Below are 57,671 nucleotides of genomic sequence, written 5' to 3'. Positions count from 1 at the left end.
ACGTGTCAGCTTACCCATTAATAGATCTTTAAAAGGTGTTTGGGTATTTTCAGGGTAAGCGATAGTGACATCTATAATTTTATCAAACTGTTCTCCCATTGCTTGTAATGCGTAATTAAAGCCACCAGTCTTTGCTTGTAATAAATGCTCGTAGGGGGAGTTTGTTTGTTGTTTTTTATCATTAGTAAAACGAGTGCCTTCTGCGTAATTTACTACGGTAGTAGGTATATGTTGAAATTTATTACAAGACTTACGAATAGAGTCCATATCTGAAAAACGCTTTTTAGGATTTTTCATTAATTGTTTCTTTGATAAGCGCTTAATAAAAGGCATATCAAGTCCCCAACAAGCTAATCCAACAAATGGCACATAAAGCAGTTCTTGTTTTAAGAAGAATTTGGGCATTGGAATTTTATCTTTAAACACACTACATAAAATAACAATATCAGCCCAGCTTAAATGGTTGCTGAGCATTAAGTACCAGCCATCTTTTTTTAATTCAGCTTCATTATTAATCTTCCATTCGATACGATTAAATTTTTGCAGCATAAAATAATTAAATGTAGCCCATCGCCACATGCTTTTATTTGCTAAACGAGAAAAAAATAATTGAGAAGACTGCCAAGGAAAAATGAACTTTAGAATTGCACAAATGGAAGTAGTGATGGAAGTCATCATGGTATTCAATGTCACGAATATGACACTAATAATTAATAATAAATATGGCAACCTTTTTCCCTCTTCAATTTTAAAGTAAACACTAAATCAGTGAGTTATTTTATAAATTAAAATAAGCCTGTATTTGTTGAGGATTTTATAAAAAGGAATAACCATTAAAGATCTTGTAGATCTTTAATTTAATGCCAGATAGAGGGTTAACATGGTTAATCTCTTGAAAGGTATAAAATCATGGTTTCAACGTATTTGTATTTACAGCATAGATTCACATTAAAAATGTAATGTAATAGTTATAAATTATATAAGTTAGGTTACGCAAAAAAAAGAAGTTATTAAGGTAAAGAAGATGATTTTTTATTTTTAATAAAACAAGATCAAAAAAGCCAAGCAAATGCTTGGCTTAATTAAATCTAGCTTTTAGCTACTTAGCTCTATTAAGAAGCTTCAACGATAGTTTTCATATCTGTCATGTAACCACGTAGTTTTTTACCTACAACTTCTACAGGGTGATTACGAATCGCGTCGTTAATTTCGATTAAACGCGCGTTATCAACAGAGTTAGTTTTCACTGTTAATGGCTTACCTAGGAACTCAGGGCTCATTGCTTTAACGAAGTCTGCTAATAGTGGTTTAGCAGCGTGGTCAAATAGGTAACAACCGTATTCAGCTGTATCAGAGATAACAACGTTCATTTCGTAAAGTTTCTTACGTGCGATTGTGTTAGCAATTAATGGTGTTTCATGTAGAGATTCGTAGTATGCAGACTCTTCGATGATACCTGATGCAGTCATTGCTTCAAATGCTAGCTCAACACCAGCTTTAACCATTGCTACTAAGAAGATACCGTTATCGTAGAACTCTTGCTCATCGATTTCCATGTCACCAGCTGCTTGTTTTTCGAAACCAGTTTCAGCTGTCGCTGCACGCCATTTAAGTAGGTTAGCGTCATCGTTAGCCCAGTCTTCCATCATTGTTTTAGAGAATTCACCTTCAATGATGTCATCCATGTGCTTGTTGAATAGTGGACGTAGGATCTCTTTAAGTTCTAAAGACATATCGTATGCTTTAATTTTAGCTGGGTTAGATAGACGATCCATCATGTTAGTGATGCCGCCGTATTTTAGACCTTCAGTGACTGTTTCCCAACCGTATTGGATTAGTTTAACAGCGTATGCTGGGTCAATACCGTCAGCAACCATTTTGTCATAACCTAAGATTGCACCAGTTTGTAACATACCACATAGGATAGTTTGCTCACCCATAAGGTCAGATTTCACTTCAGCAACAAAAGAAGACATTAGTACACCAGCACGGTCACCACCTGTACCTGATGCGTATGCTTTAGCCCATGCAAGACCGTGACCTTGTGGGTCATTTGCTGGATGTACAGCGATTAAAGTCGGAACACCAAAGCCACGTTTGTATTCTTCACGTACTTCAGAACCAGGACATTTAGGTGCACACATGATAACAGTGATGTCTTCACGAATGATTGTACCTTCTTCAACGATGTTGAAACCATGAGAGTAAGCTAGTGTTGCGCCTTCTTTCATAAGAGGCATAACCGCACCAACTACTGCAGTGTGTTGTTTGTCTGGTGTTAGGTTACATAGAAGATCTGCTTCTGGAATCAATTCTTCGTAAGTACCTACTGTAAAACCGTTTTCTGTTGCATTTTTCCAAGATTGACGTTTTTCTGCAATAGCACCTGCACGTAAAGTGTAAGAAACATCAAGACCTGAATCACGCATGTTTAAACCTTGGTTCAAACCTTGTGCACCACAACCGATGATAACTATTTTTTTGCCTTTTAATGCTTCACAACCGTCAGTAAATTCACTGCGATCCATAAAGCGACATTGACCTAGTTGATGTAATTTCTCACGTAGAGGAAGAGTATTAAAGTAGTTAGCCATCTAGCTGTGCTCCAGAATAAATTAATTAAGTAAGACGTTTACATTGTTAACGTCATGTTTACATTTCGAATGCAACTATAACGTATAACTTATATTGCGCAAAATGATATATTAGCAATGTTATGTTGCAATATGTGAAATTACAAATGAGGCATATTGCACATTTTGAAAATGAATAATATTTTTATTAAGTAACTGTGAGCATAAGCAGAAATTGATTTCTTATTTACTTCTATTATTAAAATTAGTTATTTTTTATCATCAATTTATTTTGTTCTAACTTATTGTTATAAAGGGGTTATATGTCTTCTGTTGTATTGCCAAATGATTTGGTCTCTGTCCAATGGTTAGCTGAACATTATGGTAGCCCTAACTTAATTTTATTGGATGCAAGTTGGCATATGCCAATGACTCAACGGGATGGGCATTTAGAGTGGTTAAATGAAAGAATTGATAATGCTATTTTTTTTGATTTTGATCGGGAAGTTTGTGATCAACAAGCGAGTTTACCCCATATGATGCCAACACCGCAGTATTTTGAATTATCTGCGCAACTACTGGGTATTAATAATGATAGTGCGGTCATTGTTTACGATAGCCTAGGCATTTTTTCTAGCCCAAGAGTATGGTGGATGTTTAAAGTAATGGGGTTTGACAATATAGCCGTACTTGATGGAGGCCTTGAAGCCTGGAAAGCAGCGGGATTTCCAACCAATAATTTACCTCCTTTTTCTGAAAAGCGTAAGCAAGGAAATTTTAAAGCTGTTTATCAAGCAGAATTAATTAGTAATAGAGAGCAAGTCTTTGATGCAATTAATCGCGAAGATGTAGCTATTCTCGATGCTAGACCTAAAGGGCGTTTTTTAGGCCAAGTGCCTGAAGTTAGAAAAGGACTACGCCGAGGTCATATACCTTCTGCTATGAATTTACCTATTAGTGAAATATTAGATAATAAGACCATGAAGAATGCTTATCAGTTGGCTAAAATATTTGAAGCATTAATGCCTAAAAAACAACGAGTTGTTTTTAGCTGTGGTTCAGGAGTGACTGCTTGTATTCTTGCATTAGCAGCCAAATTGGCTGGTTACACAGCATTAAGTGTTTATGATGGTTCTTGGAGTGAGTGGGGGGCTGATGATACATTGCCAGTGGTACAATATTTGAATCAATAATTAAGCAATTTAGGTTTATTAAATTAGATGGATATTAAATCTCTACAAACTTTTGTGCATCTCAGCCAAAGTTTGCATTTTTCAAAGACAGCCCAAGCAATGCATGTTAGTCCTTCTACATTAAGTCGGTTAATTCAACGCCTTGAAGATGAACTTGGTGCGGGGTTATTAATTCGAGATAATCGTTCCGTTTTATTAACTGAAGCAGGTCTTGCCTTTAAACAATTTGCACTTCAGCAAATTGAACAGTGGGAGTTGTTAAAACATTCTATTTCACAACGGACGAATGATTTAGAAGGTGAAATTAATCTATATTGCTCTGTAACGGCTGCTTATAGCCACCTGCCTCCTATACTTGAACGCTTTAGACGTAATCATCCAAATGTTGATATTAAATTAACGACTGGTGATAGTGCGGTTGCGATAGAGCAAATTATGCAACATCAAGTTGATTTTGCGATAACAGCTTACCCTGATAATTTTCCTGCTAGATTACATTTTATTCCATTAGCTGAAATACCATTATCAATCATTGCTCCTACTATACCTTGTGCAGTTACTCAATTAATGAAAGCAACGCCTTTGGACTGGAAGCATGTGCCATTCATTTTGCCTGAACATGGTGCTATTCGACGTCGATTTGATACTTGGTTCCGCTCATTAAAGTCAGGAAAACCACAAATTTATGCCAAAGTGGCAGGCCATGAAGCCTTGGTTAGTATGGTTGCTTTAGGTTGTGGTGTAGGCATCGTACCAGATGTTGTTATCGAAAACAGCCCGGTAAGAGATCGTGTGCAAAGTTTGTTAGATGTTGGTGAGATAGCTTCATTTAACTTAGGTGTCTGTTGTTATAAAACTCGATTAAATGAACCACTTATTAAAGCATTTTTAAATTGTGTTCAAGAATAAAAACGTTCTTCATTCTAATTTATCTTTTTTATTAGCTGTACTGCTTATCTTAATTAAAAACTAAAGCAGACAAAGATATTCTCATAGAAATAATAGTGAGTGGCGTTTACAATACCCCCATTAATTAAGGAGCTTTTTATGTTTAACCCACAGAAATTAGAAGAAATCGCAAAACAAGTCAGTGATGCAATGCCTGAAGGTGTAAAAAGCTTTGGTAATGACGTTGACCGTAAGATCAAACAAGTGTTGCAAACACAACTTGGTAAATTAGATATGGTGAGTCGAGAAGAGTTTGATGTGCAAACACATGTGCTATTACGTACTCGTGAAAAATTGACTGAAATGGAAGAAAAGTTTGCGCAGTTAGAAGCGAAATTAATTGCTAACAATGAACAGGAAAACAAATGAAAGAGCAATATTTAAAGCGTGCAGAATTATTTGTTGAGCAAGTTGCTGCGGAAGGTGAACTATTTGGTTTATTTGATGAAACTCATGGTTGGGCTAACTGCCATGCTCATGATAACAAAGATGCAACTGCCGTTTATTTGTTTTGGTCTAAAGCAGCAGATGCTGAAAAATTAAAAGCAGAAGAGTGGGCTAATTATAAAGTTGAACCTATTGCCCTTGATGTGTTTTTTGATTCTTGGTTAGACGGCATGCAAAAACAACAAGTGTTTGCTGGTGTTAACTGGGATGAAGAATTGTGCGGACTAGAAGTTGAAGCGATGGTACTTAAGAATGCTTTGGTGGAACGTTTCCAAACGATTGATGAAGCTGAATAATATTTAATATAAACTTGGCTTAAAGTTAATGCTATTCACCTAAAGTGAATAGCATTTTTTTTGGGCTAATAATTCAGTTACAGATACACAATAAATAATGAAGCTAAAAAAATACCATTTACATAAGTAAATGGTATTTTTATAAGAGAATAGTTATTAAGAGTTTAATAACTATTCTTCAGGGTAAGTGCCCCAACCATCGTAATCAATATTAAAAGATTGTGCTAATGCGAGTAATTTTTCTACATCTTCAAAAATGGCTTCTTCATCTAAGTTCATTTCTATAACAACATCAAAGCTGAGAATAATAGAACCATCTTCTAATTCTAATTCTTCTGGATCAGTGACTTCATAACCTTTTTTAAAACAAGCGACTGCTGCTTTTTCTAATACATCAAAGTTATCACAAGAAAGGTGATGTTCAATCATATAGACAGCATCTGGATTACTGCCATCTTCTAAAATAGCTTCAACAATATCAGCTGTTTCTTCAGCTAATTCTGCTAATAACTCTTCATGTGTAAGTTCTTCAGACATATTTATCTCTTCTCTTTCAAGGTTAATTAGTTACAACAATCATTATTAGAATCAGGACGATTCACTTCTTTATTCAGTTCTTTATATTTAGCTAACATAATTTCATGGGAGTCATTTAATAAACGACGGATCTCACGCTTTTTATATTGTGTAATATCGATAGGATCTAGCATCTCAACAATGACTTCTCCATTATCCCAACGATTTAATTTTACTTGATTATGGGTGTTTGAAACAACAGTTGGCACAATGTTTACACCGGCCTGTAATGCAGTATGGAATGCACCCATTTTAAATGGCATTAAACCACGTCCTCGGCTACGAGTACCTTCTGGGAATATCCAAACCCCTAAATTTTTTGCTCGCATTTGGTCTACGACATCAGTGATGGTGTTTTTGGATTTATCGGTATTATTACGATCAATTAGTATATTGCCTGTTAACCAATAGATAATGCCAAAGAAAGGGATCCATACCAGACTTTTTTTACCTATGGTTACTGAGCCAGGTTGAACAGCACCTGTTGTTGTAACCATATCGTAATTATTTTGGTGATTTGCAATATACACGACAGAGCCATTATTTTTCGCACTTTCAGGAATTCTAATCGTGACCTTTAAACCAACCAAACGAGATATTTTGCTAAATAACATTGCAAAATGATAAGTGTTTTTAGGATTTCTAGGGCTTAACATACAATAAAATAATGAGTACACACTCATTAAAATAACGATAGCAATAATTAAAATTGCTCTAATAATAAATAACATAATCTACTGGTTCTCTTGTTGTTCTGTTTCTGCTGTTACGACTTCGATATTATCAACTCGCTGTAAACCTCGTGGTAATTTATTACCGCGACGGCCTCGCTCTCCTTGATAATGCGCTAAATCATTTGGTTTTAACGTTAATTTCCGTTTTCCTGCATGTAGGGTAACAGCACTCTCTGGTGAGATGATTTTCAGCATGGTAACAAACTCTTCACGTTTAGTCGCTTTAGCTGTCATGATGTTGATCATTTTATTGCCTTTACCCTTGCTTAAGCTTGGTAAACTTGCCACAGGGAAAATTAACATACGGCCTTCGTTACTAATTGCTAAACATAAATCATCTTTATTGTTTGATAACTTTTGCGGAGGCATTAATAACGCATTTGCAGTTAAATTAATAAGTGCTTTACCATTTTTATTGCGGCTGTTGATGTCACTTAAGTTAGCAACAAAACCATAACCATGGTCACTGCTAATAATATAACGGTCTGAATCATCGCCCATGAGTACACATGCAAAAGGTACATTTTCATTTTGATTAAAGCGTCCTGTTAAAGGTTCGCCTTGACTTCGTGCGGATGGCAATGAATGAGCATCTAATGAGTAAGCGCGTCCTGATGAATCAATAAAAATACAGCTTTGATTACTTTTGCCTTGGCAACTAACTAAGTATTCATCTCCTGCTTTATAACTGAGCGCTTGTGGATCTACATCATGGCCTTTGGCACTACGTACCCAACCTTGTGTTGAAACAACAATAGTAACGGCCTCGCTTGGCATTAACTCTTTTTCTGACAGTGCTTTTGCTTCTAGGCGTTCAACCATTGGTGAGCGACGGTCATCACCGTATTTTTCGGCATCAGCTTTGATCTCTTTTTTTACTAATGTATTTAAGCGTCTATCAGAGCTTAATAGTAATTCCAATTTCTTTTGTTCTTCAGATAATTCAGCCATTTCACCACGAATTTGAATTTCTTCAAGTTTCGCTAATTGGCGTAATTTTATTTCTAAAATAGCGTGTGCTTGTGTATCTGATAAATTGTAGCGAGAGATTAATTCGGCTTTGGCATCATCATAAGTTCTGATTATCTCAATGACTTCATCAATATTTAGATAAGCAACTAATAAACCTTCTAAAATATGTACTCGCGCTAATATTTTATCTAAGCGATGTTGTAAGCGACGACGTACTGTATTGCGACGGTATACCAACCACTCTGTCAAAATAGTGACAAGACCTTTTACACTCGGACGCTGATTTAGTCCTAGCATATTCAGGTTCACTTTATGGCTAACTTCTAGATCTGTTGAGGCAAATAAATGATTCATTAATGCTTCAATATCAATACGGTTTGAGCGTGGAATAATCACTAAACGAGTTGGATTTTCATGATCTGATTCATCACGTAAATCAGCAACCATTGGCAGTTTCTTTTCCTGCATCTGTTTAGCAATATCTTTTAATATTTTACCGCCGGATACTCTATGGGGCAGTGCCGTGACGACTATCTCGCCACTTTCCACCACATAGACAGCTCGGCTTTTAAAACTGCCTCGCCCTGTTTTGTAGATATTAACAATCTCTTTACGGGGCGTTATGATTTCAGCTTCTGTCGGATAATCTGGACCTTGAACAAATTCCATTAAGTCTTCTAATGAAGCTTTAGGATGATCAATTAAGTGCAAACAAGCATTGGCAACTTCACGTGCATTATGCGGTGGGATGTCTGTTGCCATACCAACGGCGATACCACTGATACCATTTAATAAAATATGTGGTAAACGCGCAGGTAATAATTCAGGCTCTTTCATTGTACCGTCAAAATTGGGTTTCCAATCAGTGGTACCTTGCCCAATTTCTGAAAGTAATAATTCAGAGAAAGCGGATAAACGTGATTCGGTATAACGCATTGCCGCAAATGATTTAGGATCATCTGGTGCACCCCAGTTACCTTGGCCATCAATAAGAGGGTAACGATATGAAAAGGGTTGTGCCATTAATACCATGGCTTCATAACAAGCACTGTCACCATGAGGGTGGTACTTACCTAAAACATCACCAACGGTACGAGCAGATTTTTTATGTTTTGATAGTGCCGATAATCCTAATTCAGACATCGCATAAATAATACGACGTTGTACGGGTTTTAGGCCATCACTGATATGCGGTAATGCTCGATCCATGATCACATACATGGAATAGTTGAGATACGCATCTTCAGTAAATTTAGCGAGCGATAATTGCTCTACGCCTTCTAAACTCATGTCTAAGACTTCACTCATATTTTACAGCCTTGTAAATTGATTATAGATATATAACCCTAGAGTATACCGTACTTGTATTCTAAGACAGAAATAGAAATGAAATTGTGAGAATTAGATGCAATAAAATTGAACGAATAGAGTGAATTAACAACAGATGAGAGGTAAATAAGATAAATTAAAATAACCAGACAATCTCTTTTAAATTGATTGCCTGGTTAGGTTGTTGGTTTTATTCGTAAGATATTAAATTAACTTTATCGACTAAAGTTGTAAAAATGCTTTTTTAGCGGCTAATAAAGTATTTTCAATATCTTGATCTGTATGTGCTAAAGATAAAAAACCAGCTTCAAAAGCGGAAGGAGCTAAATAAACACCTTCATCCAACATGAGGTGGAAGAATTTTTTAAATTTTTCGGTGTCACATGCACAAACTTGTTCAAAATTGGTTACTTCTGGTGCATTAGTGAAAAAGAAACCAAACATTCCTCCCACATAATTTACGGCTAAACCAATACCTGCTTCTTGAGCTGCCTGTTTTAGGCCTTCTGCTAATTTTTGGGTTTTAATCGCTAATTGTTTATATTCAGGTGTATCTAAAGCAGTTAATGCCGCTAAGCCTGCATGCATTGCAATTGGATTACCTGATAAAGTACCAGCTTGATATACAGGGCCCGTTGGTGCAATAAACTGCATTACCTCGTGACTTCCTCCAAATGCGCCAACAGGCATGCCACCACCAATCACTTTACCTAAGGTCGTTAAATCAGGTTTGACTTGATAATGTGTTTGCGCTCCACCTAATGCCACACGAAAACCTGTCATTACTTCATCTAAGATTAATAATGCTTTATTTTGATCACAGATATCACGTAAACCTTGTAAAAACCCTTCAGCAGGAGGAATACAATTCATGTTTCCAGCTACAGGTTCGACAATAATGCAGGCAATTTGATCTGGGTATTCTGCAAATAAAGCTTCAACAGACGCTAAATCGTTATAATTAGCTGTTAATGTGTGTTTTGCAAAATCCGCCGGTATACCCGGTGAACTTGGTTGACCTAATGTTAATGCGCCAGATCCTGCTTTTACTAATAAAGAATCTGCATGTCCATGGTAACAGCCTTCAAATTTTAGGATTTTGTCTCTGTTTGTGTAACCACGCGCTAAACGAATCGCGCTCATAGTCGCTTCTGTTCCTGAACTTACCATGCGTACTTGTTCCATTGAAGGCACTAATTGTTGTACCTTCTCTGCCATAGTAATTTCAATTTCAGTGGGAGCCCCAAAACTTAAACCATTTTCAGCAGCATCAATGACTGCTTTTTTTATAGCAGGATGATTATGCCCTAAAATCATCGGGCCCCATGATCCGACATAATCTATATATTGTTTATCATCTACATCATAGATATAAGCATCTTGTGCTTTTTGTATAAATAACGGGCCTCCACCTACGCCATTGAATGCGCGAACGGGGGAGTTTACTCCACCTGGAATAATAGATTGTGCACGGTTAAATAGTTTGGTTGATTTGCTCATAAGCATCCCATTAATTATTTTTTGAATCGAGAGAAAGAGCAATATACCCATCATAAATTAAGATGCAACTAGCAAAACAATGTAGGGAAAATTTCTTTACAAGGAGTTTATCTGCAAAATATTTGTTAACATACGCAGCATCAAGTATTAAGCTTAGTTATTTTTACTATAATACTAGTTTTTCTTCCACTTCTTGTTTTTAGGTCTTAATTGCATTTATGAAAATACCATTGCCAATGATCTGTATTAATGGATTTAAAGTCTTCATCGATCGTTTTTTTACTAGAAAGAGCAGCGCGCTATTAATTTGGCTTTCTATTTTTATTGGTATTTTGGCAGGTATTGCTTCCGCTTTATTTGACCATGGTATTGTTTGGGCCGGCGAAATGCGTCTGTTATTGATTAATACCTATGGTGGGGGCGACATTCCTCTATGGGCAATTGCTATCCCTGTTTCTTCATTAATGGCTGGTACTGCCTTTTACATTACACATCGTTTTGCTCCAGAAGCCGGGGGAAGTGGTATTCCTGAAATAGAAGGTGCGATGGAGGGGATGCGCCCAGTTCGTTGGAAACGTGTTATTCCAGTGAAGTTCTTTGGTGGTTTGCTTGCACTAGGTAGTGGTATGGCGTTAGGTCGAGAAGGTCCTTCTGTACAGCTGGGGGCAAATATTGGCCGTATGATTTCAGATATTTTTAAAGTCGATAAAATAGATGCTCAAGCTTTATTAGCAGCAGGTGCTGCAGGTGGTTTAGCGGCTGCTTTTAATGCACCATTAGCCGGCATTATGTTTGTTATCGAAGAGATGCGTTCACAATTTAACTACAGCTTAACTTCAACAAAAAGTGTATTTATGAGTGCTGTCATGGCAACGATTGTGATGCGTTTATTTACCGACCAAGATGCTGTTGTTACCGTCACTCAATATTCTCATCCTGATTTATATACATTAGGTTTCTATCTTATTTTAGGTTTTTGTTTTGGTGTTATTGGTATCTTTTTTAATAAAATGATATTAGCGACTCAAGATATGTATCTAGCAATACATCAAAATCAACGCTGGCGTTTTGTTGCTATTGGTTTATTTCTAGGTGCAGTATTTGGTGCATTAACTATTTTTCAACCAGATATTGCCTTTAGTGGTCTAGACCTCATACCAAAAGTAGAAGGTGGTCAGTATTTAGCGGGGGGGTTATTCCTTCTATTTATATTACGGACATTTACTTCATTACTTAGTTTTGGCTCTGGTGCACCCGGTGGCGTATTTGCACCGACACTTGCATTGGGCACTCTGTTTGGCATGTTATTTGGTGTGGGCGCACATACATTATTTCCTGAATTAATTACTGAACCTGGCGCATTTGCTATTGCAGGAATGGGCGGATTATTTGCTGCAACAGTAAGGGCTCCGATCACAGGCATTTTATTAGTTATTGAAATGACGAGTAATTATGAAATGATCTTACCTTTAATTGTTACGTGTTTAGGAGCAACTATGGTTGCACAAACATTAGGTGGCCACCCAATTTATACTCAATTGTTAGAAAGAACACTAAAACTATCTATGCGAGAAAAACGTCAACAAACAACAGACAAAGCTATGTTCCGTATCCTTGGTAAATCTAAGAAATAGGGGCTACTAATGAAACGTTATCGTAAGAGTTTTTTTAAATGGATATCTATTAGTTTATTGTGTCTATATTTTGGTTTTATGGTCGGTAAATTTAAACAAGATATCCTACAAAACTCGATCCAATTATTAGAGTTGGATGTGGCAAGCCTTAAAACAGAAAATACAGAGTTAATAGAAAAATTAAATCTTCTTCAAGCAGACTTTATTGCAGAAAAACAGAGTAATGATGCTTTGGTGATTGAAAATAAAGATCTTAATACAGAGTTAGAATCTAGTAATAATAAGCTGTATTTTTATGAGCGTGTTGTTGCCCCAGAACTTTCTATTACTGGGTTAAATGTTTATTCTTTTAACGTCACCAAATTAGCAGAGCAAAACCTTTGGTCTTACGAATTGGTATTGATGCAATCTCAGAAAGGTCGTCGATTTTTAAAAGGGAATGTGGACATTCTTTTCACTAGTGTTGATGATGCTAAGCAGAATGCAACTTCAATAAAATTAAGTGCGATAGATGATAGTTTTAATGGCACATTTAAATTTAAATATTTTCAAACTTTAAAAGGGCAATTTACATTACCTAATGCCGAGGATTTTGCACAAGTGTTTGTGGTCGCTGAAGCGGTTGGGAATCGTTGGAATCGAGCTCAACGAGTAGAAAAAATTTATGATTGGCAAAACTTTATTGAAAATGACGCAACAGAGCTGAAAGAAGTAGAAACTCAATCTGAAGGTGAATAATTCATCTTTCTATACTTGAACAAATTAGTCAGGTATTAGATAATATAGGCATACAAATTAATAGGACTATAAATTATAATGACAAGCGAAGTGGAAATGGCGTTACCGATTTATTTTAGTGATAGCGCAGCAAATCGTGTAAAAGCACTGATCGCAGAAGAGAATAATCCTGATCTTAAACTTCGTGTTTATGTTACCGGTGGTGGATGTTCTGGTTTTTCATATGGTTTTACTTTTGATGAAAAAGTAAATGATGATGACACATTAATTGAAAATAGCGGTGTAACATTGTCGGTAGATCCAATGAGTTTACAATATCTTATTGGTGGGACTGTTGATTTTGTTGATGGTTTAGAAGGATCTCGTTTTTTAGTTAATAACCCAAATGCTACAGCAACTTGTGGTTGTGGTTCTTCTTTTTCAGTTTAATATTTTTCTTATCTCCATGGAAAATGCTCATATTGTTTGATGTGGGCATTTTATTTAACACTACTTATATTCATATTATCTCGCATTAATATAGATAGCTTTACTTAAAAGAATAGAAAATATTACGGCTAGCAATAGCGTTAAAAAGTATTGTGATTAACTATTAATCATTAATGTGATTGCAACCTGATAGAAGATAATTTATTTTGCATTTTTAGTGATTTAACTTATCTAAATTCAGTTACTTATTACTTCGGTAATTAGCTTCAAAGGGTCGTCAAATATGCTTGATAACTTTATCTATATATCAGATATGATCGGTGTGATCACTTGTGCTATTTCTGGTGTTTTAGTCGCGACTCGGCTAAGAATGGATCCTTTTGGTATTACTGTTTTAGCGGGTGTTACCGGCATCGGTGGTGGTACTTTACGAGATATGATGATGGGGGCAACACCTGTTTTTTGGATTGTAGATAATACCTATATTTACGTTATCATCATGACTGCTATTTTAAGTGTATTTTGGTTGCATAAAATTCATCGTTTTCCTGCCTATTTATTACCTATTTTCGATGCTTTTGGTTTAGCCATTTTTACTATTATCGGAGCACAAAAAGCCTTGATATTGGGCTTTAATGGCCCTGTGGCTATTGTGATGGGCTGCATTACTGGTGTTGTTGGTGGCATGATCCGTGATATTTTAAGTGGGCAAATTCCTTTTGTATTGCAAAAAGAAATTTATGCCACGGCTTCCATTCTTGGAGCTACGTTATATGTTCTTTGTGATTATACTCATTTAGGTCCCATTTTTACGATGGTGATTGCCATGATAGGTACTTTATCATTACGATTGTGTGCTATTTATTATCATCTATCACTACCCGTTTTTAGTCATGATAGGGAAGCATGATCACGTTAGTTTATTTCTCATTGTTGGTACAATTGTTTTGCCAACATAAAGCGCAAATTGATAGACTCTGTAGTCCGTAAATGGATTGTTGTTAGCAATAGGTAGGCAAATGGAAGAAGTAACAAATTCAACTCAACTTATTAATTGGTTCCGTAATTCAGCCCCATATATCAATGCTCATCGCCATAAAACATTTGTTTTGATGATTGGTGGAGAAGCACTTGAAACAGACAATTTTCAACACATCATTAATGACATTGCATTGCTTAATAGCTTAGGGGTGAAATTAATTTTAGTGCATGGTGTTCGACCTCAAATCCAAAAGCAATTAGAAGTTCATGGCCATAAAAGTGAATTTCACAATGATCTGAGAATTACTGATGATCGTACTATCTCCATTATCAAACAGGCTGTTGGTGCAGTACAAATCGAGTTGCAAGCAGGTCTTTCTATGGGATTGGTGAATTCCCCTATGCAAGGTGCATCTATTCGTACCGTGATCAGCAATGTTGTTACTGCACAACCTATTGGTGTAAAAGATGGCATTGATTTTTGCCATGCCGGTAAAGTTCGTCGTATTGATGTTGAAGGACTTAAATCTCAATTATCTACTGGTGCTATTCCAATTATTTCTCCTATTGGTTATTCAGTCACGGGAGAAGTGTTTAACTTATTAGCTGAAGAAGTTGCAACTCAAGTTGCGATTGATATGAATGCAGATAAATTAATTGGATTTTGTTCTCATCAAGGTGTTTTAGATGAAAATGGTGAAGTGATCTCAGAGCTATTGCCAGATCAAGCACAATTGCATATTGATAAAATAGAAAAAGAAGCAGGACAAGCTTCAGGTACTTTACGTTTTTTACGTGCCGCAGTTGCAGCTTGTAAAGCGGATGTTACTCGATGTCACTTAATTAGTTATCATCAAGATGGTGCATTATTAAAAGAGTTATTTACGCGTGATGGTACCGGTTCTCAAATCGTTAAAGAAAGTTATGAACAAATTAGAACAGCGACTATCGATGATATTGGGGGCTTACTGCAGCTGATTGACCCGTTAGAGAAGCAAGGTATTTTAGTTAAACGGTCACGTGAACTACTTGAAAATGAGATTGAACATTTTTTAATTGTTGAACGTGATGGCATGGTTATTGGGTGTGCCGCTTTGTATCCATTTTTGGACGACAAAATGGGAGAGCTTGCTTGTTTAGTGAGTCATCCTAAATACCGTCGAGCAGCACGTGCTGATAATTTAGTTGAACATGTTGAACGTAAAGCGAGACAGTTAGGTATTGAAACTATATTTGTTTTAACAACCCAGAGTATCCATTGGTTCAGGGAACGTGGTTTTGAGTTTGCTGATATCCAACAGTTACCATCAGCTAAAAAGGCATTATATAACTTGAAACGTAACTCGAAAGTTTTAACTAAAAAAATTATACGATGAAAATCATAATTGCTAAATGCTTAATCAATATTCAAAAGTATTTTAATCGTCATCATTTTATTACGATAAACAAACATATCTGTGCTCTGTTTGTTACTCTGTTATGCCTTTTTATTCCCGCTAATGCTTTGGCAAAAACGGAATATATTTCTATTGCTACGGGCGCTGTTAATGGGGTTTACTACCCGACAGGTGGCGCGATCTGTTATTTAGTTAATCAAGTTAGAGGTGTTGATAATATTCGTTGTGAAATAAAAACAACACCAGGTTCTATTTATAATATAAGCGCAATAAAAAAGCAGGAGGTTGATTTAGCTGTAGTACAATCCGATTGGCAACATCATGCATATAATGGAACGTCACGATTTGAAAAGCAGGGGGAATTGAATCAATTACGCTCATTATTTTCTGTGCATGCAGAGCCATTTACTGTATTAGCAAGAGAAGATGCGAATATATCTTCTTTTGAAGATATTAAAGGTAAGCGAGTTAATATCGGGGCTGCTAATTCAGGGCAAAGGGCTACGATGGAGATGTTGTTATCTTTATATGGATGGGGGGAGTCTGATTTTTCTGCTGTTACTGCATTACCTCCTGGTGAACAAGCACAAGCTTTGTGCGATAAAAAAGTTGATGTTATCGTTTATGTTGTAGGGCATCCGAACAGTTCAATTAAAGAAGCAAGTAGCGCTTGTCAAACTAAGTTAGTTAATGTGAAAAGCATTAAATTGTCAGAGTTAATTACAGAGCATCGTTATTATCATACGGCGGTTATACCTGGTGGTATGTATCGAGGTAGTCCAGAACCAACAGATACGTTTGGTGTTGGTGCAACAATAACAACAACGGCAGCATTACCCGAGCATGTTGCTTATGAAATTGTTAAATCAGTATTTGAAAAGCATAATGAGTTTATACAGTTACATCCTTCTTTTAAAAGTCTAACTAAAAAAGCGATGGCTACTCAGTATTTATCAGCTCCATTGCATCCTGGCGCATTACGTTATTATCAAGAAGTGGGACTGTTAGATTAAGCTAAGAATAAGATAGATATAAAAAAGCCTGTTTTTAAACAGGCTTTTTTGTATGTGCTAGCAGTTTAGTTATAAGCTGTATTATTTATGCTTACATTTACCGTCAACAGGTTCACCATATAGGTATAAACTGTGATTGGTTAATTTGATACCGTATTTTTCTGCAATTAGTTTCTGTTGCTCTTCGATCAGTGGATCATTAAATTCAATAACTTCACCACATTTCAAACAAACTAAATGATCATGATGCTCTTTATGAGTTAATTCAAATACCGATTTTCCACCTTCAAAGTGATGGCGAGTTACAATGCCTGCATCATCAAATTGGTTTAATACTCGGTATACCGTTGCTACACCCACTTCATCACCTTGATCAAGTAATTTTTTGTAAAGATCTTCAGCACTTAAATGTTGGTTTTCAGGTAACTGTAATAAACTTAAAATCTTTAAACGTGGAGATGTTACTTTTAAACCCGCTTCTTTTAGGGCTAAATCTTCATTACTCATATCGCTTCCTAACTGCTATATTTTGATCTAGTCGGCTAATTCCGCTAAACACATTTCATTATAAATTTGTTCTGACCAAGCTTTAACGCGTGATGCTGTTAACTCAGGTTGACGATCTTCATCAATACCTAAACCAATAAACGTATTTTCATCAATTGATGCTTTTGATGCTTCAAAATCATAACCATCTGATGGCCAATGACCAACAATAATAGCACCTTTGCTTTCGACTATATCACCTAGTTGCCCCATTGCATCTAGAAAGTATTCTGCATAATCTTCTTGATCACCACAGCCAAAAATTGCGACTAATTTATCAGTAAAATCAATGTCTTCTAAATCAGGAAAAAAGTCATCCCAATCACATTGTGCTTCACCGTAATACCAAGTAGGGATACCAAATAAAATAAGACTAAATTCAGCAATATCTTCTTTGCTACTTTTAGCGATATCTTTAACTTCTACTAATTTTTTTCCTAATTCTTTTTGGATCATTTTTGCAACAGCTTCTGTGTTGCCCGTATCGCTACCAAAGAAAATACCTACGCTAGACATACTTTATACCTTAATTTATTTAATTTAACTGTGCGTGAAGGAGTTTATTAATTAACTCTGCACGACTTATTTCTTGTGCATCAGCGAGTTTATTTAGTTTTTCAAATAACATGCTGTCTACTTTTAATTCGATTCGTTTTAAACCGTTTTTCTTGTCACGCAATGTCTGTTTTTGCTTATTTAATTTTAGCTGAACTTGACGTGAGTGCGGATTGCTTTTAGGTCTGCCGGGGCGAACCTCGTTTGCAAATAGATCGCTAGTGATACGATCAAATGATTCCTTTGCCATTTTGTTACCTAACAATATTAACCATGGAGAATTAATGTTTAACCAACACCAGAATTCATCCACATTATTTCAATAATTGCTTTTGAAATGAAACCGATACATCCAAAAAATAAAACAGCCCAAACAACATTTCGACCAAATTTTGGGACATTACCTTTTTTTAATACATCTTGAATTGCCATTCCGATAAATAAGAACAGCAAAAGATAAAAACCATATAGGCCAATTTTTTCTATTTGTTCTGTATATTCTTCTAACATATTCTGGCTTCTTCAAAAAAGGGAATATAGCATATAGATACTATCGACAATAGACAAATCTGTTTGTAAAAACCTTACTTACAAAGCAAAAAAGTCAATGACAAGACGGTTAAAGCTTTTTGGTTTCTCTGCATGCAACCAGTGACCAGTTCCTTCAATGATTTTTAATTGTGCATTAGGGAATAATGTCATCATCGAAGCAGGATCATCAGCATTAATATAATCAGATAGCGCACCTTTAATAAACAGAGTTGGCTTCTCATAGGTATCAATATGCTCAGGCCATGCACTAATTAATCGATAATTATTATGTAAATTCTCAACGTCGTATATAAAATCAAAACCATCATCAACACGTTGAAATGATTTTAATAGGAATTGTCTTACTTCTGGTGTCTCAATATAACCAGCTAATATCTTTTCTGCTTCAGTTCGATTCTCTGCTTGTAATGATTGCACTGACTTTAATCCCATAAAAACGTCACTATGTCTGTCGTTATAGTTAGTCGGTGCGATATCTGCAACAATCAAACGTTTGACACGTTCTGGCTGCAATAGTGCACATGTCATGGCAATTTTTCCGCCCATTGAGTGACCTAAAATTGAAAACTGCTCAATATTTAATGAATCAGCTAACTCAAAGATATCTTCTGCCATTTCTTGGTAAGTCATCGACTTATTTCTAGGGCTTCGGCCATGATTTCGAACATCAACTAAAATGATATCGTAATCATCTTGTAACTCTTTTGCTAAGCCTGAAAGGTTAGATAAACTACCAAATAGGCCGTGAACAAAAAAAATGATTTCATTTTTACTAGCTAGTTCATGTTTAGAAGACTGTTTTAGTTGGTAATTTAGTAGCATAAGTACTCATTTTAAGTGAAAATAAATAAAGCCAGAAATAATAGCAAATTATGCATTAAAGCTAAACTTTTTAACACAGTGATAACAACTATTGTGTGATCTTACTGCATTAAATTCTGTATCAAGTAAAATTAGTAACAAATAGTGGGGAAATAATGAAAACGATAGAAATAGAAGACGATCTATATAAATATATTTTGAATAATATTGAGGCCTTCGGTGAAACTCCTTCACAAATTCTTCGTCGTTTATTAGCTTTGCCAAAAGAAAAAGAAATGACTGAAAAACTTAAGCAACCCCCTCATACTGAAAAAGCGAAAGTAACAAACACTGATTTACCCTCAGAAGTAATATCCCAGGATAGTTTAGTTGAAGTATCAGATTCAGAACAAGTTGATAATGAAACTAAGCAACATTTTCACCAAGGAGTGAGAGAGTTGTTTAATGATAGTGCATTTAAGTCAGAATCAGTCATTACCAATAAATTTATGATGATGCTAACAACAATGTATTTTGAAAAAAAAGCAGAGTTTATTTATGCGGCTGAACAAACTAAAGGTCGTACTCGTGCTTATTTAGGTACGCACCTTCAAGATTTATTAAATTCTGATAACGAAGAAGAGTTAGCGCAATTTAAAGCGAGTAAACCGCGCATTATCCCACAGACTCCTTATTGGGTGATTACCAATGCAAATACTGGACGTAAACGTATTATTTTAACGCAAATGATGGCATCAATGGGCTATCCACATCATTTGATTGAACGTATCAAAGAAGAAATTTAATTTTACTTTCATTACAATATTGAGGCATTTATGGCAATTCACCCACGTGCAGGTCTACCTGCACAAGCAAACGATTTAGTTAATATTCCCAAACTAGTTGCGGCTTATTATGTAAACCTACCTGACGTTGAAATTACAGAGCAGCAAGTTGCTTTTGGTACTTCAGGGCATCGCGGTAGCTCTTTTAAGTATGCATTTACAGAGTTACATATTCTGGCAATTACCCAAGCACTTGCAGAGTATCGTAAACAGCAAGGGTATACTGGGCCAATGTTTATTGGGAAAGATACTCATGCATTATCAGAACCTGCTTTTATGTCTGCTGTACAAGTTTTAGTAGAGAATGGTATCAAAGTTGTTGTTCAAAAGGGCGGTGGTTATACCCCAACACCTGTTATTTCTCATGCAATTTTACAATACAACAAAAGCCATCCCGACTCACTTGCTGATGGTATCGTGATCACTCCTTCTCATAATCCACCTGAAGACGGTGGTTTTAAATATAATCCTCCTAATGGCGGTCCTGCTGATAGCGATGTAACAAAACTGATTCAAGATCGTGCTAATGAAATATTAAATGATAATTATGATGATATTTTACAGGCAGATTTTGATGAAGCGATGCAATCAGATTTAGTTGAAGAGTATGATTATATTCAACCTTATGTTGATGATTTAAAAAATGTTTTAAATCTTGATGCGATTGCCAAAGCGGGCGTAAAAATTGGTGTGGATACTTTAGGTGGTTCAGGTGTTGCGTATTGGCCGGTGATTGCTAAGACTTATGGACTTGATATAGAGGTCGTTAATGATCGTGTTGATCCAACTTTTTCATTTATGACTTTAGATAAAGATGGCAAGATCCGTATGGATTGTTCATCACCTTATGCAATGGCTGGATTAATTCAACTTAAAGATAAATTTGATGTTGCGATTGCTAATGATCCTGATTATGACCGTCACGGTATTGTTACTAAATCCTCTGGTTTATTAAATCCTAACCACTACCTTGCAGTAGCAATTAATTATTTATTTACCCATCGTCCAGAATGGTCAGCTAAAGCAATTGTAGGTAAAACACTGGTTTCAAGTTCAATGATTGATCGTGTTGTTGGTGATCTTGGACGTGAATTGTCCGAAGTACCTGTTGGCTTTAAATGGTTTGTCGATGGCCTATTTACTGGTAACTTTGGATTTGGTGGAGAAGAGAGTGCAGGTGCTTCTTTCCTTCGTAAAGATGGGACAGTATGGAGCACAGATAAAGACGGTATTATTTTGGCATTATTAGCTGCTGAAATTATTGCTGTGACGAAAAAAGATCCTGGTGAACATTACGCTGAATTTACTGCTAAATTTGGTGCGCCGGTTTATCAACGCTTTGATGCTCCTGCTTCACCAGAGCAAAAGAAAGTATTAGCTAATTTAAGTCCTGATATGGTTGAAGCTGAAATGTTAGCAGGTGAAAAAATTATTGATAAATTAACTCATGCTTCTGGAAATGGTGCCGCTATTGGTGGTTTAAAAGTGACAACTGAAAATGGTTGGTTTGCTGCTCGTCCATCAGGTACTGAAAATATCTATAAAATATACTCAGAGTCTTTCTTAGGTGAAGAGCATATTGCTTTGATTCAATCAGAAGCACAAGAGATTGTTGCTCAAGCATTTGCCAAAGCAGGTATTTAATTAGTATTTAAATAACATTTAGTTTTTAGCATTTTAATTAGGGCGAAGTATTCACTTCGCCTTTTTTGTCTCTTTTTCCCATCCTGAAATGCTTTTAGATAATCATACGCCTTGATTTACACTCTTCTCTCTTTGCAATAATTGACTATTTAATTAAGCACAATGATATAACCATTAAATTTTAGTGGGATTGTCAAATTTTAGTACTTAAGTCATATATTTTATTGTTTATATCGTTTATTTTATTGTTGTTCATAGAAATAATGATATGGATAAGTATTTGAATTGATATGAATGACTGGGTATCAAAATATTTTTATCTAGATGAGTACCTGTCAATTATAAATATGTTTACTATCAGATAAAAGTATAACTGATGCATAACGGGTATATGAGTGTGGTTGATTATTATAGATTATTCATTGAATATGATGAGTATCAATCAGTACAAATTATTAAGTTAGTTAGGATATTTTAATAACATTATTACTAACTATTTTTACCAATATAACTAACGCTAACACTTAATTTTACACTTACATAAATGGGTATAACATGGCGAATAAAAAAAAGACTACGACAAAAGCTACTGCAAAAAAATCAGTGACTAAGCAAGCAATCGCAATACCTTCTGTTAGCAGTGCTGAAATGCAGCAAGCAATTATCGAACGCCTTCATAAAGGCATTGGTACTGACGAATTTAAAGCAAATAATAAAGCATGGTGGAATGCAACTTGTCAGGCTGTTAATGAGTTAGTATTTGAAAAGCTAACTGCAACTCAACAAAATCATGCAAAGCAGGATACGCGTGCCGTAAATTATTTATCACTTGAATTTTTAATGGGACGTTTGTTATCTAATAACCTACAAAATTTACAAGTATTTAAAGTGACAGAGGATGCCCTAAAAGCATTAGGAAAAGATTTATACGAACTATGTGATGAAGAGCCGGATATGGCTTTAGGTAATGGTGGTTTAGGTCGTTTGGCTGCATGCTTCATTGATTCTTTAGCTACATTAGGCTACCCAGCAATCGGTTATGGCATCCATTATGAACATGGTTTGTTTAAGCAAGAGTTCCAAGATGGGAGACAAATAGAGCGTCCTGATACATGGCGTGAATATGGTAATCCATGGGAGATTTGTCGTCCGGAATCTATCCAATTAGTACCTTTATATGGTTATGTTGAAACTGTTTTTGAACAAGGTACTGGACCTCGCAAAGTCTGGCATGCAGGACAAAAATTAAAAGGTGTGCCATGGGATATTCCAATCGTTGGTTATGGCGCTAAAACAGTTAATATTTTACGTTTATGGGAAAGCCGGGCAGCTGAAGCTTTTGATTGGGATGTGTTTAATGCTGGTGGTTATGTTGATGCACAAGTAGAAAAGTCAAAAGCAGAAACTGTATCAAAAGTATTGTATCCAAATGATTCCACTGATGCAGGTAAAGAGCTACGTCTTATTCAACAGTACTTTTTCTGTGCTTGCTCTGTTAAAGATATTCTGCGTCGTTTTAAACGTGCAAATCAAGATTGGGAGTTATTGCCTGAGAAAGTAGCAATTCAATTAAATGATACGCATCCAACTATCGCTATTCCTGAATTAATGCGCATATTAGTTGATGAAGAAGGTTTGGAGTGGGACTTTGCTTGGAAACTTTGTCAAAGTACTTTTGCTTATACAAATCATACTTTATTGCCTGAAGCATTAGAGAAATGGTCAGTTGCATTATTTGAAAAAGTATTACCTCGTCATCTAGAAATTATTTATGAAATTAATAGCCAATTTTTAACACAGGTTGTTGAGGAAAAATGGCCTGGTGATGATCAGAAAAAAGAAAAACTATCTATCATCGAAGAGTCTCAACCTCGTATGGTACGCATGGCTAATTTATGTGTGATCACGGCTTATAAAGTAAACGGAGTCGCTGCCGTTCACTCTGAGCTTGTTAAAACTGATCTATTCCCAGAATTTCATGAGTTATTCCCAGGGAAATTAGTTAATGTTACTAATGGAGTGACACCTCGTCGCTGGTTAAAAGCATGTAACCCTGGTTTAGCTACTTTATTAGATGAAACATTAGGTCAAGATTGGGTGCTCGATTTAGATAAACTAAAAGGCATTTTACCAAAAGCTAACGACCCTGTTTTTCAAAAACGTTTTATGGATATTAAAAAGGAAAATAAAGTCGTTTTAGCAAAAATTATCAAAGAAACTGCTGGGGTTGATGTGTCGGTTGATGCCATTTTTGATGTGCAAATAAAACGTTTACATGAATATAAACGCCAGCAATTAAATTTGATTCATATTTTAACATTATATAAACGTTTACTTGAAAATCCTGATCATGACATGGTGCCACGTGTTTTCTTATTTGGAGCAAAAGCTGCTCCTGGTTACCATATGGCTAAAGAAATCATTTTTGCTTTGAATAAAATTGCAGATAAAGTAAATAACGATGAGCGTATTAAAGATAAATTAAAAGTGGTCTTTTTACCGAATTATCGTATTTCTTTAGCAGAGAAAATGTTCCCTGCTGCAGATATTTCAGAGCAAATATCCACTGCTGGTCTGGAAGCTTCTGGTACAGGTAATATGAAGTTTTCATTAAATGGTGCATTGACCGTAGGAACCATGGACGGTGCAAATATTGAAATGGCAGAAGAAATTGGTGCTGAGCATATGTTTATCTTCGGGTTAAGTGTTGACGAAGTTAAAGCATTAAAAGCACAAGGTTATAATCCATATGATTATTATTATAAAAATCCTGAGTTAAAATCGGTACTTGATTGGTTAGATACGGACTTCTTCACGCCTGGCCAACCAGGTTTATTATCTGATATTAAACGTAGCTTATTAGAATGGGGTGATGAGTATTTATGTCTTGCTGATTATGATTCGTACGTTGCAGCACACCAAGCCGTTGATCTACTTTATCGAGATCAGGCTGCATGGGCTGAAAAAGCCATTCTAAATGCTGGGGCAATGGGGAAATTTAATTCAGATCGTTCAATTGAAGATTACGCAACAACTATTTGGAATTTGAAAAAGTTTAAACTTGCTTAATGATATAAATCATTAAAAACTAAAAGGCGGTATTTAATATATCGCCTTTTTCATTTAAAGCGAGTTACAATCGCTATACTTATCATAACAAAGCACCGAGGTTACTAATATGTCTCAAGAAAATGATGTATGCGAAGCATGTGGCACAATCGTTGAATTAGGTAGTGTAATTGCACCTGATGATACAATACTTATTTTACCTTTTAATGGTCCAGATAAAGCAAGTGTTGAAGCGCTAGCTGATAAATATATCAAAGCTGCACAAGCTCGCTTTTCAACGGTAGAAGTGACTGTTGATATACAAGAAGTTAATAATGCGGTTGAAAGTAAAGTATCTTTACAGTTTGAATGTACTGCTGAAAAATTGATTTTTGAAATGGGTTTAAGTGCCATCTAAAGTAAAAAATCCCAAAGGATCAGCTTAGGTTGATCCTTTAATTTCATTCTTTCCACACAATTCAGCATTTTTTTTAACTCTATAACAAACTTCATTTCTTGTTTTTCTGCTTAATCGTTATACTACCCACAATAAATTATTCTTTTGACCCTATTGGAGCATACATTGCTAATTAAAGATCTCCCTATTGATCAGCGTTTGATCACCTCAGTTTCTCATTTAGGTTTTACTGAAACAACACAAATTCAAGCACAAGCAGTTCCGATTGCAGTATCAGGGAAAGATCTTTTAGCATCATCGAAAACAGGATCAGGCAAAACACTGGCTTATCTTTTACCTGCTATGCAACGTGTATTAAAAACGCGTGCATTAACTCGTCGTGATCCTCGAGTGTTAATACTAACGCCAACACGTGAATTGGCTAAACAAGTTTATGCTCAGTTGCGTTTATTAGTTTCCAATACAAGTATTAAATCTATTCTGGTTTTAGGTGGAGAGAATTTTAATGATCAAGTAAAAGCAATTGATAAACATCCTCATTTTATTGTTGGTACACCAGGACGTATTGTTGATCACCTTAAAAAAGGTTTATTGCATTTACCCGGTTTAGAATTGCTGATTTTAGATGAAGCGGATCGCATGCTTGATTTAGGTTTTGCAGAACAATTAACAGCTATTAATGAAGCAGCAAATCATCGTTTACGTCAAACGTTAATGTTTTCTGCAACGTTAGGTCACGGTGAAGTAAATGAGTTTGCTGGGCACTTATTAAAAGCGCCTGTGCGTATTGCTGTCGGTGAAGAGAATCAACAGCATAGTGAAATAACACAACGTTTTTATCTTGCTGATAACTTAAACCAAAAAGAAAAATTATTGTTTCACTTTTTAAAAGAAGAAAAAATTAACCAAGCTATTATTTTTACAGCAACGCGTGCTGATACCGAACGCTTGAGTGCAATATTAGTTGAAAAGGGCATGTCTGCGACTGCTTTACATGGTGATTTAACACAGTCTAATCGTAATAAAATAATGGATTCGTTTTCTCGTGGTAAAGATCAAGTCTTAGTAACGACTGATATTGCATCACGTGGTCTAGATTTAATTCATGTCAGCCATGTATTTAACTTTGATATTCCAAAGCACACAGAAGAATACATTCACCGTATTGGTCGAACAGGTCGTGCAGGCGAGTTAGGTGATGCTATTTCTATTATTGGCCCTAAAGATTGGGATAACTTTAAAAAAGTAGAAAGCTTTGTTGCGCAAAAAATTAGTTTTGACAAAGTAGAAGGTATTAATCCGAAATTTAAAGGGTTAAAACCAGTACAGAAAAAAGTGCTTACAGCGAAAAAAGAAATTAAAAACAGCAAAAAAACGGCACCACAAAAAGTAAGAAAAAGCACTAAAAAGCAAGAGCATGTTTTTCATGAGTCTGTTGATGTTGGTGCGGCACCTATGCGTCGTAAAAAAAGAAGTATTGTTATTGATACAGAAGAAGATTAAGCAATAATATTTTATGTCCACCACATTATAAAAATCAACCATCAAGGTTGATTTTTTGTTTGTGCTTTGAGTAATAAACTAGCTCTTTATCATTATTGCCAGATCAAAATATAAGCTTAATTCAGCGATAATTTTAAGTATTTATACAGCTAAAAATAATTGCTGCTTTTACTGTTAATATTTACGAGTACAATACGATTAAATAAGCCGTAGAGTATCACGGTAATTTATTCAATAAGTTGGTCTTATATAGGTCTTTGTGAAGAATGAATGAAATTGAAAATAATAAAAAAACAGAGTATCGAGCACCTGCATTAGAAAAAGGTCTAGAGATATTAGAGTTACTTGCAGCCGCTGATGAACCTTTATCTAAAAAACAAATTGCAGAAAAGCTAAATCGTAGCATCAATGAAATATTTCGAATGTTATCGGTATTAGTTAATAAGAAGTACATTGAATTTGATAATGAATTTTCTGTCTATACCTTAACATTGAAGATGTTTGCTCTATCTAATCAGCACCCGCCAGTTGCTCTATTATTAAAAAATGCACAGCCTTTAATGGAAGATTTAAGTGTTAAATTAAATCAGTCGTGTCATTTGAGTCTTTATCAAAACCATGAATTAGTTGTTATTTCTAAACAAGAAAGCCCTTATAAGATGGGGTTTAGTCTGCGTGTTGGTGTTTCTTTAGATATTTTAGGATCTGGTTCGGGTTTAGTGTTACTGAGTTATTTGTCTAAACAAGATCAACAGCATATTTTAAATAAATGTGAAGCATCAGATGAAGAAAGAGAACATGCTTTAAATTTATCTGAATCTATCATTAAGGATGGTCACTTCATCGGGGAAAGCCCTCAAATATCAGGCGTTACTAATATTAGTGTCCCGATATTTAGTGTATTAGGTGACATTTTGGCGATATTAACCATCCCATATATGACTTTAAATACGGCGACAGTACATCATCATGTAGAAAATATTGAGCATGCTCGAGATGAGCTTATTACGGTGGCTGAGAAGCTTAATCATAATTTAACAAAATGCTAAGAAAAGATTGATTATTGATGAAGAATGAAGAATGTTAATAAAACGATAAAGCATCTGAATAAGATGCTTTATCGTCAATAGAGATAAGCTTTATTATTTAGCTTTTGCTGCTTCTACTGCTGACTGGTAAGCTTCTGTTCCCCATAATGGAACTGTAGACATTGAATGTTGATAGTTACCATTAAATTCCTGCGTACTAAATGCAATATAAATTAATGATAATGTTGATTCATCATAGATTCGGTTAATTTTCAAAGATTTAAATAGGATGCTTTGAGATTTTTTAAATACTTGTTCACCGCCTTTACTACGATCTATATTCGCTAACATTTGATGTGTTATTTCCCCTGTTTGACGACAACTAATAGAAGAATCAGAAGGATCTGTAAAGTTCAAATCTGCAACAATATTGGAGATATGACAAGTAACACCTGGTACCTCTGGATCGGTTAATGCTTCAATTTTAATATCTTTTGTTGTGAAGATACCTAAACTTACGTCTCCGACGTTATCACTTGAACAGCCTCTTAATACAAAGAAAACGATGATAAGTAACAGTAATGAAATACCTGTCCATTTTATTTTTTTTAACATGTTATTGATCCTATTTTTTAAAATCCCAAGATAAGTTAGATACTAACTGGCATTGATCGCATTTAAAATCAAAAATATCAAATAAAGGCTCATTTAACTTCCACTCTCCACCACAACTCGGACAAGGCCTGTTTTGCTCTTCCTGTAACGAGGTTCCTGCTACGCGATACACATAATAATAAGTTGGCACTTTAGTAATATATTGAATACGTTTACATAAATTACTACCTCGATGGAAGAATTTACTGCTGATATCACCTAACTCTTTAAGTGCTGCACTAGAAACAGCAGAGCCATTCATCTGTAACTCATCTAAATTAACCCATTCTTCTTGCCATTTAATTGCACTTTTACGATCGCCATTACTTATTTCTTCTGGAGTACGGTATAGCGGAATTGGGGCTAATGTTTCACCACAACGAATAGGGGAGCAAGTATCTAAGAATGTGGTATATAGAATTTGCCAGCTTGGAGCGAAATTAGTTGCACATTGTTGAGAATTTAAATCCTCTGCGATGGTTTTTATTTTAGGTGCTAACAATCCTGCTGTGGTTAAACCATTTAATGCATGGGTTACTTGAGGGCTATTAAAGCGTTCATGTAAGCTATGTTCTTCAGGGCAAACTAAGCGGGTAGTGAAAATAGCACCTTGCATGGCAACAGGAAACTCTCTTCCGAGGATTTGGCCGTTGTAACGTAACATGTCTAAGTAATTATTGATGGCTCGTTCGACACTGGCATATTGTGTGTCTTGATAACATTCAAAGCTTAACTCTTTTATAAACACAATTATTTATCCAGTACTGTTGAGTTTTCTTGTAATGTTTTAAGTTGTATTTTAAGGCTATTAATTTCCTCTTTTAACGGTGCAATCGCTTGTGCGATTTTACTATTAATTATTTCATCAATACTGCCATTAATTTGTTGCGAGGTGGCACCTGTTAATGAAGGTTCCGTTGGTGTATCAATTTGCTTGTTAGGATCATCTTGCCACATTTTTAGGCCTTGGATGATCGCTGGTAATGGTGTGTTTTTAGGCAAACGCGCTTTAATTAAAGCGGTATTGGGAACTTTACCTTCCTTCGCAAGTTGTTGTGCAACTAATATAATACGGTCCATAAAATAACCTTTTAATAAAATGTATCTTGATCGTCGACAAGACGATAAGCGGGTAATTCAAAACGAGGTCTAGCTAGGCCATTGAGCGTCATTTTTCCTTGGTAGCTATTCTCTCCGTCACTACTAAATTCAAAAACAAAGCTTGCCTGTAAAAATTCATTACCTAATTTATAGTTAAAATGAGAACGGGCAACAGAGAGCAATTGTAATTCTAACTTTTTGCAATGTTGTTCAATCATTGTTTTAGCAAACTCTGATTGCTGGCGTAACTTCCAAATTGTTGTGCCAAATAAAACCATGGCCAGAATAAATAATAAATCCCACATAATGCTGCCTTGCTCCTGTCCATGTGCAATTAAGTATTTTCTTTTAGTCCTGAAAATAACAAACCAATCGCTTGTGATAATGCTGGTGAACGTGCTGTTAAACGTAATTGGCTTAAGACTTTATTTCTTAAACAAGGAATAGCAACTAAATCTGCAAATAGTTGAGGAAATAAAGATTGATGGTGAGTTGCTAATGCTTCGAAGTAGCGATTTAATAAGGTGTCATCTTCTAATTGTTTCCAACAGCGTCCTGCAATGGTGATGTACCAGTCAGCTTGATAAATGAGATCTGAAGAAAACTGCTCGTTAAGTAATTGTTTAGTTATACCTTGTGCATTTGCTGATGCTATTGCTCTAAGTAATAATATAGCTGTTGTTTCTTGACCTCGCTGTAAACGTTTTTTGGATTGCCTCGCTATTTTTTCAGCTAACTCAGTACTCATATCAGCTTGGTTTTCAAGGCATAAAGATAATGTTTGTAAAGGTTGTTCTGGTAAATGCTCTAAAGCATTAATGATTTTTTGCTGGTTATTATCATAATGCAAACGAGCAGCTAAATCGGCAAAACCTTGTAAACCTAATGTTTGCCAGTTTTCCCAATCATTTTCACCTGAAAAATAGGCTTGAATTGCCGGGTAAAAAGTAGAAGCAGGGCGGATAAATGTACTATTTATATTAGCATTAAAAATAGCTAGTTTTTCAGCACTTGGTTTAAATACAAAAGGGTTACTTGCTAACCTTTCTTGTAATTTATCACTGATATCAGATGTTAAATCCTCGCCCATAGCTTCAACAACCATTTTAATAAAACTGGTTTGAGCAGGTATCTTCATTAAACCTTGTTCATCCAAAGGTAATTTTAAAAACCAAACAAAATGCTCTTTTTGAGTCGCGACTTGCCAAAATGTGAGTGCGATATAAGCATGTTGCTGAATAGGAAAAGGATAAGCTTGTTCATTCTTTGCAATTTTTTGAAAGTCAGTATTATTAATTTTCTGCACAATTCTACCTAAATCATATACACGATATTGGCATTGGGCTTGTTCTAAAAAATCGGTCAGGGTGTTCATGCTCATAGGAAAGAATATCTTAGTAATTAATCGTGCTGCGATTATATACGTGTTCCTTGATGTGACCAAGGAGCAGAGGCGAATCCGTTAATATTGCCCTTATTTTGTGAGAACTTAAGCAACTGCAATGAGACAATATCCATCAGTTAATAAAACATGTTTATTTACAGTATCAAAGCATGAACTTTACTTCACTTGTTGTTATATTAGAGAATGATTTTTTAGGTGTGGATAATATGTTAAATCAAAACTCAAAGAATGAAAAAATAACGGATACTGATTTAACTAAAGAGCAAAAATTATTGATTCTATTAGATGATTTAATGGCTCTCTTAAAAGTAAATGGTTATTGGGAAACAAAGCAACCCACAATTGAGCAATTAGCTAGCCAGCAGCCTTTTGCAATAGATATGTTAACGTTTACTCAATGGTTACAATTTATTTTTATTGTTCGCATGAAACGATTGATTGTAATGCAACAAACGTTACCGACAACAATGTCAATTGCCCCTATGGCGAGTCAGGTTTTACCTAATGAATTTGCATTATTTAAAATACTAAGCGTAATCGATTCAGTAATAAGTGAATAATATGAAAGAAACAGCCTCATTAAATAACAGTCTTCAGGATAATGACCTCAATAATATAGAAGAGATGTTTGCAACCGTTGAAGAGCAACAGGATATTAGCGTAAAAACAAACAGTCCTGAATTGGATATTTTATATCAAGACGATTACCTTGTTGCGATCAATAAACCTTCTGGGCTTTTAGTACATCGTAGCTGGTTAGATACAAATGCAACTGAATTTGCAGTGCAGAAGCTACGAGATCAAATTGGGCAACATGTTTATCCAGCGCACCGTTTAGATAGACCCACATCAGGTGTTTTATTATTTGTTTTAGATAAAGACAGTGCGCGTCATTTGATGCAACAATTTGTCGAGCATCGCACTGAAAAACGATATCTTGCCGTCGTTCGTGGACATCTTGAACAAGGTATTCTAGATTATCCTTTGAAATATCAATACGATAAAATTGCAGATAAAAAAGCAGACATAACAAAGCCTGCACAAGATGCGATTACGGAATATCGATGTTTAGCACAAACACAAGTGCCAATCCCAGTTGGTCCTTATGACGCATCGCGTTATTCGTTAATGGAATTAATTCCAAAAACCGGACGTAAACATCAATTACGTCGACATATGAAGCATTTACGTCATCCTATTGTGGGTGATACCTCACATGGTGATGGTAAACACAATACAATGTTTCGTGACAATTTTGGTATTCACCGTTTATTACTACATGCTGCATATTTAAGTGTGATTCATCCTAAAACGGGACAGAAAATAGAAATAAGTGCACCATTAACTGGTGACTTTTTACATGTGCTATCTGAAATAAATCTTTCTGATACAACTCAACTACCTGAAGCTAATTCAGTTTAAAATAATAGAGAAATTTAATGTTTAAAACCTTGTATAAAGTTTTATTCGCTTTAATAGTGATTATTGTTATAGCTTATTTTTTACAAAATCGTGCTAATACTCCAGAGGCTTGCGCAAATATTGATGGGCTATGGGATCCCGTTGACGAAGTTTGTAAAAGCACAACAGAGCAAGTTATTTTTCAGTCGCTGTCAAAACCTCATCCTGTCTCTGTGGTTTACCCTGAAAACCAACGATTGGTAAAACTGGATAAAGTTGAGCAAGTTGATGAATTTATTTTCTTACGCGGACATTATGAAGATTTGTTACAAGCTGCGGATGATAATAACCAAGCTATTTACGATCGTGGTTCAGTTTATCTTAATATGTCAAAACTTAAGCTACTTGCTAAGAACACAACTGACGTCACTTATTTTGCGGCACCCTTTGTTATTAACACTGCAGGCAAAGGTGTGTTTGTTTATGTCGGGTTATTTTCCTATGACTTTTCCAGTAAACAAGCAACACATTTGAGCTCTGAATTATTGGGTAATCGAGTTCGTGAAGAAAATATTATCGTTGAAGGGCATAGCATTGTTGAAGAAAATGTATTCGTACAAGAGGGATTAATAAAAGTTCGATTTAAGAGTCATGGGCCGAAACAAACAATGTCTGAATACCCAACTCAGTCAAATGAAATTTTATTACAATTGGTTGCATTAGATCCACATGATGACCAAAACGCTAGTTTTAGACGTATTACCAAAAATACAGTAGATACACCTGCAAGTATGCATGTCAGTTGGGATGCTGATGGTGACGGGCTAAATGATTGTGAAAAGGATAATACCTGTGATCGTAGTGTTGATTATAGCCAAGAAAAATCAATGAATGGCACTGGTGAATAAAGTCTAATTTTAGATCTTAATAATAGGTGTTGTATTAGACATTAAAGTACAATGCCTCATTAATAATAAATCCTATTTATATATTTTAATTTAGTTACTAAGAGAAGTTATGTTAATCACTATTGCTAATTACTATACGCCACTATTGGCTTTATTTTGTGTCTGTTTTTTAAATTCAAAGATGAATAAACAATTAGGTCTTTCCTTTTTATTTGCTTTCTTTTATATCTATTCATTTGCTTTTATCGAAGCTCGTTTTAGTTGGTGGTCATCAATGGGAGGGGATTTTAGCTCTCATACAGCCGCAACAATGGTCATGGTTTGTGCTTTATTAAGCTTTAATTATAAAGTTGGTCTTGCTGCTTTTATTAGTATGCTAGGTTATGGCTGGGTCATGACTATGCTAAGTTATCATTCATGGTTTGATATTTTTACAACGATACTTGCTTGTATTCCTTGTATCTTTTTATTCTTCTCAATGAAAGATTCAAAAACAAAAGGTAATAGTTAACCTTAAAGACTAAGAGTGTATTTTTTAAAAAGTAAATGGATAAAAATAGACTCTGTTACTATTTAGGTTCAAATGATGAGTCGTCTAATTGTATTGATTAATTCAAAGAACGATATAGAAGGGCATACAGAGTAAATTTTATAGGAGAGGGAGACGTTTCAATCGCAATAGTTAGGCATGACTTAATCATGCGCCTTACTCTCGAATATTTTCTACATAAACGATTACCATAATATTATAGTCGGCAGTGTAAAAAGCCACTCATCTGTATTGCTGCAAACAAAAAAATCCGATGTTAATAAACATCGGATTTTGAATTCAACTACTTAAAATGAATTATATTTATCACTGTAGGTAGTAAGGGGATCTTATTTAACCATTCTCTTTATTTATAGTTTTCAGCGATTATAAATCCTTTTTTAGCTGCTCTTAATAAGAAATAGCCAATGGTAGCAATGATTCCGGCCATTAATACATATAATAAACGCCCCCATAATGGGTTAGGTACCAAGATTAGTAAACATAACGCTAAACCTGCTGCTACTAGTACTTTACCTAGTCGTTGCTGCTGTTTTCCATCCATTGCAATTGATTCTTTATTTTCTTCGCTAACGACGGGGGTTGCTACATTATTAAAGAATTGGTTTATTTCTTTAGCACGATCACCGGTAGGCTCTTTATAAAATAATTGTGTAGATAGGAAGAATCCTCCAGTAATAAATACATGACCAACAACGCCCATAGTAATCGACTTCATCTCAGCAAATTCTCGTGCACTTAAAGGTGCCGATAGACCAAATACGTGTTGCACCATGTCAGGTGTAATAACGAAAGCAATCACCGCGGATACACAAGCGCCGACTAAAATAGTTGCCCAACCTGCCCAATCGGGTGTTTTACGGATGAAGAAACAAAGTAGTGAAGGTATTAACACAGGGAAGGCAATTAACGTACCCACCAACATTAATGCATCAAATAATCCAAAGCCTTTTAATTCGCTCATGAGTAATCCTGCAGCAATAATCAAAAGACCAAATACGATGGTTGCTATTTTACTTGCAAGTAATAGACCTTTCTCAGAAGGTGTCTTTTGCATGTAAGGTTCGTAGACGTTTTTAATGAAAATACCTGCATTACGGTTCAATGCCGAATCCATTGAGGACATAGTGGCAGCAAACATCGCTGACATCATTAAACCTATCATACCTAACGGCATTTCATTTCTGACGAAGACAAAGTACGTTGCATCACTAATGTTAGATCCTAGTGATTGTAAGCCCCATGTAGACGTATCAGGATAATGTCCTGCTACGTACCATGCCGGTAGGAACCAGATAAATGGCCCTACAATCATTAAGGCACAAGCTAAAAGTGCAGCTTTACGTGCATTTTTAGTGTCTTTAGCTGCAATATAACGATATGAATCAATCATATTATTAGTGCTGAAAAATTGTTTGATGAAGATACAAATAAACCAACCGACAAATAAATACCCGTAAGAGTAGCCATCACCTACAAAAGGTTGTGCTGTTAATCCCTTCTCCAGTATTGGGCTCACACCACCTGATTTCCATATAGCGACTAAAGTTGCAATAAATGTAACAACAGTAATGATGATCATTTGTAGAAAGTCTGATGCGACAACAGCCCAACTACCACCAACAAGCGACATTAATAACACAACTAAGCCCGCAGCAATAATCGTGGAGCTAATTGGAATGTCAAAAACTGCGCTGGCAAAAATAGCCAGTGCGTTTAACCATAAACCTGCTTGTAAAACACTTGAAGGAACTGTTGCCCAAGTAAATACTTGCTCGCTTATCTTACCAAAGCGCATTCTAATGCCTTCAATAGGGCTAATTATGCGCATTTGACGCGCTTTGGCTGCAAAAAATAAGTAGTTACAAAAATAGCCAAGCGCATTTGCGAAAAAGATAACAACAATAGAGAGGCCAGATGTTAACGCTTTCCCCATTACACCTGTAAAAGTCATTGCACTTAATGCGGTCATGAAAGCCGTTGAGCCCACCATCCACCACAGCATCTTACCGCCCCCTCTGAAATAATCACTGGTAGATGCAGAAGCGTCCCGGAACAGCCAGCCTAACGCCAGTAGAAATGCTAAGTAGACCATTACAATAAATATATCAATACTCATAATACTTTCTCTCATTCAGTGAGGTTATTTATATAAACAGATATATAAAAAAACAAATAAAATTGGCATGCCAATAGGGTGTAGGGGATATAGTATTTATAAAAAAACTTAAAGCAAGGTGCAATTTATAGTTAATGCGATGCATATCACGGTATAAATGGTTTACGTGCATACCAATTAGGTGTTTTTGGCTACTTTTTAGAGCGTTAAATGAGCTGGAACACTTAACTATGCTCGCTTTTAAGTCTTTTTCTGTAAATATATCTCATTAAAAGTTGGTAAACCAATATGGGTGTGATAATTTAATATAAAACCAATTTACATAAATGTATGGCTTTAACCAGGAGAGTACCTTATGCATTACAAAGAACAATTAATTACATTCACCCCGAATCGAGTGTGGCGTTCTTATGTGGGAGGTAAGACACTTGATCGCTTACAAAGTGTTGAAGTACCAACAGATACTCACTTTCCTGAGGAGTGGATTGCTTCTACTGTACAGGCAGTCAACCCTGGCAGAGAAGAACATATAGAGGGGATTTCAACCGCATTAATATCATCGCAGAGTGTTGATTTTGCTGCTTTAATTAAGTCTGATTTAGAATACTTTTTAGGCCCTCTGCATGCTAAAAAATATAGCCATAACCCGATGGTACTTGTGAAGTATTTAGATTCATCAGTACGGTTACACTTTCAAGCTCATCCAACGGCAGAGTTTGCAAAACTGCGTCTGAATTCAAACTCAGGTAAAGCAGAAGCTTATTACATACTTGATATTAGAGAAGATGTTACTGATCCTTATATTTACTTAGGCTTCCAAAATCCACCAGGGCGTGAAGATTTAAAAGAGATGATAGAAAATCAGGATATTGAAAAGATAGAATCCTGTTTTAAGAAAATATCAGTCAAACCTAATGATTGTTTTTATATTCCAGGTGGCATGCCTCATGCGATCGGTGAAGGTATATTAATGATCGAAGTGATGGAACCTTCTGACTGGGCTGTTAGATTTGAATTTGAAAAGTCTGGCTATACTTTGCCTGTAGAAGCACGTTTTATGAAAAGGGATTTAGATTTTTGTTTAGATGTGTTTGATTATAATCAATATACTCCAGAATATATCAAAGATAATTTTCAACAAAAACCGAAGAAGATAACGCAATATAACGAATTGTCGTATAAAGAATATTTAGTCGATAGCCAAGTTACAGATCGGTTTCGAATCTGTAAATCTACGATTAATGGTAGTGTTTTGAAAAAAGAAAATGAATTTTTTATTGGTGTGGTTGCTAAAGGCTCATGCATGATTAAAACAAATTCAGAAACATTAGTTTTATCTCAATACGACACTTTCTTTTGCCCTTATGGACTTGAAGAATTTACCATTATTTCCAATGATGGGGTCGAGATTGTTGAGTGTTACCCCCCTTTAAGTGAATAATTCACTTTTGTTATTTCTGCTCCAAGTCCGTATTACTCTCCTTTAAAAGTACACTGGTGAATTTATTCGTCAGTGGTACTTCAGTGCATTACTTAAAATTTTATTCGCTAGGTGTCGATATAATGTTTCGTTTAACGGTTTTTTTGAGCGAGTATTTTAAATATTAGCATTGCGATTAATAGTATTTACAACAGTTTAAGCAAGTAGGGGGCTTATTGCACACGTAGCTCATAGGAGCCGTGAAGGGCCGGGAATCATGTTTAGTATCGGATTGAGAATGAGGGAAATAAAATGCTTCGCTTTTAAACAACACATAAAATTATGCATAATTATGTTGTAAACATAACTAACGAGCCTATAAAGGCTCGTTAGTTAAATTAGGAAATGAAGTCATGGCTTATTTGAAAAAGCTACGTTTTAGGCCCATTTCTAGTCCTCTAATCTCTGCTAACCCTTTTAACCTACCGATTGCAGAGTATCCCGGATTGGTTGCTTTTCGTAAATCATCTAGCATTTGATGGCCATGGTCTGGGCGCATTGGAATAGGATCCGCTTTTCCACTTCTTTCTCTGCGATCTTCTTCTTCGAGAATTGCCATCACTACATTGTACATATCTACATCACCATCCAGATGTGCTGCCTCATGGAAGCTCATAGGATTTTCTTCTCGCATTGTTGAACGTAAATGCGTGAAGTAAATACGACTTCCATATTGTTTGATCATATTAACTAAGTCATTGTCACCACGAACGCCATAAGATCCTGTGCACATGGTTAGGCCATTCTGTTGACTTGGCACTTCTGTAGTTAACCATTCAATATCTTCAACAGTTGAAACAATACGAGGTAAACCAAGGATCGGACGTGGTGGATCGTCTGGGTGTATTGCCATTTTTAATCCTGTAGCATCACAAATAGGCATTAAAGAGTTTAAGAAATAAGCCAAGTTTTCACGTAACTTATCTTTACTAATACCCTCATAACGATCTAATTGTGCTTGAAATTCGGTTAATGTGTAGCCTTCTTCTGCACCTGGTAAGCCCGCTATAATGTTTGCTGTTAGTTTCTCAATATCAGCTCGAGTCATTTGATCAAAATAAGTCTGTGCTTGTGCAATTTCTTCTGGACTGTAAATTAACGCTGCTCCCGGTCTTTGTAATATGTGTAGCTCAAAAGCAGCAAAAGCAATTTGGTCAAAACGTAGCGCTCTAGAGCCATCTTCCATCTCAAAAGCAAGATCTGTACGTGTCCAATCTAAGACTGGCATGAAATTATAACAAACAGTGTCGATGCCACATTTTGCAAGGTTTTCAATTGTTTGCTTATAATTTTCTATCCACTGTAAAAAGTTACCTGTTTGGGTTTTAATTTCTTCATGAACTGGCACGCTTTCAACAACAGACCAAGTTAAACCTTTAGCTTCGATCATTGCTTTTCTCGCTAGGATCTCTTCTATGCTCCAAACATCACCATTTTTAATATGGTGTAAAGCATTTACAATACCTGTTGCTCCAGCTTGTTTAATATCATTCAAAGAAACGGAATCATTTGGCCCATACCAACGCCAAGTTTGCTTCATAATTTACCTCTCTATAACTATCCCTATTCAAATTAGTTTTACAGCCTATTTTAGTAGGAAAAATAATTGGAATTCCAATTTAATATTGGCTTGTTGCTAGAATATAATGGCTTTCGTTGAGGTTTGCAATGTAAAATAAAACTTTTTGGTTTACCAATTGTTTGGTGTGATGTACATTGTATACCAGTGGGTGTGCTGTTTATGCTTTAAGATATGAGTAGGCCTTATTACTTAATAATGAAAACCTTAGTTTAGTAAAATAGATAACTTATTAGCTATATTGATAAATCTCGGAGTAATTATGTCAATCACAAAAGTACCTTTAAAAACCATGGTCATCGACAATCAAATTAATCAAGAAATATTAAAAACACGAATTGTACATATTGGGTTTGGTGCTTTTCATCGTGCACATCAAGCTTTGTATACCAGTGAAATGATCGAAAAGAATCAATCTGATTGGGGTATTTGTGAAGTCGATTTATTTAGTGGTCGTGAATTGATTAAAAAGCTCCGCTTGCAAAACCACCGTTATTTAGTCGCTGAAAAAGGAGCCAATGAAAATACCATTAAAATGGTGGGTTCTATCAAGGAGTCTCTCCATCCTGAACTTGATAGTAAACAAGCCATCCTTGAAAAAATGGCGGAAGAGCAAGTTGCGATTATTTCCATGACTATTACAGAAAAGGGTTATTGTGCCGATCATTCAACGGGTCTGTTGGATCAAACTAATTCTCTTATTATTCATGATTTACAAAACCCTAGTGAGCCTCATTCTGCGATTGGCTACATTGTTGAAGCGTTGCGTTTACGCAGAGAAAGAGGAATTAATGGTTTTTCTATTATGTCCTGTGACAACGTACAAGAAAATGGTCATATAGCTAAAGCTGCCATATTAGGTTTTGCCTCTTTATTAGATGCAGATTTAGCGAAGTGGATAGAAAATAATGCAAGTTTTCCTTGTACTATGGTCGACCGAATCGTTCCCGCTGTAACACCAGAAACACTGAATGAAATAGAAGCGCTTTCTGGCATCAATGATCCCTGCGCGGTTGCCTGCGAACCTTTTCGTCAATGGGTGATTGAAGATAATTTTGTACAGGGGCGACCTGACTGGAATATTGTTGGCGCAGAGTTTGTGGAAGATGTTGTTCCCTTTGAAGAAATGAAATTAAGAATGTTGAATGGTTCTCACTCATTTCTTGCTTATTTAGGTTATCTGGGAGGATATACTTATATTTCTGATGCCATGACAAACGAAGCATATAGAAATGCAGCCTTAGAGATGATGCTGAAAATGCAAGCGATTACTTTAAATATGCCTGAAGGTACGAACTTAGAAGAATATGCTTATTCACTTATTGAGCGTTTTACTAATCCATCTCTTAAGCATCAAACATGGCAAATTGCAGCTGATGGTAGTCAAAAAATACCACAGAGATTTGGTGCCTCTTTACAATTTCATTTAGAGCATAATAGTAGTTATAAATGGATTGTTATTGCTATTGCTGGTTGGATGCAATATGTAAAAGGTCTAGATGAAAAAGGGAATACAATTGATGTGCGTGATCCGTTAGTAAAAACCTTTGCTGAGATATATGCAATTGAGAAAAGTCCTGAAGAGATAGTGAAAGCCTTTCTTTCAATTGAGAGTATTTTTGATCAATCTTTATTATCGAATACATCTTTCGTAGAGACGTTAACTAATACTTATATTTTAATTGGTGATCAAGGTGCTAATTTTGTCGTATCAGAGCAATAATCTAGATAATTTGAAGCGCAGCTAACTTAACATTTTTAATGTATTTCAAGTAATTATTCTAAGTTATCTTGTGTTGAGCTAAAGCCTAATGCTTTGCTCAACACATTATTATTTTCTGTTTTTGATATTGGAATTAAATAGAGTTATTTAGGTTTTTCTATACACTAGCCATATTATCTACTTACTTTAAATTTAATTAAAAGAGAAGCAATTAAGATGTCTATCAATCATCCTGACCCACAAGTCCCTAACACTCGACGCTACGTGGTTATTGGTACTGAGTTAAGAGAGCAACTATCTCAAAATATCTATAAAATTGGGGATCGCTTGCCAACAGAGCGTGATATTGCGGAATCTTATGGCGTTAGCCGTACTGTGATTCGAGAGGCCATTATTATGCTCGAGATAGAAGGGTTAGTGGAAGTGCGTAAAGGATCGGGTGTTTATGTCACTAATTTACCACAACCTGATACAGAATCAAAAACTGAGAGTCACCCTCCAATTGAATCAACGATATTATCTGCTTTTTCAGGTTTAACGGGCACGGATATAGGACCTTTCGAGTTATTACAAGCTCGCCAATTAATAGAAAGTAATATTGCCGAATTTGCCGCGCATCAAATCACTAAATCTGAAATTAATGCGATGCGTAAAGCCCTTGAAAAAGAAAAAGAAGCATTAGAAACGGGCAGTAGTAATGAGGAATATGATCGAGATTTTCATATCCTTATTGCAGAAGCGACAAAGAATACTTTTCTTGTCGATATCGTGAAATTAATGTGGAGAATACGCGTCGAAAGTTTAATGTGGGCGCAATTACATGCGCATATTGATATCGGAGATCACCGAAAAAAATGGTTAAATGATCATGCTTTGATCTTAGCCGCGTTACAAAAGAAAGATGCTCCAACCGCTAAAAAAGCCATGTGGAATCATTTAGAAAATGTAAAAAACACATTATTTTCATTATCAGATGTAGAAGATGAAAACTTCGATGGCTACTTGTTTGATTCTTACCCTTTAGATAAACATTTGAAGTAAGCATTAATCACCTTTAATGATTAAATTGTGGCAAAAATAATCGAGCTATAAAATTAAAAACGATATAGGCGATACCTTTACGGTGATCGCCTTTATGTTTAGTTAAATAGTTTTTGCTTACGTATTTGAAACGATGCTTTGTTGTTTTATATGCCCTAAAGCGAGTTAATAGGAGAGCAATCAGTATCACAATGGCGCCAATCTAAGGTGTAGTCATCAATCCTGCTTCGGCTACGATCAAACCGCCTCCCAAGCTCCTTAAGCAATACCAATATTAAAAGCTACAATATAAGACCAGAAGGATTGCCAAGCGCATCAGGGGGATGTTTCTCTGTCAATTTTACAACGTAAATCTGAAATCCCGATACGTTAGCAAAAGCAAATGTGGCCCAAACTTAAATAGTGATAACCGCGGTAATAGGGTTTACATCAGTAAAGTTAAATGCCAGAGCACTGTGCAAAATAACCACATTGCAGTGAAACCTATAAAATAATGGTTAGTACTTCAACAATGTTGAATCTGCCTTACGATTTATTGTCTGTTTGTTTATTTATTTAAAATAGAAGTTATATTAGTGCGTGTTTAACTTTTTTTGAGTATGACTGTATAAGCGCCAGCATAATGTAAATACAGTAAAGTATAATAATCCTGCACCCATCATCACTTTCTCCCAACCTCCATGTTGCCAACAATAGATTAAGTAGAATCCTCCGATGCTACCTGAAACATAATAGTGAACTAAATAAAGTGCAGTGGCTGTAGATTTAGCATTTTTAGCTTGCTGACTAACCCAACCATAAGCGAGAGAATGTGTAAAGAATGCACCAAAGCTTAATAAATTGAGCCCTATAATAATGATAATTAGTGAATCATTACTTGTGACAAGCAAACCTATTAAACTTATTATGGCGCCAAATAACATACCTATAACAGGGTTAAAATATTGACACCAAATCCCCACTAATCGAGAGCTGATGGTTCCTGATAAATAACATAGAAAAATCATTGATGCGATACTAACGGGTAATGAATAAGGTGCGCTTACTAATCTAAATCCAGTCACCGTATATATATTGATGAATAAGGCAAAATTAACTCCACCAATAAGCATGGCAAAAAATATTTTTTTATTTTTTAAATGTTGAATCACAATTCGATGGTATTGAGATAATTGGCTTGTTTGATAACAAACTTGTTTTTGTTTAGGCAGTACTAAAGCAACAATGATTGCACCAATCAGGCTTAATAAAGCCATGCAAGCAATAGCTGTTTGCCAATTAAAGTGATCCGTTATCATTCCGCCAAAAATACGCCCTGAAATACCACCTAATGAATTGGCACTAATATATGCTCCAATACCGTGACTAAATGCTTTTGCTGAAAACTCTTCTGCCATGTAAGCAACGGCTACCGCAGTAAATCCAGCTAGAGCCATTCCCATCAATGCGCGACTAATGATTAATAAAGTTAAATTATTTGTTAATAATGATGTTAAGCCAATGAGAGGTAATAAAAATAAGCTGATTAAGAGAACTTTACGCCGTCCAATGAGTTCTGAGGCAAAGGCCCAAGGTAATAACATGAGCGCTAAAGTGAATGTGCCTGCCGCTAATAACCAATTAATTTTAGTTGCGGATACAGAAAAATGATCCGCTAAAATAGGCAGCATTGGTTGAAATAGATATAAATTACAAAAGACTAAAAACGAACCAAAAGCTAAAGCCGCACTAACTTGATAATACTCTTTACTACGAAATTCAATCATCGTCGTGATCACTGTTAGGAAATATGATCAAAACAGTAGCAACTTGGTTGTGATAATGAAAATATATAATAATTATTATATTAATAGTTTTTGGTTATACCTATGAATACACGTATTCTTACTTATTTTGTTGCCGTTGCTGAACATCAGAATATTACCCATGCGGCGAATGCTTTGCATATTGCACAACCTGCATTAAGTGTTGCGATTAAAAAATTGGAAGGGCAATTAGATCTTGAGTTGTTTCGCCGCCATGAACGTAAAATGTCACTTACGGTGGAAGGAGAAACGTTATTAGTTCATGCTAAACAAATACTGCAACAACTAGACGATGCAAAACTAGCCATGAGTGAATTACGTGGATTAGAGAAAGGTGAGGTTCGTTTAGGTTTGCCAAGCATCATGGGAACATATTATTTTCCCGATCTATTAATGGCTTTTAAAAGTCGTTATCCCAAGCTCAAATTAATCATGATCGAAGGGGGAACTCAATCGATTCAAAAAATGCTATTAGATGGTGAAATTGATCTCGGTATTATTCAAACTCATAATTTGCCTGATGCATTGCAATCAGAGCATTTAGTGCATTCTCAAATGGTAGCTGTCGTAAATACAGAACATGAATTTGCAGATAAAAAAGAACTTTCATTTGCCGAGTTTTTTTCTCAAGAGTTGATCATGTTTAAAAAGGGGTATTTTCATCGCGAGCAGTTAGACGCCATTTGTCAGAAAGAAAATTTAACCGCTAATTTCTCTTTTGAAACTAATTTATTGTCTGTAATTCTTAAAGTGGTTAAACGAGATTTTGCAATTACCGCTTTACTTGAGTTAGCGACAGAAAAGGAGACTGATATTGTTGCTATCCCTTTTAAAGAGCCTATTCTTTTAGACCTTTCTATTGCTTGGAGAAAAAAAGGCTACTTATCTAAAGCAGATAGAGCCTTTTTAGAATTTGTAAAACAGAATCATTAATTTTTTGTTAACTCATTTTCTATTTTTTTATTGGATAACTTTTGTTGAATATAAGCTTGTAATTGGCTGTCTAAACAAGACTTGGTGATATATTGTTGTCCACCTTGTTGTAAATTTAACATATAGCCAGCTGGTGTTTCATGGAAGCTTTTGATTGATGGCCATGCTAGTAGGTTATTAATGTAGAGACTCTTATTTTCAATGCCATTTTCATCAAAAATAAGCGTAATTTTATTACCTGCATTTTTACTCATCATTTGTCGCGTTAACCACCAAGCGCGACGGTATTTATAACTAAAGAATTCAAGTATTGCGATACCAAAAAAGAACCATGCTAATAATCCTTGCACGTTGGTAAAAAATAAAAAGAAAATCCCCGCCAGTGATAATCCAACCATAAAAGCGATCCGTGGTTTTTGTGGACCTTTTACAATCATTGATTGATCAAAACATTCTGCATAGTGTTCACGATCTAGCATGAAGTGAGTTTCAAAGTGCATTTTTAGCCTATATAGCAATTAAAAACATGATTATATCATTCACATTAAGCTTTCTTGTTTATATTTTAGTTTTAAATAAGTTCTATTTACATGGTCTATGTTATGACAATTTTGTCGCTGTTTATCTCTTTTTGAAGTGGTAACATGTATTAAGTAATTTATTCTTTAACGCTTTAGTAAGTATTTTCTTAGATGATGAATGGGATAGGTCAAATGAAAAAAGAAACACAAATAGTAAGCTTAGGTCGAGATAAAAAATGGACTAAAGGAGTGATCAATCCCCCAGTTGTACGTGCATCAACTATGGTCTTTGAAACCATGGAAGAAATGCGTTTTGCTGCTAAAAACAAAGCTAATGGTGAAATGTTTTATGGGCGTCGTGGAGGTCCAACTCATTTTGCATTTCAAGCTGCAATTGCAGAATTAGAAGGCGGTGTTGGTACAGCTCTTTATCCATCTGGTTCTGCTGCAATTAGTAATGCTTTAATGTCATTTTTAAAAGCGGGTGACCATTTATTAATGGTGGATAGTGTTTATGAGCCTACACGTGCATTATGTGAAAGTTTGTTAGCAGGTTTTGGCATAGAAACTACTTATTATGATCCGTTAATTGGTGCTGGTATTAAAGATCTTATTCAAGAAAATACTAAGGTTTTATTCTTAGAGTCTCCGGGGTCTGTCACCATGGAAATTCAAGATGTTCCTACATTAAGTAAAATTGCCCATGAACATGGTTTGATTGTTATGCTCGACAATACTTGGGCTTCTCCAATTAACTCTCGTCCATTTGATATGGGAGTTGATATATCAATTCAAGCGGCAACAAAATATATTGTTGGTCATTCAGATGTCATGATGGGCACGGCAACCTCGAATGAAGAGCATTGGGAACAGTTGCGTGAAAATAGTTATTTAATGGGGCAGTGTACTTCTCCAGATGATGTTTATTTAGCGAGCCGAGGATTACGTACGTTAGGTGTCAGAATGGCACAGCATGAAAAAAATGCGTTACAGATTGCTAATTGGTTAGTAACTCGTCCTGAAGTGGATCATCTGCGTCATCCTGCTTTTGAATCTTGTCCTGGGCATGAGTTTTTCAAACGTGATTTTAGTGCTGCCAATGGATTATTTTCATTTGTGTTAAAAGAAGGTGATGTGAAGTCTGTTACTGCTTTAGTTGAGAATATGAAACATTTTAAAATGGGATTCTCATGGGGTGGTTATGAAAGTTTAATTTTAGGTGTTTTTGGCATTGATAAATTACGAACGGTGACTAAATGGGATAGCAGTAAACCTCTTATTCGTTTACATATAGGCTTAGAAAACTCTGATGACTTGATTGCTGATCTTGAAGCCGCTTTTGAGCGTTTTAATGCAGCACTAAAGAAATAATATATTATGAAGATAATATGAAGCTTGATAAGGAGCCATTTGGCTCCTTTTTTGTATATTTTGTTTGCAGGTTAGCCACCTTGGTACTTAATTCTATACCCGTTATCATTCAAGGTGCTTTGTTCAGTCGTTAGCTTGGAAAGCTGAGATTAATCTTCCCTAGTCATTCATTTTAGACATCACATTAATCCCCGTTTAATGAAATAGTTTATCCATCATTCGATTATCTTTTAATAAAAAGGCGTGAAAAATCAGTTGAAAAGCGAACACTGTAAAACAGGTGTTTACATTAAGGACAGTCGTGTGGCTAACTATGAGGTGTGATCGCCATTAAAATGGCTCAATCTGTGTAAATGGAACAAAACTAAACGAGCAACTAGACCAAAATACATAACTATATTGGCCTAGTTGCCCAATCTTTAACGATTTGCACTTTTTGTAAAGGCAGCAAGATGACTTTCAGATCCTTTTAATAAACGCTTAAATACATCACGGACATCGGTAGGTAAATCTTCTTGTAAAAACAGCTCATACATTTCAATATTTGCAATTTCTGCATCAACACCCACTTTTAATGTTTCAGCAAAAGTAGGGGGTACGACAGCCAATTCCAAGCCTCTATCTGGAGGTAATATAAATCCATATTTTACAAACAAAGGTTTTAATAGGCTGATATGGGTTTCTTCCGCTTTAATAATCTTACTAAATGGACGCTTTTGACCAAATTTATCCATTATTTTTTGATATTCACCACGGGCGAGGTATTCATCTTGAATAGCAAAATTTAACATGTTTTCAAGCGTGAGTTGAGCTTCTGCTACTTGTGAAACACCAGATGCACCATAGGACTCAGTTTGTGCGATAGCAGGGGAACCAATGCCTAAGCATAAAATAAGTACACCGTATGCAGGTAATTTTTTCATAATTTCATCTCCTTTGGTATATGGGCTAACAAGATATTTACTTACTTGATGTATTAACTATAAGTAAAGATTGTGGTTTAAATATGGATGAATAATGAATAATGAATAATGAATAATGAATAATGAATAATGAATAATGAATAATGAAGATAAAAAGGAGTTTATGCTTAATGCATTAAATAAACTAAATTCCGGATAAGCAACGCTTCCCAATACGACTATTTTTACAACTATACACATCCCACTTCAAGATACAGGCGTTAGCTTTTGAAAGTTGTCATTAATTCGACTCGATAATGAATCTCCTATTTCAGGAAGTTTACTTTCAAAAAATTGATCTATGTGCTCTCGAAACTCTTGGGCAGTAGAAAAATCTTTATTATTTCTTACATGCTAATTCATCACCTTCCAAAGCCGCTCTATTGGATTTAAATTGGGGCTGTATGGCGGTAAATAATGAAGCTGAATATTAAGCTCTTTCGTTTTGTTCTTTCCTGTATTTGAACGATGATAAGCCGCGCTATCGAGTATCAAATGAACACTCAGATTCGGTGGATGGTGTGCCCTCAATTCTTCTAAGAAAATATTGATATATTCACTATTTACTTTTTCATAACGTTTAACAATAGCCGAGCCAATCTGGCTCAAATTAATGGCGCCAATAATATTTAATCGCGTTCGACTACCTGTTGTCTCAATACTTTTATCATGGCCAGTTTGGATCCACCCGCATGTTACTTTAGTCGCTTGAGTTGGATGCATTGCGTTCATAAATAAAATAGGCGATTTACCTGTGGTAGCTTTGAGTTGTTTGTAATACTCGATAAATTGAACTTGTTTCTCTGGATCAAATTTATGGGGTACATCTTTTGGATATTTATAACTAAATTTGTGTTGATGTAACCATTTATTCAATCCAGAAATACTGAATGAGATCTTCCACGTATCAAAAAAGTAATCAATGATTTGGTAAGAATGTCGATAAGTATTATTAGATAGGTGACGTATTAAATCTTCTGTTTGAGCAACAGATAAATAACCGTGAGAGCCACCATTTTCAGGCTTTAATTTGCCCGTCGTAAGATATTCATTGATGTGACGATTAACACTTGTTTCATGAATGAGTAGCACTTCAGCAATCTGACGAGTAGACCATCCATTTGAATGGTGAATAATTGCTTTAATACGGTCGCAAACTCACTTATCACGAGTTTCGTGGTGCACTGCATTAATTTATGCTTTTGCTCAGAAGTTAGGTTAATTTTTTGTATTGAGCTAGCATGATCCTCATTGAACTAAAAATCAAGCACCTTCATTGATCACGGGTATATATACTGATTTATCAAAAGAGAGCATTAACGTTTTATAATTAAAAATAGATATAGCTGTAATCATGCTCTTTATTAGTTTCTTAAATCCGGTGGTTTTAGTCGATGCTCATTATCAAAGGAGTCTCACCAATTGAACCTTACAAAAAAAGATCTTGATAAGGCTGTTAGTGAAAATATTTTGTCACTTGAACAGTCGGAAAAACTAATTAATTTTCTAAAAAAACAATCCAGTACACATTCTAAATTTGGATTAACACTCATGTTTTATTACATGGGGGGCATGATTGCTATTGCTGCCATGACACTTTTCATGAATGTAGGTTGGGAGTCTTTTGGTGGGAAAGGGATTGTGTTTCTTTGCTTATTATATGCTTTGATTGGGCTTAAATTAACTAACATCTTTCAATCTAAAGGCTTGTCTATTCCAGCAGGGATCTCCGGAGCTTTTGTTATTGCTTTAACGCCTTTAGCTATTTATGGTCTTCAACATGCATTAGGTATTTGGCCTGATGAGAGTGTCTATCGTGAATATCATCGAACTATAAAGTGGCATTGGCTTTATATGGAACTGGGTACACTTGTTGTGGGGGCTATTATTGCTTGGAAGTATAAATATCCATTCTTAATAATGCCTATTACTGTGACGCTGTGGTATTTAAGTATGGATGTTACGGTTATGCTCAATGGAGGCGATGATAGTTGGGAGTTAAGAAAATTAGTTTCCATATATTCAGGGCTACTGATGATTGTTCTTGCTGCTTGCATTGATATTCGCTCACATCATAAAGGCGATTATTCCTTTTGGATGTATCTTTTTGGTGTTATTGCTTTTTGGGGAGGGATTTCATTACAGTCTTCAGACAGTGAATTATCGAAATTTATTTACTTTGTTATTAATCTATTAATGATTTTTGTGGGAGTGATTATCGTTAGGAGAGTCTTTGTTATATTTGGGGCAATAGGCTGCTCAATTTATATAGGTTATTTAGCATCAAGTATATTTCAAGATAGTTGGTTATTTCCTATCGCATTGACACTATTGGGGTTATTTATCATTTATTTAGGTGTGTTTTGGCAACAAAATGAATCAGTCATCACGATAAAAGCAAGGCAATATTTACCATTAAAATTACGTGAGTTATTAGACTTTAAAGAGATATAGATTTAAATAATAAGCAAAGTGCTTTTATATGCTGGTGGGGGATGAGTTTAATATTTTTACTCTACAATTTATTAATAACACTTTGAACTTTGAATTAGTTAAGATAAATAACTCCGTTATTAATTGGTTCTATTAATAACGAAGTCAGCGATACACTTTTGTTACTTAATTGTAGCAACTTTGAGATAAGTGATAAGGTTATTTTAACCTTGCTCTAATAAACGTCTTAAATCAATAACAGCTGCATTTGCTCGAGAAACATAGTTAGCCATCACGAGTGAGTGGTTTGCTAAGAAACCAAAGCCACTGCCATTTAACACCATTGGGCTCCAAACTGCTTGCTGTGTTGATTCTAAATCTCGGATAATTTGTTTTAAACTGATCTGTGCATTTTTCTTTTTAAGTACATCAGCAAAATCAACTTCTACTGCTTTTAATAATTGTAGGATAGCCCAAGTTGCCCCTCGGCTTTCGTAAAATACGTTATCTATTTCAATCCAGTCTGTTTTAACTGCTAACTCTTTAGCTGTTTCTGTGGATTGTTTCGCTTCTGGATCACCTGCCAGAGTAAGATCGTACCCTTCGTGGCCAACACTTGCACTTAAACGATGAGAAATAGAACCTAAACGCTTTTCAACTTCACGTAACCAATCACTTAAATTATCTGCTCGAGTATAAAACTGTGAGCCTGTATCATCTGTTTTTTCTAAACGATCACGGTAACGAGAAAAAGCTTTGATTGCATCGGCATATTCTTTTTCCGAGCTTGGTAATGCCCAACTTTTATGGGAAATGTTAACTTTGGTTTGTGCGATTTCTAAATCTTTATCACCGGTTGATTGTGATTGAGAACGACTGAAATCCAAACGCATAACCAATGCTAAATCACGTACTTGTTCTAATACACCATATTCAAACGCTGGCATATTATCCATAATGATGCCCGGTGGTGTTATATCATTAGATAGGAACCCACCTGGTTTATTGATTAGCCAATCAGTCAGATCGATTAATGTCGTCGTGGTTGTATAACCTGGTACTATCTTTTGATTTGCTGCTGTAGCAACTTCTTGTGTACGTGTTTTCACATCATAACTTGATGGCATCCATCCCCACCAAAGAGAAACAAGCCATAACAGAAAGGAAATGATTAAAAGCATATAAAAAATGCTTTTTTTAATTGAAATGGACATGATGTATTCCCTATGAATAAGATAAATAAAACGACATGATTAATGATAATAACCACAGACTTAATATAACTACTATCAATATAGACCTTAACATAATATCTCTAAAATTTTATATGTAATTAAATAGATGAAATTAAAAACTTAATTGATAAACTTAGCGTTAATAGTAATTAGTAATAGGTTAAAAAATGAAGATATCAATGATAGTTGCAATGGCACATAACCGAGTGATCGGATTAGATAATCAAATGCCTTGGCATTTGCCGGCTGATTTACAATATTTCAAAAAAACAACCTTAGGAAAGCCGGTGATCATGGGACGTAAAACATATGACTCTATTGGTCGTGCATTACCGGGACGTTTAAATATTGTTGTGTCACGCGATCCAAATTTAACCATATCAGGTGTCACCTGTGTTACTTCTGTAGAGCAAGCTTTAGCAATGGCTGAAGGTACAGAGGAGGTGATGATCATTGGTGGTGCGACGATTTATGAATATTTTTTAAAAGTAGCTAATCGTTTGTATTTAACTTTTATTGATTTAGAAACCAAAGGTGATACTAAATTCCCCGATTATTTAGCGCAAGGTGAATGGCAGCAAGTTGCGAGTGAAGAGTATTTAGCAGACGAAAAAAATGCATATAACTTAGAGTTTGTTACATTAGATAGAGTTACAGATTAAGAATATTGTTTGCAGGGTTTTATCGCTATTAGTATTAGCTATAAGCAGGGCAAGATAATGAAAACAGTTTCTTATCTTGCCAACGTAACATGCTTAAGCTATTTCCCCAAACGCAGCCTGTATCAAGTGCATATAGCGCTTGATCGTCTGTTTTTTTTTGTTCAACCTTACCTTCTAATGCTGCCCAATGACCGAATAATATAGGTTGGGAGTGTTCTCTTGGAGAGATCTCAAACCAAGGCTTTAACTTTTTATCGGGATTTTTTTCTGGTGGAAGTTTGTTTTTAAACTCCAATTCACCAGCAAGTGTGCAATAACGCATACGTGTAAATACGTTGATAATATAACGTGTTCTATCTATCCCTGATAATGAGTCTTGCCATGCAATAGGGTGGTTGCCATACATATCCCTGAGCAGTTCTGGATAGTGTTCACTTTGTAATTTCTGAGCTACTTCTTGTGCGTATGATTTAGCTTGCTGGATTGTCCATGACGGTAAAATACCGGCATGTACCATGATGAATTTATATTCAGGATGTTCTAATAAAAGTGGTTGATGGCGTAACCAAGTCAGCAATTCTCTACAATCTGCTGCTTCTAATATAGGGGAAATTTTATCTTTTTCTTTTGCCTCATGAACACCCAATGCGGTAGCTAATAGATGTAAATCATGATTACCTAGAATGACTTTAGCATTAATTTTTTTAATAAAGCGCAATGTTTCTAATGACTTAGGGCCTCGAGCAACTAAATCGCCGGCAACCCATAATTCATCAGTTGTTTCATTAAAGTTAGCTAAAGATAACAGTTGTATTAATTCATCATAACAACCTTGAATATCTCCTACTATATACGTTGCCACGGCTTATTTAAGCTTCTTGTTGACGATCATAAACGTAGTTAGCAACACGTACATACTCTTCAACAGAAATATTTTCAGCACGATGCCCAATATTAATATTAAGATTTGTTATCTCTTCAGCTGTTAATAGTTCACGCCAACCATTACGAATGGTTTTACGACGTTGATTAAATGCCATTGAGCAAACTTGATTTAATACTTTCATACTTTTAGCAACAAAAGGAGGTGTATCGTAAGGCTCTAATCTAACTACCGCTGACTCAACTTTAGGTGCAGGTTTAAAAGCAGTTGGAGGAACTTCTAATACAGGAATGACATTGCAATAATATTGAGCCATGACACTTAAACGCCCATAGGCTTTACAGTCTGGACCTGCACATAAACGGTTTACTACTTCTTTTTGTAACATAAAGTGCATGTCTGAAATTTTATCTGCAAACTCAAATAAGTGAAACATGAGTGGTGTTGAAATGTTATACGGTAAGTTACCAAATACACGTAGCTGTTTATCACCTTGTACTAATTGTCCAAAATCAAAACGCATAGCGTCAGCTTGTGTGATTTTTAATTTGTCACGCAATGTAGGATGTTGCTCTAAGCGAGCGGCTAAATCACGGTCTAACTCAACTACGTTTAAACAATTAACTTTACGTGCAACAGGCTCTGTTAAAGCGCCTAAACCGGGACCAATCTCTACAATATTATCTTCAGCTTGTGGTGAAATAGCGGCAACGATTGAGTCAATAATATAATCGTCATGTAAGAAGTTTTGTCCAAAGCGTTTACGAGCTGTATGGCCTAGATGGGTTTTATCATTCATTTTTAATTAACCTTGTTGATGTTACTTTGGACCATAGTAATAGCCTCGTGTACCGCACATAATAAACTACCCGAATCGGCTTTTCCTGTGCCCGCTAAATCCAATGCTGTGCCATGGTCAACCGATGTGCGAATAAATGGTAAACCTAATGTGATATTAACGGATTTGCCAAATCCTTTATATTTTAAAACGGGTAATCCTTGGTCATGATACATGGCTAAGACAGCATCAGCATCTTTTAAGTATTTTTCTTGAAATAAGGTATCAGCAGGTAATGGTCCAACTAATTGAATTCCTTTTTGGCGAAGTTTTTCAAGTGTTGGTTCAATTACTTCAATTTCTTCTCGCCCCATATGGCCGCCTTCACCTGCATGCGGGTTTAAACCACAAACATATATTCGAGGTTGCTTAATGGCATATTTTGTTATTAACTCATTATTTAAAATAGTAATAATATCGATTAATAATGGTTCTGTAATGGCTTTAGGTACAGCAGATAAGGGCAGGTGTGTAGTAGCCAACGCAACTCGCAAACCTATTGTGGCTAACATCATTACAACTAAATCAACATTGGCTTGTTCTGCAAAAAACTCAGTGTGACCACTAAAAGTGACACCGGCATCATTAATTACGGCTTTATGTACCGGCGCAGTAACAACAGCTGAAAACTCACCACTCAAACAACCTTGGCTAGCAAAACGTAATGTATCTAAAACATATTGACCATTAGCCACATTTAATTGCCCAGCAACAACCTTTGCTTCAGTTGCAATATGAGCAACGGTTAATTGTCCTATTGCTTGTGTTTGGTTGTTGCTATTTTTGTCATATTCAATAAAATTTATTTTTTTATTCAATAAGTTAGCTCTTTCTTGGAGAAGATTAATATCAGCACAAATGATTAATTGAGCTGGCCATATTTTATCGGCGAGTTGTAATACTAAATCAGGTCCAATACCTCCAGGTTCCCCTGCAGTTACTATGATTCGAGGTAACATTATTCTTCCTCAATAATATAATCAGGATTTGTTATTTTTATATAGGCTTCTTGACGAATTTCATTTAACCAAGCATACACTTCAGCAGGAAAGCGCTGTCTAAATAACATGGTATAAGCTTTTTGTTTTGTTGCCTTATCTGTTGTATCTGATTGGCGTTTATCAAGGACTTGTAAGATATGCCATCCATGAACCGTATGGAATGGAGGGCTTATTTCACCAACTTCTTCTGTTAATGCCATATCACGAAACTCTGGTACATACATAGTCGGATCGGCCCAACCAAGTTCGCCACCTTTTACCGCTGAACCTGGATCTTGAGAGTATTCTTTCGCTAGCTCAGCGAAGGTTTTTGTACCGTCTAAGATTTGCTGACGTAAAGTGGTTAATAACTCTTTCACTTTATCATCACCTAAAATGATATTAGGTTTGATCAAAATATGGCGTGCGTTTACTTCTTCTGTTAATACGCTGACATCACCTTTTTTATCTAATACTTTAATGATATGCACACCCATACGTGAATAGAATGGGCCTATAATGTCATCTTTATTATTGCTTTCTTTGAGGTTATCAACAAACAGGCTTGGTATTGCATCCATTTTACGCCACCCCCAATCTCCACCTTCTGCCGCTTTTGGGCCTTCCGAATATTGACGAGCAAGCTCGGTAATATCAGCACCATTTTGGATTTTTTGTACAAGGTCATTAGCTTCTTGATCTATTTCCAGTTTTTTTTCTGCTGATGTATCTGGAGATATTTTTAACAGTATATGTGCAAAGTGAAATTCAACCTTTTGTTCACCTTGCTGATTAATACGGTCAATCATTTGCTGTACTTCTTGATCTGTAATGTTGATACGTCTACGTACTTGTACTTGACGTACTTCATTAATCGTTATTTCATCACGAACACTGTTAACAAAGGCTTGATAATTAGTCCCTGACTTTTCTAGGTCTGCACGCATTTGCATAAGTGTTTGATTTTGTTTTTTCGCTATTTGCTCTAAGGTTTGATCTAATTGTGCATCACTAATACGTAGTCCCATTTTTGCTGCAACTTGAAGTTGTAGTCGGTCACTAATCAATTTATCGAGCACTTGTTTATTAATGTCCTCTGCATTCGGTAATGTTTGCCCGCTTTCTTGATAGCGTTTTACTAAATCATGTTTCATATTTGCAAGATCGCTACTCAGAATGAGATCTTGATTTACGACCGCTTCAATTTTGTCTAACTGTACTTCTGCTGCAACAGAAACCTGAGATAAAGAAGCTACAAAAATCAGCGCACTTATAAATCGTATTGTTAATTTCATTTTTTACTCGTTACTTTAAATAAAACGGACGACCGTAGTCGAATAAACCTTCATCTTCGGTTGTATAACCGACACCGCCTAATCCCATCAGTTCAATTGTTAAACCAATACTTCTTTCTGTTTCAATTGTGTTTGAAAAGTTGGATTCACTACCATAATAAGGCAGCATATGCTCATCATAAGTCAAACCAACTGCCCAACAACAAGATTGATATTTAACACCTACAATTCTTTCAAAAGTGTTTTCATATTTAATATCGTAATAATAACTAGCAAAGGTGGTCCATTGTGTGTTGATTGACCAGTTTATTTTGCTACCAACTTGGTTAACGACTTCATACCACTTTGCGTCTTCATCCTCTCGATAATAACGATAGTTAACTTGCATAAAGGTGTTATAAGCCCAACGTTTTTCTATTGTTGAGTTTGCTCGTTGGATAATATTGTTATCACTACTCCATTCCATCCCTGCGTGGAAGAAATAATCATCTTCAAAGTTAACATCAAATTCACCAATAACAGATGAACGACTCACCTCTTGCGTATCCGTTGATGAGCTGGTTGAACTCGTCATGTCTAATGTGGTTTTTGATTGTGATAGGTAATAATTCTGACCAACGGCAAAACGTAATTTTTCTTTACCTTGTGGGTTTAAAAAGCTACTTGATAAGCCGACCGTTATTTGGTTTGCATCTGCAATTCGGTCATAGCCTGAATAGCGATTGTCACGGAATAGACCGTAATAATCCTGCTGTAAACTTGTTGTGTCATATAAACCAATATCAGTCTGATCGGTATAAGGCACATACAAATATTGTACTTGTGGTACCAATGTTTGACGGTAGTCATTATCAAAGAGTGAGAAATCACGCTCAAGGTTAATACCTGAATGTATTTTAAAAGAGGGCAGGTAACGTGTTGCTGTTTCATCTAGGTTATCGATATTGGTGTTATTACTTGTATTACCTAAATCCTGTTGATAATAACTCACCATATACTTTAACTCGGTATCAACAAACATTGAGTTGTAATAAAGTGGTAGTGACAGTTTAGGTTCAAGGTGAACACGGGTACCTGTATATACATCTTTGTCTGCGTTACCAAACTTGGTAACTTCTGAATACCAATCAAACTGTAAGCTTTTCCACCCTAACGGTTGATAAGCACTAAAAGCAACTTTTGGTAATACAGAATAAGGAAGGTTAGTTGTCCCTAATATTTGGAAGTCTCGCACTTCTACTTCACTATTCCAGTTAACTTGTGAATAACTTAACTTTGCCGTTTGTAATAATTGGTTATCACTACGAGTACCGTAATCAGTATCGATATCACTGAAGTAATATTGGTCACTGACTCGGCTGTAATCTGCATTAAAATTCCAATCCTGTGCAAAATTCACATTATGATTAAAGTGGAATAGGTAACGAGAGTCATCACGTATACGGTCATCACTTAAATATTCACCATGAATATTACCGGTACCAGCATCAAATAAATAACGATAATCAGTTGCTAACAAAGTACCACGATTTTCCATGTAGGTTGGAGTGATCGTCGCATCTTGATTTGGGGCAATATTAATATATAAAGGTTGATCAACTGTGGTGCCGTTAACTGAAGATAGTTTGTAGCTTGGAAATAATAAACCAGTTTTACGTTTATCAGTTAACGGGTAACTAATGTAAGGGAAGTAAAAAACAGGCACATCTTTAATTCTTAATACTGCATTATAAGCAGTACCCATCTCTTCAACATTATCGATATACAGTGTTGAAGAGTCTATACGCCAAGTTGTATCTTCTGGAGGACATGCAGTATAGCTTGATGAATTTAATTCATATACGTCTTGTCCGTTATCATAAATTCTATCTGCATCACCACGTCCACCTTGGCCATGAAATTGGTATTCAGTGTGATATAAATAAGACTCATTGGTTTTTAAATTTGTTTCTACTTGATCGGCAAACAAGGTCATTTGACCATTTACAAATTTTGCATTACCGCTTGCGTAAGCTTCTTCTGTATTACGATCATAGGTTAAAGAGTCTGACGTTAATGATTTATCACCCTGTGTTAAATTTACATCACCTTG

Annotated in this window: 54 protein-coding genes and 1 pseudogene (2 of these 55 running past the window's edge); 27 read left to right on the top strand and 28 right to left on the bottom strand. The window is 35.6% G+C overall.

All coding sequences use genetic code 11. The annotated features are described in order from the left end of the window. Positions 1–729: the 5' portion of a 1-acylglycerol-3-phosphate O-acyltransferase, YihG family gene (gene yihG / locus E2R68_RS09285; protein WP_208380186.1), read on the bottom strand. It extends 153 nt beyond the left edge of the window; the window shows 729 of its 882 coding nt (coding positions 1–729); its start codon is at positions 727–729; its stop codon lies off the left edge, out of view. A 383-nt stretch (positions 730–1,112) separates the two neighbouring features. Beyond that, positions 1,113–2,594 (bottom strand): ketol-acid reductoisomerase, encoded by a 1,482-nt coding sequence (gene ilvC, locus E2R68_RS09280; RefSeq protein ID WP_134277418.1) that lies wholly within the window; start codon positions 2,592–2,594, stop codon positions 1,113–1,115. A 302-nt stretch (positions 2,595–2,896) separates the two neighbouring features. On the opposite strand from ilvC, the gene E2R68_RS09275 reads away from it, so the two are divergent. The 4 genes from E2R68_RS09275 (at position 2,897) to E2R68_RS09260 (ending at position 5,457) form a co-directional block, all read left to right on the top strand. Then, on the top strand, positions 2,897–3,766 hold the full coding sequence (locus E2R68_RS09275; protein WP_134277417.1) for a sulfurtransferase: 870 nt from the start codon (positions 2,897–2,899) through the stop codon (positions 3,764–3,766). 27 nt (positions 3,767–3,793) lie between these two features. After that, entirely contained in the window at positions 3,794–4,675 is an 882-nt protein-coding gene (gene ilvY, locus E2R68_RS09270) for an HTH-type transcriptional activator IlvY (protein ID WP_134277416.1), read from the top strand. Between the two features lie 138 nt (positions 4,676–4,813). Then, positions 4,814–5,083: a ubiquinone biosynthesis accessory factor UbiK gene (gene ubiK / locus E2R68_RS09265; protein WP_134277415.1), complete on the top strand. Its 270-nt coding sequence runs from the start codon at positions 4,814–4,816 to the stop codon at positions 5,081–5,083. Continuing rightward, on the top strand, positions 5,080–5,457 hold the full coding sequence (locus E2R68_RS09260) for a DUF2750 domain-containing protein (protein WP_134277414.1): 378 nt from the start codon (positions 5,080–5,082) through the stop codon (positions 5,455–5,457). The genes ubiK and E2R68_RS09260 overlap by 4 nt, the downstream gene beginning before the upstream one ends. A 171-nt stretch (positions 5,458–5,628) precedes the next feature. On the opposite strand, the gene rraB is transcribed toward E2R68_RS09260, so the two are convergent. From rraB to hemL, 4 genes are all read right to left on the bottom strand, one after another. Beyond that, positions 5,629–5,994: a ribonuclease E inhibitor RraB gene (gene rraB, locus E2R68_RS09255; protein ID WP_134277413.1), complete on the bottom strand. Its 366-nt coding sequence runs from the start codon at positions 5,992–5,994 to the stop codon at positions 5,629–5,631. A 26-nt stretch (positions 5,995–6,020) separates the two neighbouring features. Next, positions 6,021–6,764 (bottom strand): 1-acylglycerol-3-phosphate O-acyltransferase, encoded by a 744-nt coding sequence (locus tag E2R68_RS09250; protein ID WP_134277412.1) that lies wholly within the window; start codon positions 6,762–6,764, stop codon positions 6,021–6,023. Positions 6,765–6,767: 3 nt separating this feature from the next. Beyond that, complete coding sequence (gene parC, locus E2R68_RS09245; protein ID WP_134277411.1) at positions 6,768–9,047, bottom strand: DNA topoisomerase IV subunit A; 2,280 nt, start codon at positions 9,045–9,047, stop codon at positions 6,768–6,770. 243 nt (positions 9,048–9,290) lie between these two features. Beyond that, positions 9,291–10,568 carry a glutamate-1-semialdehyde 2,1-aminomutase gene (hemL, locus tag E2R68_RS09240; RefSeq protein ID WP_134277410.1) on the bottom strand — a complete coding sequence of 426 codons (1,278 nt, stop codon included), beginning with the start codon at positions 10,566–10,568 and terminating at the stop codon, positions 9,291–9,293. Between the two features lie 218 nt (positions 10,569–10,786). Between hemL and clcA the strand changes: the two genes are divergently transcribed. From clcA to E2R68_RS09210, 6 genes are all read left to right on the top strand, one after another. Continuing rightward, positions 10,787–12,202 carry a H(+)/Cl(-) exchange transporter ClcA gene (gene clcA, locus E2R68_RS09235; protein ID WP_134277409.1) on the top strand — a complete coding sequence of 472 codons (1,416 nt, stop codon included), beginning with the start codon at positions 10,787–10,789 and terminating at the stop codon, positions 12,200–12,202. Between the two features lie 9 nt (positions 12,203–12,211). After that, positions 12,212–12,940, top strand: coding sequence for a DUF6776 family protein (locus E2R68_RS09230; protein ID WP_134277408.1), 729 nt, complete (start codon positions 12,212–12,214; stop codon positions 12,938–12,940). A 78-nt stretch (positions 12,941–13,018) separates the two neighbouring features. Further along, on the top strand, positions 13,019–13,369 hold the full coding sequence (erpA, locus tag E2R68_RS09225) for an iron-sulfur cluster insertion protein ErpA (RefSeq protein WP_134277407.1): 351 nt from the start codon (positions 13,019–13,021) through the stop codon (positions 13,367–13,369). A gap of 283 nt (positions 13,370–13,652) precedes the next feature. Next, positions 13,653–14,279 (top strand): trimeric intracellular cation channel family protein, encoded by a 627-nt coding sequence (locus E2R68_RS09220; protein ID WP_134277406.1) that lies wholly within the window; start codon positions 13,653–13,655, stop codon positions 14,277–14,279. Positions 14,280–14,388: 109 nt separating this feature from the next. Further along, positions 14,389–15,726 (top strand): amino-acid N-acetyltransferase, encoded by a 1,338-nt coding sequence (gene argA / locus E2R68_RS09215; protein WP_134277405.1) that lies wholly within the window; start codon positions 14,389–14,391, stop codon positions 15,724–15,726. Further along, positions 15,723–16,760 (top strand): TAXI family TRAP transporter solute-binding subunit, encoded by a 1,038-nt coding sequence (locus tag E2R68_RS09210; protein WP_134277404.1) that lies wholly within the window; start codon positions 15,723–15,725, stop codon positions 16,758–16,760. Before argA ends, E2R68_RS09210 begins: the two co-directional genes overlap by 4 nt. An 81-nt stretch (positions 16,761–16,841) precedes the next feature. On the opposite strand, the gene fur is transcribed toward E2R68_RS09210, so the two are convergent. The 5 genes from fur to E2R68_RS09185 form a co-directional block, all read right to left on the bottom strand. Further along, on the bottom strand, positions 16,842–17,267 hold the full coding sequence (fur, locus tag E2R68_RS09205) for a ferric iron uptake transcriptional regulator (RefSeq protein ID WP_134277403.1): 426 nt from the start codon (positions 17,265–17,267) through the stop codon (positions 16,842–16,844). A 27-nt stretch (positions 17,268–17,294) separates the two neighbouring features. Continuing rightward, positions 17,295–17,822, bottom strand: a complete 528-nt coding sequence (fldA, locus tag E2R68_RS09200; RefSeq protein WP_134277402.1) for a flavodoxin FldA — start codon at positions 17,820–17,822, stop codon at positions 17,295–17,297. 19 nt (positions 17,823–17,841) lie between these two features. After that, positions 17,842–18,111, bottom strand: coding sequence for a LexA regulated protein (gene ybfE / locus E2R68_RS09195; protein WP_134277401.1), 270 nt, complete (start codon positions 18,109–18,111; stop codon positions 17,842–17,844). Positions 18,112–18,149: 38 nt separating this feature from the next. Further along, complete coding sequence (locus tag E2R68_RS09190; protein ID WP_134277400.1) at positions 18,150–18,371, bottom strand: DUF2788 domain-containing protein; 222 nt, start codon at positions 18,369–18,371, stop codon at positions 18,150–18,152. A gap of 78 nt (positions 18,372–18,449) precedes the next feature. Beyond that, a complete protein-coding gene (locus E2R68_RS09185) occupies positions 18,450–19,235 on the bottom strand; it encodes an alpha/beta fold hydrolase (protein ID WP_134277399.1) in 786 nt (261 codons plus the stop codon). A 155-nt stretch (positions 19,236–19,390) separates the two neighbouring features. Between E2R68_RS09185 and E2R68_RS09180 the strand changes: the two genes are divergently transcribed. From E2R68_RS09180 to E2R68_RS09155, 6 genes are all read left to right on the top strand, one after another. Then, positions 19,391–20,020, top strand: coding sequence for a replication initiation regulator SeqA (locus tag E2R68_RS09180; RefSeq protein WP_134277398.1), 630 nt, complete (start codon positions 19,391–19,393; stop codon positions 20,018–20,020). Positions 20,021–20,050: 30 nt separating this feature from the next. Further along, a complete protein-coding gene (gene pgm, locus E2R68_RS09175) occupies positions 20,051–21,703 on the top strand; it encodes a phosphoglucomutase (alpha-D-glucose-1,6-bisphosphate-dependent) (protein ID WP_134277397.1) in 1,653 nt (550 codons plus the stop codon). A gap of 555 nt (positions 21,704–22,258) precedes the next feature. Further along, positions 22,259–24,772: a glycogen/starch/alpha-glucan phosphorylase gene (locus tag E2R68_RS09170; protein WP_134277396.1), complete on the top strand. Its 2,514-nt coding sequence runs from the start codon at positions 22,259–22,261 to the stop codon at positions 24,770–24,772. A 109-nt stretch (positions 24,773–24,881) separates the two neighbouring features. After that, positions 24,882–25,169, top strand: coding sequence for a DUF406 family protein (locus tag E2R68_RS09165; RefSeq protein WP_134277395.1), 288 nt, complete (start codon positions 24,882–24,884; stop codon positions 25,167–25,169). Between the two features lie 165 nt (positions 25,170–25,334). Continuing rightward, positions 25,335–26,672 carry a DEAD/DEAH box helicase gene (locus E2R68_RS09160; protein WP_134277394.1) on the top strand — a complete coding sequence of 446 codons (1,338 nt, stop codon included), beginning with the start codon at positions 25,335–25,337 and terminating at the stop codon, positions 26,670–26,672. A 266-nt stretch (positions 26,673–26,938) separates the two neighbouring features. Beyond that, entirely contained in the window at positions 26,939–27,721 is a 783-nt protein-coding gene (locus E2R68_RS09155; protein ID WP_208380184.1) for an IclR family transcriptional regulator, read from the top strand. 93 nt (positions 27,722–27,814) lie between these two features. On the opposite strand, the gene E2R68_RS09150 is transcribed toward E2R68_RS09155, so the two are convergent. Genes E2R68_RS09150 through E2R68_RS09130 form a run of 5 tightly spaced genes read right to left on the bottom strand, consistent with a single transcriptional unit; the run spans position 27,815 to position 30,836 of the window. Further along, a complete protein-coding gene (locus E2R68_RS09150) occupies positions 27,815–28,315 on the bottom strand; it encodes a CreA family protein (protein WP_134277393.1) in 501 nt (166 codons plus the stop codon). A gap of 10 nt (positions 28,316–28,325) precedes the next feature. Beyond that, positions 28,326–29,102: a Zn-ribbon-containing protein gene (locus tag E2R68_RS09145; RefSeq protein ID WP_134277392.1), complete on the bottom strand. Its 777-nt coding sequence runs from the start codon at positions 29,100–29,102 to the stop codon at positions 28,326–28,328. A gap of 2 nt (positions 29,103–29,104) precedes the next feature. Continuing rightward, a complete protein-coding gene (locus E2R68_RS09140) occupies positions 29,105–29,434 on the bottom strand; it encodes a hypothetical protein (RefSeq protein WP_134277391.1) in 330 nt (109 codons plus the stop codon). An 11-nt stretch (positions 29,435–29,445) separates the two neighbouring features. After that, on the bottom strand, positions 29,446–29,760 hold the full coding sequence (locus tag E2R68_RS09135; RefSeq protein WP_134277390.1) for a DUF3301 domain-containing protein: 315 nt from the start codon (positions 29,758–29,760) through the stop codon (positions 29,446–29,448). A 29-nt stretch (positions 29,761–29,789) separates the two neighbouring features. Beyond that, positions 29,790–30,836 (bottom strand): DUF3549 family protein, encoded by a 1,047-nt coding sequence (locus tag E2R68_RS09130; protein WP_134277389.1) that lies wholly within the window; start codon positions 30,834–30,836, stop codon positions 29,790–29,792. 173 nt (positions 30,837–31,009) lie between these two features. Between E2R68_RS09130 and E2R68_RS09125 the strand changes: the two genes are divergently transcribed. The 4 genes from E2R68_RS09125 (at position 31,010) to E2R68_RS09110 (ending at position 33,680) form a co-directional block, all read left to right on the top strand. After that, positions 31,010–31,420 carry a YqcC family protein gene (locus tag E2R68_RS09125; protein WP_134277388.1) on the top strand — a complete coding sequence of 137 codons (411 nt, stop codon included), beginning with the start codon at positions 31,010–31,012 and terminating at the stop codon, positions 31,418–31,420. Positions 31,421–31,484: 64 nt separating this feature from the next. Further along, positions 31,485–32,282: a tRNA pseudouridine(65) synthase TruC gene (gene truC / locus E2R68_RS09120; protein ID WP_134277435.1), complete on the top strand. Its 798-nt coding sequence runs from the start codon at positions 31,485–31,487 to the stop codon at positions 32,280–32,282. Between the two features lie 17 nt (positions 32,283–32,299). Beyond that, on the top strand, positions 32,300–33,169 hold the full coding sequence (locus tag E2R68_RS09115) for a hypothetical protein (protein ID WP_134277387.1): 870 nt from the start codon (positions 32,300–32,302) through the stop codon (positions 33,167–33,169). 109 nt (positions 33,170–33,278) lie between these two features. Continuing rightward, a complete protein-coding gene (locus E2R68_RS09110; RefSeq protein ID WP_134277386.1) occupies positions 33,279–33,680 on the top strand; it encodes a hypothetical protein in 402 nt (133 codons plus the stop codon). Between the two features lie 385 nt (positions 33,681–34,065). Here the strand turns inward: E2R68_RS09110 and E2R68_RS09105 are convergent, their stop codons facing one another. Next, entirely contained in the window at positions 34,066–35,838 is a 1,773-nt protein-coding gene (locus E2R68_RS09105; protein WP_134277385.1) for a sodium:solute symporter family transporter, read from the bottom strand. 355 nt (positions 35,839–36,193) lie between these two features. Between E2R68_RS09105 and E2R68_RS09100 the strand changes: the two genes are divergently transcribed. Next, positions 36,194–37,279, top strand: a complete 1,086-nt coding sequence (locus tag E2R68_RS09100) for a class I mannose-6-phosphate isomerase (RefSeq protein ID WP_134277384.1) — start codon at positions 36,194–36,196, stop codon at positions 37,277–37,279. Between the two features lie 397 nt (positions 37,280–37,676). On the opposite strand, the gene uxuA is transcribed toward E2R68_RS09100, so the two are convergent. Next, a complete protein-coding gene (gene uxuA / locus E2R68_RS09095) occupies positions 37,677–38,858 on the bottom strand; it encodes a mannonate dehydratase (RefSeq protein WP_134277383.1) in 1,182 nt (393 codons plus the stop codon). Positions 38,859–39,159: 301 nt separating this feature from the next. On the opposite strand from uxuA, the gene E2R68_RS09090 reads away from it, so the two are divergent. Then, positions 39,160–40,620, top strand: coding sequence for a mannitol dehydrogenase family protein (locus E2R68_RS09090; RefSeq protein WP_134277382.1), 1,461 nt, complete (start codon positions 39,160–39,162; stop codon positions 40,618–40,620). A 216-nt stretch (positions 40,621–40,836) separates the two neighbouring features. Further along, the gene (locus E2R68_RS09085) at positions 40,837–41,661 is read left to right on the top strand and encodes an FCD domain-containing protein (RefSeq protein WP_134277381.1); all 825 of its coding nucleotides are present in this window, start codon (positions 40,837–40,839) and stop codon (positions 41,659–41,661) included. Positions 41,662–42,233: 572 nt separating this feature from the next. Here E2R68_RS09085 and E2R68_RS09080 read toward each other — a convergent pair. After that, positions 42,234–43,427 carry an MFS transporter gene (locus tag E2R68_RS09080; protein WP_134277380.1) on the bottom strand — a complete coding sequence of 398 codons (1,194 nt, stop codon included), beginning with the start codon at positions 43,425–43,427 and terminating at the stop codon, positions 42,234–42,236. 102 nt (positions 43,428–43,529) lie between these two features. Between E2R68_RS09080 and E2R68_RS09075 the strand changes: the two genes are divergently transcribed. Next, positions 43,530–44,399, top strand: a complete 870-nt coding sequence (locus tag E2R68_RS09075) for a LysR family transcriptional regulator (protein ID WP_134277379.1) — start codon at positions 43,530–43,532, stop codon at positions 44,397–44,399. Here the strand turns inward: E2R68_RS09075 and E2R68_RS09070 are convergent. After that, positions 44,396–44,899 (bottom strand): YcxB family protein, encoded by a 504-nt coding sequence (locus tag E2R68_RS09070; RefSeq protein WP_134277378.1) that lies wholly within the window; start codon positions 44,897–44,899, stop codon positions 44,396–44,398. The two genes, E2R68_RS09075 and E2R68_RS09070, sit on opposite strands and share 4 nt — an antisense overlap. A 213-nt stretch (positions 44,900–45,112) precedes the next feature. Between E2R68_RS09070 and E2R68_RS09065 the strand changes: the two genes are divergently transcribed. After that, the gene (locus tag E2R68_RS09065) at positions 45,113–46,291 is read left to right on the top strand and encodes a cystathionine beta-lyase (RefSeq protein ID WP_134277377.1); all 1,179 of its coding nucleotides are present in this window, start codon (positions 45,113–45,115) and stop codon (positions 46,289–46,291) included. Positions 46,292–46,710: 419 nt separating this feature from the next. Here E2R68_RS09065 and E2R68_RS09060 read toward each other — a convergent pair whose 3' ends face one another. Both E2R68_RS09060 and E2R68_RS09055 read right to left on the bottom strand, forming a co-directional pair. Next, complete coding sequence (locus tag E2R68_RS09060) at positions 46,711–47,214, bottom strand: ferritin-like domain-containing protein (protein WP_134277376.1); 504 nt, start codon at positions 47,212–47,214, stop codon at positions 46,711–46,713. 246 nt (positions 47,215–47,460) lie between these two features. Then, a pseudogene (locus E2R68_RS09055) lies at positions 47,461–48,485 on the bottom strand (IS630 family transposase). A 190-nt stretch (positions 48,486–48,675) separates the two neighbouring features. On the opposite strand from E2R68_RS09055, the gene E2R68_RS09050 reads away from it, so the two are divergent. Then, a complete protein-coding gene (locus tag E2R68_RS09050; protein WP_134277375.1) occupies positions 48,676–49,707 on the top strand; it encodes a DUF2157 domain-containing protein in 1,032 nt (343 codons plus the stop codon). A gap of 203 nt (positions 49,708–49,910) precedes the next feature. On the opposite strand, the gene E2R68_RS09045 is transcribed toward E2R68_RS09050, so the two are convergent. Then, the gene (locus E2R68_RS09045) at positions 49,911–50,900 is read right to left on the bottom strand and encodes a DUF2333 family protein (RefSeq protein ID WP_134277374.1); all 990 of its coding nucleotides are present in this window, start codon (positions 50,898–50,900) and stop codon (positions 49,911–49,913) included. Between the two features lie 188 nt (positions 50,901–51,088). On the opposite strand from E2R68_RS09045, the gene folA reads away from it, so the two are divergent. Continuing rightward, positions 51,089–51,583 (top strand): type 3 dihydrofolate reductase, encoded by a 495-nt coding sequence (gene folA / locus E2R68_RS09040; RefSeq protein ID WP_134277373.1) that lies wholly within the window; start codon positions 51,089–51,091, stop codon positions 51,581–51,583. A gap of 34 nt (positions 51,584–51,617) precedes the next feature. On the opposite strand, the gene E2R68_RS09035 is transcribed toward folA, so the two are convergent. The 5 genes in view from E2R68_RS09035 to lptD are tightly spaced (at most 10 nt apart) and all read right to left on the bottom strand, a layout consistent with a single transcriptional unit that may run on beyond the window. Continuing rightward, on the bottom strand, positions 51,618–52,445 hold the full coding sequence (locus tag E2R68_RS09035) for a symmetrical bis(5'-nucleosyl)-tetraphosphatase (protein WP_134277372.1): 828 nt from the start codon (positions 52,443–52,445) through the stop codon (positions 51,618–51,620). Positions 52,446–52,452: 7 nt separating this feature from the next. Beyond that, the gene (gene rsmA / locus E2R68_RS09030; protein ID WP_134277371.1) at positions 52,453–53,265 is read right to left on the bottom strand and encodes a 16S rRNA (adenine(1518)-N(6)/adenine(1519)-N(6))-dimethyltransferase RsmA; all 813 of its coding nucleotides are present in this window, start codon (positions 53,263–53,265) and stop codon (positions 52,453–52,455) included. 2 nt (positions 53,266–53,267) lie between these two features. Next, on the bottom strand, positions 53,268–54,263 hold the full coding sequence (pdxA, locus tag E2R68_RS09025; RefSeq protein WP_208380182.1) for a 4-hydroxythreonine-4-phosphate dehydrogenase PdxA: 996 nt from the start codon (positions 54,261–54,263) through the stop codon (positions 53,268–53,270). After that, positions 54,263–55,579: a peptidylprolyl isomerase SurA gene (gene surA, locus E2R68_RS09020; RefSeq protein WP_134277369.1), complete on the bottom strand. Its 1,317-nt coding sequence runs from the start codon at positions 55,577–55,579 to the stop codon at positions 54,263–54,265. Before surA ends, pdxA begins: the two co-directional genes overlap by 1 nt. A 10-nt stretch (positions 55,580–55,589) precedes the next feature. Beyond that, positions 55,590–57,671, bottom strand: the 3' portion of a protein-coding gene (lptD, locus tag E2R68_RS09015; protein WP_134277368.1) for an LPS assembly protein LptD. The gene runs 312 nt beyond the window's last position; 2,082 of the gene's 2,394 nt are visible here — the last part of the coding sequence; its start codon lies off the right edge, out of view; its stop codon occupies positions 55,590–55,592.

Source organism: Psychromonas algarum (assembly GCF_004376845.1).
Taxonomy (GTDB): domain Bacteria; phylum Pseudomonadota; class Gammaproteobacteria; order Enterobacterales; family Psychromonadaceae; genus Psychromonas.
Note: the sequence above shows the minus strand (reverse complement) of the source record. Positions and strands in the feature narration are given on the sequence as shown.

What these genes read in the sequence shown, in the direction of transcription:
- ilvC (WP_134277418.1), bottom strand. Translation starts at nt 2,594, where the DNA reads ATGGCTAACTACTTTAATACTCTTCCTCTACGTGAGAAATTACATCAA.
- E2R68_RS09275 (WP_134277417.1), top strand. Translation starts at nt 2,897, where the DNA reads ATGTCTTCTGTTGTATTGCCAAATGATTTGGTCTCTGTCCAATGGTTA.
- ilvY (WP_134277416.1), top strand. Translation starts at nt 3,794, where the DNA reads ATGGATATTAAATCTCTACAAACTTTTGTGCATCTCAGCCAAAGTTTG.
- ubiK (WP_134277415.1), top strand. Translation starts at nt 4,814, where the DNA reads ATGTTTAACCCACAGAAATTAGAAGAAATCGCAAAACAAGTCAGTGAT.
- E2R68_RS09260 (WP_134277414.1), top strand. Translation starts at nt 5,080, where the DNA reads ATGAAAGAGCAATATTTAAAGCGTGCAGAATTATTTGTTGAGCAAGTT.
- rraB (WP_134277413.1), bottom strand. Translation starts at nt 5,994, where the DNA reads ATGTCTGAAGAACTTACACATGAAGAGTTATTAGCAGAATTAGCTGAA.
- E2R68_RS09250 (WP_134277412.1), bottom strand. Translation starts at nt 6,764, where the DNA reads ATGTTATTTATTATTAGAGCAATTTTAATTATTGCTATCGTTATTTTA.
- parC (WP_134277411.1), bottom strand. Translation starts at nt 9,047, where the DNA reads ATGAGTGAAGTCTTAGACATGAGTTTAGAAGGCGTAGAGCAATTATCG.
- hemL (WP_134277410.1), bottom strand. Translation starts at nt 10,568, where the DNA reads ATGAGCAAATCAACCAAACTATTTAACCGTGCACAATCTATTATTCCA.
- clcA (WP_134277409.1), top strand. Translation starts at nt 10,787, where the DNA reads ATGAAAATACCATTGCCAATGATCTGTATTAATGGATTTAAAGTCTTC.
- E2R68_RS09230 (WP_134277408.1), top strand. Translation starts at nt 12,212, where the DNA reads ATGAAACGTTATCGTAAGAGTTTTTTTAAATGGATATCTATTAGTTTA.
- erpA (WP_134277407.1), top strand. Translation starts at nt 13,019, where the DNA reads ATGACAAGCGAAGTGGAAATGGCGTTACCGATTTATTTTAGTGATAGC.
- E2R68_RS09220 (WP_134277406.1), top strand. Translation starts at nt 13,653, where the DNA reads ATGCTTGATAACTTTATCTATATATCAGATATGATCGGTGTGATCACT.
- argA (WP_134277405.1), top strand. Translation starts at nt 14,389, where the DNA reads ATGGAAGAAGTAACAAATTCAACTCAACTTATTAATTGGTTCCGTAAT.
- E2R68_RS09210 (WP_134277404.1), top strand. Translation starts at nt 15,723, where the DNA reads ATGAAAATCATAATTGCTAAATGCTTAATCAATATTCAAAAGTATTTT.
- fur (WP_134277403.1), bottom strand. Translation starts at nt 17,267, where the DNA reads ATGAGTAATGAAGATTTAGCCCTAAAAGAAGCGGGTTTAAAAGTAACA.
- fldA (WP_134277402.1), bottom strand. Translation starts at nt 17,822, where the DNA reads ATGTCTAGCGTAGGTATTTTCTTTGGTAGCGATACGGGCAACACAGAA.
- ybfE (WP_134277401.1), bottom strand. Translation starts at nt 18,111, where the DNA reads ATGGCAAAGGAATCATTTGATCGTATCACTAGCGATCTATTTGCAAAC.
- E2R68_RS09190 (WP_134277400.1), bottom strand. Translation starts at nt 18,371, where the DNA reads ATGTTAGAAGAATATACAGAACAAATAGAAAAAATTGGCCTATATGGT.
- E2R68_RS09185 (WP_134277399.1), bottom strand. Translation starts at nt 19,235, where the DNA reads ATGCTACTAAATTACCAACTAAAACAGTCTTCTAAACATGAACTAGCT.
- E2R68_RS09180 (WP_134277398.1), top strand. Translation starts at nt 19,391, where the DNA reads ATGAAAACGATAGAAATAGAAGACGATCTATATAAATATATTTTGAAT.
- pgm (WP_134277397.1), top strand. Translation starts at nt 20,051, where the DNA reads ATGGCAATTCACCCACGTGCAGGTCTACCTGCACAAGCAAACGATTTA.
- E2R68_RS09170 (WP_134277396.1), top strand. Translation starts at nt 22,259, where the DNA reads ATGGCGAATAAAAAAAAGACTACGACAAAAGCTACTGCAAAAAAATCA.
- E2R68_RS09165 (WP_134277395.1), top strand. Translation starts at nt 24,882, where the DNA reads ATGTCTCAAGAAAATGATGTATGCGAAGCATGTGGCACAATCGTTGAA.
- E2R68_RS09155 (WP_208380184.1), top strand. Translation starts at nt 26,939, where the DNA reads ATGAATGAAATTGAAAATAATAAAAAAACAGAGTATCGAGCACCTGCA.
- E2R68_RS09150 (WP_134277393.1), bottom strand. Translation starts at nt 28,315, where the DNA reads ATGTTAAAAAAAATAAAATGGACAGGTATTTCATTACTGTTACTTATC.
- E2R68_RS09140 (WP_134277391.1), bottom strand. Translation starts at nt 29,434, where the DNA reads ATGGACCGTATTATATTAGTTGCACAACAACTTGCGAAGGAAGGTAAA.
- E2R68_RS09135 (WP_134277390.1), bottom strand. Translation starts at nt 29,760, where the DNA reads ATGTGGGATTTATTATTTATTCTGGCCATGGTTTTATTTGGCACAACA.
- E2R68_RS09130 (WP_134277389.1), bottom strand. Translation starts at nt 30,836, where the DNA reads ATGAGCATGAACACCCTGACCGATTTTTTAGAACAAGCCCAATGCCAA.
- E2R68_RS09125 (WP_134277388.1), top strand. Translation starts at nt 31,010, where the DNA reads ATGAACTTTACTTCACTTGTTGTTATATTAGAGAATGATTTTTTAGGT.
- truC (WP_134277435.1), top strand. Translation starts at nt 31,485, where the DNA reads ATGTTTGCAACCGTTGAAGAGCAACAGGATATTAGCGTAAAAACAAAC.
- E2R68_RS09115 (WP_134277387.1), top strand. Translation starts at nt 32,300, where the DNA reads ATGTTTAAAACCTTGTATAAAGTTTTATTCGCTTTAATAGTGATTATT.
- E2R68_RS09110 (WP_134277386.1), top strand. Translation starts at nt 33,279, where the DNA reads ATGTTAATCACTATTGCTAATTACTATACGCCACTATTGGCTTTATTT.
- E2R68_RS09105 (WP_134277385.1), bottom strand. Translation starts at nt 35,838, where the DNA reads ATGAGTATTGATATATTTATTGTAATGGTCTACTTAGCATTTCTACTG.
- E2R68_RS09100 (WP_134277384.1), top strand. Translation starts at nt 36,194, where the DNA reads ATGCATTACAAAGAACAATTAATTACATTCACCCCGAATCGAGTGTGG.
- uxuA (WP_134277383.1), bottom strand. Translation starts at nt 38,858, where the DNA reads ATGAAGCAAACTTGGCGTTGGTATGGGCCAAATGATTCCGTTTCTTTG.
- E2R68_RS09090 (WP_134277382.1), top strand. Translation starts at nt 39,160, where the DNA reads ATGTCAATCACAAAAGTACCTTTAAAAACCATGGTCATCGACAATCAA.
- E2R68_RS09085 (WP_134277381.1), top strand. Translation starts at nt 40,837, where the DNA reads ATGTCTATCAATCATCCTGACCCACAAGTCCCTAACACTCGACGCTAC.
- E2R68_RS09080 (WP_134277380.1), bottom strand. Translation starts at nt 43,427, where the DNA reads ATGATTGAATTTCGTAGTAAAGAGTATTATCAAGTTAGTGCGGCTTTA.
- E2R68_RS09075 (WP_134277379.1), top strand. Translation starts at nt 43,530, where the DNA reads ATGAATACACGTATTCTTACTTATTTTGTTGCCGTTGCTGAACATCAG.
- E2R68_RS09070 (WP_134277378.1), bottom strand. Translation starts at nt 44,899, where the DNA reads ATGCACTTTGAAACTCACTTCATGCTAGATCGTGAACACTATGCAGAA.
- E2R68_RS09065 (WP_134277377.1), top strand. Translation starts at nt 45,113, where the DNA reads ATGAAAAAAGAAACACAAATAGTAAGCTTAGGTCGAGATAAAAAATGG.
- E2R68_RS09060 (WP_134277376.1), bottom strand. Translation starts at nt 47,214, where the DNA reads ATGAAAAAATTACCTGCATACGGTGTACTTATTTTATGCTTAGGCATT.
- E2R68_RS09045 (WP_134277374.1), bottom strand. Translation starts at nt 50,900, where the DNA reads ATGTCCATTTCAATTAAAAAAAGCATTTTTTATATGCTTTTAATCATT.
- folA (WP_134277373.1), top strand. Translation starts at nt 51,089, where the DNA reads ATGAAGATATCAATGATAGTTGCAATGGCACATAACCGAGTGATCGGA.
- rsmA (WP_134277371.1), bottom strand. Translation starts at nt 53,265, where the DNA reads ATGAATGATAAAACCCATCTAGGCCATACAGCTCGTAAACGCTTTGGA.
- pdxA (WP_208380182.1), bottom strand. Translation starts at nt 54,263, where the DNA reads ATGTTACCTCGAATCATAGTAACTGCAGGGGAACCTGGAGGTATTGGA.
- surA (WP_134277369.1), bottom strand. Translation starts at nt 55,579, where the DNA reads ATGAAATTAACAATACGATTTATAAGTGCGCTGATTTTTGTAGCTTCT.